This is a genomic window from Vibrio sp. 1F255 (assembly GCF_041439145.1).
Classification (GTDB): Bacteria; Pseudomonadota; Gammaproteobacteria; order Enterobacterales; family Vibrionaceae; genus Vibrio; species Vibrio crassostreae_C.
Genome location: NZ_JBGONQ010000035.1, coordinates 1 through 57,267 on the forward strand (window position 1 = coordinate 1; position 57,267 = coordinate 57,267).

Genomic DNA, 57,267 nt, shown 5'->3' on the forward strand with positions numbered 1-57,267 from the left:
ATATCACTTACTACCGTTTTTGTTTTTAGTTCCCGCTAATCCGCGATGAACCAAAAAAAAGCCCCTAAAATTAGGAGCTCATTTTGATCTAATCAACACTGATTAAGCTGATTATTCTTTATCGTGTACAGCTTACAGACTGTTATTCAATGTTTTGGATCTGCTCACGCATCTGTTCGATAAGAACCTTAAGCTCTACGCCTGATGCTGTGATGTCTGTGCTGATAGACTTAGACGCTAGCGTGTTTGACTCACGGTTGAACTCTTGCATCATGAAGTCTAGCTTACGGCCACAAGCGCCACCTTTCTTCAGTACTGCATTTGCTTCTTTCACGTGAGAATCTAGACGGTCTAGCTCTTCTGCTACGTCTGACTTCTGCGCAAGTAGGATAAGCTCTTGCTCAACACGAGAACCTTCAAGTTCGATTTTCGCATCTTCAAATTTGGTAAGAAGACGCTCACGTTGCCACTCTAGGATCTCAGGCATGCGTGCACGAACTTTCACTACTTCTTCAGTGATTGCATCTAAGCGCTGTACGATTAGCGCCTTCATGTTCTCACCTTCACGAGCACGAGCATCAATGAACTCTGCGATAGCATCGTTGAATGCTTCAAGTAGGTCTTTGTTGATGGCATCCATGTCTTGCTCTGGCGTTTCCATCACACCAGGCCAGTTCATGACTTGGAATGGGTTCAAACGGCTCTCTTCGCCAGTCATCGTCATTACTTGGTTCGCCGCATTGATTACTTGCTGAGCCAAACCTTCGTTAATGCTTAGTTCGCCCTTTGCAGCAGGGTTTGCTTCAAAGCGTAGGTTACATTCAACCTTACCGCGCGCTAGACGCTTACGGAAACGCTCACGCAAGATTGGCTCTAAACCACGGAACTGTTCAGGCATACGGAAGTAAGTTTCTAGGTAGCGTTGGTTTACACTACGGATTTCCCATACTGCGCTGCCCCAATCGCCTTTTACTTCTTTGCGTGCGTACGCGGTCATACTATAAATCATCGAATTTTCCTGTCTTTTATCATTCTGAAAATAACGCGCACACATAGTATCACGATATGGTGTGCTCTCGAAGCCTGTCGCTTTTCACTGTAAATAGCCTTTCGTGATAAATAGCTTTGAACGGTAAATAGATTTGCACGATAAACTGCTATATAATCTTGCCCCAATCAAAACTGTCTCACCCCTTTCTTAGGTGATGCACTCTTTCGATAGTAAATCACTTCAGACTGTTAATAAGGTAGATACCAATGCGTCCAAATGACCGCGCTGTAGATCAAATTCGTCCAATTAAAATTACTCGTAACTACACAGCTTATGCTGAAGGTTCTGTATTAGTTGAGTTCGGCAACACTAAAGTTCTATGTAATGCGACGGTAGAAGAAAACGTACCGCGTTGGTTAAAAGGCCAAGGAAAGGGTTGGGTAACGGCTGAATACGGCATGCTGCCACGTGCAACGCACACTCGTAACCGTCGTGAAGCGGCGAGCGGCAAGCAAGGTGGTCGTACGATGGAAATCCAACGTCTGATCGCTCGTAGCCTACGTGCTGTTGTTGACCTGAAAGTAATGGGTGAAATTATGATCACTGTCGATTGTGATGTTATCCAAGCAGACGGCGGTACTCGTACTGCTTCTATCTCAGGTGCAAGCGTTGCAATGGCTGATGCTATCAACAGCCTACTAGCAAGCGGCAAACTGAAAAAGAACCCAATGAAAGGCCACGTAGCGGCAGTTTCAGTGGGCATCGTTGGTGCACAAGCACTGTGTGACCTTGAGTACGTTGAAGACTCAGCAGCCGATACCGACATGAACGTTGTAATGACGGAAGACGGTAAGATGATTGAGATTCAAGGTACCGCAGAAGGCGAACCGTTCAGCCACGAAGAGCTGATGCAGCTTTTAGCCCTGGCTAATAAGGGCATTGCCGATATCGTCGAAGCGCAGAAAGCTGCGTTGGCCGACTAGTCATTTTTAATAGCTCCCAATTTGGGGGCTATTTTTTTGTCTGTAAAACCTGAAAGGGTGGTACAGGGCGTAAGTTAAGTTTTATTGAGTAAACATAGAGGATGAGCATGAAAGCATATCAACGTGAATTTATTGAATTTGCACTAGAGAAAGAAGTACTTAAGTTTGGTGAGTTTACTTTAAAGTCTGGCCGCAAGAGCCCTTACTTCTTCAATGCTGGATTGTTTAATACAGGTCGTGACCTAGCGCGCTTAGGTCGCTTCTACGCAGCAGCATTGGCTGATTCTGGCATTGAGTTTGATGTACTATTTGGTCCTGCATACAAAGGTATCCCAATTGCAACGACGACAGCGGTTGCACTAGCGGATCACCACGATGTAGACACGCCTTACTGCTTCAACCGTAAAGAAGCGAAAAACCACGGTGAAGGTGGCAACCTTGTCGGTAGCGCGCTTGAAGGTCGCATCATGTTAGTGGACGACGTGATCACTGCAGGTACTGCGATTCGTGAGTCGATGGAAATCATCCAAGCAAATGGCGCTGATTTAGCGGGCGTGCTTGTTGCTATCGACCGTCAAGAGAAGGGCAAAGGCGAACTGTCTGCGATTCAAGAAGTTGAGCGTGACTTCGGTTGTGCGATTATCTCAATCGTTAGCCTGACTGACTTGGTGACTTTCCTTGAAGAGAAAGGCACAGACGCAGCACATCTAGAGTCAGTAAAAGCGTACCGCGCTCAATACGGCATCTAATACTACTCGTAATTAGACTATAGAATGCACAAGGGGCTGATGATTCATCAGCCCCTTTTCTTTTGGTTCAGTATTCATTATTTATAACGAATGCCGCGCTCCACTTCTGGGTCTTCCATGGTCTTAAAGCGCTTGTGCAGCCACATCCACTGTTCTGGTGCTCTTAAGATAATCTTCTCAAGGTAGCGGTTCATGTAGGCGGCAGCCGCTTTCTCATCTTTCTGTGGATAGTCATCTTCGATCGATTCATCGGCCATGATCTCATACTTGCCATCGGCATTTCTAAAACCAGAACCCGGAACAAGTGCGCATCGGCTCGTATAAGCCAGAATACTAGTGCCTGTTGTAGTACATGCATCTTCTACCGCGAAGAAAGGCACAAACACTGCTTTGTTACGGCCGTAATCATGATCCGGAAGGTAGAAAAGGATCTCACCCTGACGCAGGATTCGAATCATACGCTTCACGTCTTTACGGTGAATCAGGCGGTTGCCGTTTTGAGTACGACCACGGTATTGAATGAATTCATAAGCCGGATTGTTGTGCGGGCGATAAACACCTAAACCTGAAATACCGAGAACAGCCATTGCTCGCGCAGTGATCTCTAGGTTCAAGGCATGCACACAACACAGCAGAACACCTTTGCCGTTAGCTTTATGTGTACGCAGCATTTGAGTGTCTTTATCTACTAAGATTCGCTTGAAGCGCCACGTCGGCCAAAACCAGGTAATGCCGGTTTCGATGAGTGCCATACCTGTGTTCTTAAAGTTCTCACTGACCATTGCCGCGACTTCATCTGCTGGCTTGTCTGGGAAGGCGAGCTCCAAGTTACGTGTTGCTACCGCGACACGCTTTTTACCATAGCGAGCACCCAAAGAGCCTAACGATCGGCCTAACAGCAGTAAGAGGCGATAAGGGAGAACGTTAACAATAAGCGCCAATAACCCAAAACCAAACCATACACCCCAATATTTAGGGTGAAGTAGAGCTAGAGTAAAAGGCGGCTTAGTAATCACGTGTTGTGCTGTGCCGTTTGCTGAAGAAGTTTTCGTCGTCATAACCATCACTTAAGATTTGATTGCCACTTAATTTGATTGCTACTTAATCTGAGCGCTTAGCAGTGCCCAATAAGCATCAAAGTTTTCTGTTGGTTGATATTTGAAGTCTGAGCGAACAAATCGATTCAAGCTGCCTTCAACTTGACCGAGCAGTTGAGCGGCTAAGATTTTCTCATCAACCGGGAATGATTTCCCTTCACGAAGCTTTCTTTCACGCAGGATCTGGCGAAGTTGCGTCTCAATGCGTTCGAAAAGTTGGTTGATGCGATCACGCAGGCGTTCATTTTCAAACATTAGAGCATGACCAGATAAAATTCGAGTCAGGCCTGGGTTACGTTCTGAGAAAACTAAGATAAGTTGTAGTACTAGGCGTATGCGCTCTAGCGTGTCTTTCTCTTCATCCAGAATACGGTTGATTCGAGACATCAACGCTTCTTCAATGAACTCGATCAGGCCTTCAAACATGCGGGCTTTGCTTGGGAAGTGGCGGTATAACGCAGCTTCAGAAACACCCACTTGCTTGGCCAACTTTACCGTTGTGATACGAGAAGCACCTTCGGTCGATTCCAACATTTGTGCGAGAGCTTGTAGGATTTCTTCACGACGGTTTGATTTTCGAGTACCAGCCATCTATTTACTTCCTTTCCTAAAGATGAGGATTGAGTGAAGAAAGATTATAAACACCATTCAATTCTGTTTCCTAGTTTTGTGAGCCCTAGGTCAACAGAATCGAGAGGTGTCAGCAGATTGTCAGAGCAAATCTGTGCGTTTATGCATCAATAAGCTGTTGGATCTGATCGAGGATCTGGAAACCAAGTGTGTCTTTGCTCTCCAGTGGTAGAGATTTATCGCCGCCTTCCCAATAAAGGTGCAGCTCATTGCTACTGCTATTGAAGCCTTGGCCTTCAACTGAGACGTCGTTGGCGCAGATCATATCGAGGTTCTTTCTTTCCAGTTTACCGCGTGCGTACTTCTCAACATCTTGAGTTTCTGCTGCGAAGCCGACAGTAAATGGGCGACCTTCGGTCATTGAAGCGACAGAAGCGACAATATCTGGGTTTTTAACCATTTGAATGGTCATGTCGTCTTTACCGTCGACCTTTTTAAGCTTTTGGTCTGCGATGGTCTCAGGGCGATAATCGGCAACCGCGGCGCAGCTGATGAAAATATCATGTTGAGAAGCGTTTGCTGCAACCGCATCAAACATCTGTTGTGCGCTGTCGACATCAATACGATTAACTTTATTTGGCGTTGCTAATGAAACAGGGCCGCTGATTAGAGTCACTGTTGCGCCTTGTTTCGCGGCTGCTTCAGCCAGTGCATAGCCCATCTTGCCCGAGCTGTGGTTGGTAATGTAACGCACCGGGTCAATCGCTTCACGAGTCGGGCCTGCAGTAATAAGCACAGAACGGCCAGCAAGTGGCTTAGGTTGGAAGAAGTCTTCACAGCGATGCACGAGCTGCATTGGCTCTAACATACGACCCATACCGACATCACCACACGCTTGCTCGCCAGCCGCTGGTCCCCAAATCTCACAACCACGACGTTTTAGTGTTGCGATGTTCTCTTGAGTGGCAGGGTGGCTGTACATCTGTTGGTTCATTGCCGGAGATACCGCAACTGGCGCATCGGTTGCTAGAACCAAAGTGGTCAGTAGGTCGTTACCCATGCCAGCTGTCATGCGCGCAATCAGATCAGCGGTTGCTGGCGCTAGTAATACCAAATCAGCCCATTTTGCGAGCTCAATGTGCCCCATGGAAGCCTCAGCAGCAGGATCAAGCAAACTATCAGACACTGGCCTTCCAGAGACGGCTTGCATGGTGAGAGGAGTAATGAACTCCTTGGCTGCATTCGTCATCACGACTTGTACTTGTGCTCCACGTTCAATTAAGCGTCGAGTCAGTTCGGCACATTTATACGCAGCGATACCACCACTAATGCCAAGTAGGATTTTTTTCCCAGCTAGGCCTTGTAGGTCAGCGTTATCCAGTTGATTAACCAATGTTTGCATGATTCTGTTCCTTAATTTCTCTGGGACTTACGATATCAGAACAAAGGATTAGTGCCTAGAAGCAGAATTAGAACAGATTTGACGCTCATCAAGTTGGTGTTATCAAACTTATCAATTACACGGTTTTGCTAGTGACTCGTTTCCTTTTATCTTTACCGAAGGATCTCCGATTATGATCTCATTAAGGTGGTGGGTCGTGTTCATGACTAGTGATTAGTTTTTATATGCCAATAGATAAAATGCCTGCCGAATCGATGCCGAGAGAAAAGTTATTGAGTCGAGGGCCTGATTCTTTGAGTGATGCGGAATTGCTCGCGATATTTCTGCGAACAGGGACACAAGGAATGAACGTGTTGGAACTTGCTGACAAGTTGATCAAAGACTTTGGCTCGCTCCGTCATCTTTTTTCAGCAACGCAGGAAGAATTTTGTGCCCATAAAGGGATGGGGCAGGCCAAGTATGTTCAATTACAGGCTGTGTTAGAGATGACACAGCGCTATCTAGCAGAGACGTTATCTCGCGGAGATGCACTCACTAGCCCTAGTCATACTAAGCTTTATCTTTCGAGCATGTTGCGTGATCGCCAGCGAGAAGCCTTCTATATATTGTTCCTCGATAACCAAAATAGGGTAATCAAAGACGAAGTTATGTTTGAAGGAACCATCGATGCCGCATCGGTTTACCCACGGGAAGTGGTTAAACGGGCACTTCATCACAATGCGGCGGCATTAATCTTGGCTCATAACCATCCTTCGGGTGTCGCGGAGCCCAGCCAAGCGGATAGGAGGATTACACGCCGATTGACCGACGCATTAGCGCTGGTGGACATCCGAGTTCTCGACCATTTTGTCGTTGGAGATGGCGAAGTTGTCTCTTTTGCAGAGCGTGGATGGATTTGAATCACATTTTAGGTTGTTAGTTGCGTTAAATCTGCTATTATTCCGCCCACATTTTTAGACCTAAAATCAGCTCTGATTACTCAAGCAAGCTGCGCTGCACAAAAAAAGATCACGAAATCCGTAAAAAGGATCTGTTCGGGTCTTGAGCAATGCGTGTCAAGTTAGTATAATGCGCGACCTTTGATAGCCTTGTATGGATTTTCCATAACGGTTTTTACCTTCTATTTTAATTGATAGAGAGGTTCGGCCACCAAGGTTGATATCGAGCTGAAACGATTGGAGAAGACATTCATGTCCCGAGTATGCCAAGTAACTGGTAAGCGTCCAGTAACGGGTAACAACCGTTCACACGCACGCAATGCTACTAAGCGCCGTTTTCTGCCGAACCTACAAACTCATCGTTTCTGGGTAGAGAGCGAAAAACGTTTTGTTAAACTACGTCTAACTGCTAAAGGCATGCGTATCATTGATAAGAAAGGCATCGATGCTGTTCTTGTTGATATCCGTGCACGTGGCGAAAACGTTTAAGAGGAATTAAGCAATGGCTAAAGGCATTCGTGAGAAAATTCGTCTAGTATCTTCTGCAGGTACTGGTCACTTCTACACAACCGATAAGAACAAGCGTAACATGCCAGGCAAATTTGAGATCAAAAAGTTTGATCCAGTAGTTCGCCAACACGTTATGTACAAAGAAGCTAAAATCAAGTAATTGATGCTTTTTTTGCTCTTCTTCAGTAGAAGAAAGAATTGAAAAACCCAGTTTAATCGCTGGGTTTTTTTATATCTACAATTTGAGGAACTCAATTATTCTTGCTTGATATAGCCTCTGATAGATAGAAATCTGTACAACATAGAAAGTATTGCCACTTTCACGATATACTGAATGTTCAATAGGTTAGATGAGCAGAATCAGATGAGATATCGTGGACGCCGGTGGAACAACATACTCATGTTCAGTGTGATCGCTTTTATTGGCGTGTTAAACCTTCCAACATTGATCAAAGCGTACCTTATCGAGCCTGAACCGCAGGTTGATAGCCCTTATCCTTATCTCCTGAACCCAACAGCAAAGCTTCAAGCGTTACACTTTGCTAAGTGGTCTGTCATTCAACAAGATAATCAATGGGTTTACCAGTTCGAAGATACTGACTTTCCTCAAGCCACCAATGCACAAGAGCTGTCACAACGTTGGAAAGAGCTTGTGGGCACGGAAGTCGACTCACAGACCTACACAGACCTTACGCCTCGGTTAAATACACCACACACCATCGAAGTATGGTATCAAGACCAAGAAGAGCCCCAGCGTATTACCTATTATCAATTGCCTGAGTTCTGGTTGTTAAAAAACTGGAATGATCAGTGGTTGGCGGTGTCTATTGAAGAGAGCTACCTGTTTCCAAGCTTTAACGCTAACCACTCCTCTAAATCGGACGACTAACTATGCCTGAATTACCCGAAGTCGAAGTAAGCCGTATGGGGATCTCGCCTCATTTAGTTGGCGAGACCATTAAAACCCTTACTTTTCGCACGCCTAAGCTGCGTTGGGATATCCCACAAGAGTTAAAAGCATTAGAAGGGCAGGTGATTCGCTCTATCTCGCGCCGTGCAAAGTACCTATTGATTGAAACGGATACTGGCACTGCCATTGTTCACCTTGGTATGTCTGGCTCACTACGCGTATTAGATGCTGACTTCCCAGCAGCAAAGCACGATCACGTGGATCTTAAGCTCACTAATGGAAAAGTACTACGCTACAACGATCCACGTCGTTTTGGCGCTTGGCTGTGGTCTGCTCCCGACGAAACACACCCTGTGTTACTCGGTTCTGGCCCTGAACCACTAACCGATGACTTCAACGCTGACTACATTGCTGAGAAAGCAGAAAAGCGTAAAGTGGCCGTCAAGCAGTTCATCATGGACAACAAAGTGGTGGTTGGTGTGGGTAATATCTATGCCAATGAAGCGCTATTTGCTTCACGTATTAGCCCTTTGCGCCCTGCAAGCAAAGTGACAAAACAAGAGTGGGTCTTGTTGACCAAAGAGATCAAACAAGTGCTCGCCACCGCCATTAAACAAGGTGGTACTACGCTAAAAGATTTCGCACAAGCAGATGGCAAACCGGGGTATTTCGCCCAAGAGCTGCAAGTGTATGGGAAAGCGGGTGAAAAGTGCCCAAGCTGTGAAGCTCTGATTCAAGAATTGAAAATAGGGCAAAGAAATACGTTTTTTTGCGAAGAGTGCCAAGTATAAAAAAACTGAACGCGCGTTCACTTTTTACTGCTAGTAGATATAAGTGCTAGTCGCTACAATTACATTAATGATATGAATTGAGAATAGTAGAATGAAATATTTAGTAACTGGCGTTGCCGGTTTTATCGGATCTGCAGTGTCAGAGCGACTATGCGCAGCAGGCCATGAGGTTGTCGGTATTGATAACTTGAATGACTACTACGAAGTCTCTTTAAAGCATGACCGCCTTAAACGTATCGAACATGAAAACCTGACCTTTATTGAGCTGGATCTTGCTGATAGAGAGGGCATGGCGAAGCTGTTTGCTGAGCAAAAATTTGACCGCGTGATTCACTTAGCGGCGCAAGCTGGCGTTCGTTACTCAATTGATAACCCAATGGCGTATGCCGATAGCAACCTTGTCGGTCACTTAGCTATTCTTGAAGGCTGTCGCCATAATAAGGTTGAACACCTCGTTTATGCTTCATCGAGTTCCGTTTATGGCTTGAATCAAAAAATGCCATTCCATACAGCAGACAGTGTTGATCACCCGATTTCACTGTACGCCGCGACTAAGAAGTCGAATGAGTTGATGGCGCATACCTATTCTCATTTATACGACGTACCAACGACAGGTCTTCGCTTCTTTACGGTTTACGGCCCTTGGAGTCGCCCTGATATGGCGATGTTCAAGTTTGCGAATCTAATCGTAGCGGGCAAAGAAATCGACATTTATAACAACGGCGACATGATGCGTGACTTCACTTATATCGATGATATTGTTGAAGGTATTATTCGTGTTCAAGATCGTATTCCAGCCAAGCAACCAGATTGGACCGTTGAGCAAGGGTCACCAGCAACCAGTTCTGCTCCGTATCGCGTGTTTAACATCGGTCACGGCAGCCCGGTTAAATTAATGGACTACATCGAAGCATTAGAAGGTGCTCTAGGTGTTGAAGCGAAAAAGAACTTCATGCCAATGCAGCCTGGTGATGTGTACGCGACTTACGCTGATACGGAAGATTTGTTTGAAGCGGTTGGCTACAAGCCTCAAGTGAAGATCCAAGAAGGCGCAAAAGCTTTCGCAGATTGGTATAAGGCCTACTACTCGCTGTAGTAATTGATAGCTTTGAATTAAAAATAGCGCTCAATGAGCGCTATTTTATAGGTAATCGCATGATTGCTGTTTAGGTATAAGCATAAAGAGAGGGGGCAATTTAATGTGAGTGTACTTTTCCTAGACCTAGAATTTTGGTCTGAACTCTTTATCTAGTACTGCAAGGTGATAAAGGTTTGTTGATAGATTAAGTGCCATACTCTTTATTTTGTTCACAATCTTCATAAAGGCGACAGAATAGTCTTTTCTACCTTTATGTTTACGACTACCGATAATTGACGGCCGTTTACTACGCTGTAATCCAGCAGAAGAAACACCAAACATGGGGTGCTTATGAATCCAAGTATTCCTTAAGAATACATCAACTGGATAATTAAAAGTTGAACTTTGTTCGATGAAAGCTTGTGCCGCTTTGGGAGATATAGCATAGCAGGCGGTTCCTTGAGGAACTTTCAAATACTTTACAAGATGCTGTGTATCGTACTTATCAACTGAATAATGTAGTCTATTCTTACTGTCTTGTAAGCGAATAAAACCACACTGCTCAATATGCTGCTCGGCGATAGTCAAAGTATTGCGAAATATATCGATATCAATATCGGCATGATCTTCGAAGACTAAAATGGGTTCATTTAACTCTATGCATTTTTGCCAAATAAGATAATGGCTTGCATAACACCCCACTTCCCCAATTGCATGCGGTCTACCCATATTGTGTAAAAAAGCTCTATCGTGAATTCTTGTTAGTAGAGGATGTTCATCGGTTCGTGCATCCACTCCGATAAAAAACTCAAAATCAACCTGAGCATCCTTAAGGGCGTTAGCTGTTGATTTTTGCCTACAATGGTTTGCTTTTAAGGTAATACAGTATGATTTCATAAAGCTATATTGATGTATTTATTCACAAGAAATTATGTTATCACTCGTTTGGCTTTTTGTAATGATTGTTCGCTTTGTTAGAGGTTATGGTTGTGACGAACCTCAAGAGTGTTCGGGGTTCGCATTATCTGATTCATCGGTTCTGCAGTGTCAGAGCTAATATGTAGGGGTCTAAATGAATTTATCTGTCTCAAAAAATAGCGCTCAATGAGCGCCATTTTTTTCGGTGTAGGTAAAGAGAATTACTTGGCAGTCTTCAGCTTTATCTCGGCTGCCACCTTTTGTGGTACAAACTGGCTAATATCCCCTCCGTGTATAGCGACTTCACGAACAATGGTTGAAGAGAGGAAAGCATACTCTTCTGAAGGGGTCAGAAATACGCTTTCAAGGCCAGGTAGGAGCTTACGATACATGCTAGTGAGACCAAACTCGTACTCAAAGTCCATGGTTGTTCTTAGACCACGTACTAATACGTTTGCTTGCTGCTGTTTAGCAAAGTCGACTAGTAACCCTGAGAATCCCTCTACAGATACGTTAGGTAAGTGAGACACCGCATCACGTAACAACTCTACACGTTCATCTAACTCAAACATGGTTTTTTTACTTGGGCTCGCTGCTACTCCAACAGTGATATGGTCAAACATGCTAGCGGCACGAACAATGATATCAAGGTGGCCATTGGTCACCGGATCAAAAGTTCCTGGATAAATAACGTGTGTGCTCATTTTAGCTGTCCTTGCTTAATGTAGTGTTCGAATTCGGTGCTTTACTAGAGTTTAAGGCCTTATCGAGTTGCTGCTTTACCATATCGAGTGTGATGTCTTTCATCAGGTCATCGCCTTTAGCACGGGTTCCCCATGGAAGGTCTGCGACTGGTTTACCTTGTTGTGCTTCTACGTGCTGTTGATAAACACTCACTACGATATCGAGATCGTTGTAAGGTCCTGTTCTACGAGGGTCGCTGTGTGCGTACAAGCCGATTACAGGCGTTGACTGCGTAGTTGCCAAGTGGGCTGGGCCAGTATCAGGTGCCAATACCACCGTTGCATGTTTCAGTACGGCAGTCAGTTGCTTCAAGTTCGTTTTGCCAATCAAGTTGGTTACTGGCGACTGGCATAATTTTTCGATGTCGCTACCAAGGTTAACTTCTCTTGGTGCCGGAGAACCACATAACACCACTTGCATGCCTTGTTCGACAGCATAATCAGCAATAGCTGCATATCGCTCAGTTAACCAATTGCGTGAATCTTTGCTTGCAGCTGGGGAGATAACCAAGGTCGGCTTGTCTGCCATGGTGCTAATTGCGAGTTGTTCATCTTCAGGTGTTAAAGGGATATCCCATTGAGGCTTATCGAAGGGGGCACCAATGTAGCGAGCAAATTCGGCAAAGTTATCCAACACATGAAACTTATCTGAAATAGGTAGATGGTGGTTGGTAAAGAGTGACTGCATTTCACGAGTACGGTTTTTGCCAAATCCCACTTTGCACTTCGCCTTTATTCCCCAAGATAGCACGCTGGCTCTGAGTGCGGCTTGCATATGCAGAAGTGCATCAAATTTACGATCAGATAGCTGACGCCATAATTCACGCATTCCTTTGAAGCCTTGTTTCTTATCGAAAACAATCACCTCAATACCGGGTAGATCGCCGATCAGCATGGCTTCTATTTTGCCCGTTATCCAAGTGATTTTCGTTTCAGGCCACTGCTTCTGGATGGCTTGAACCACAGAAATAGCATGACAAACATCGCCAATCGCGGAGAGGCGAAGTATGCAAAGAGATTGAGGTGCAGTTGAGAACAGTGACATAAAGTGCCCGAAAAAAGTGAATAACATCAGAATTATGCAGATACTCGCATTAGTTGTAAAATAGCAATGACGAAAAGCGACCCAAAGGCCTCATAGATGGAAACGATTAGCACCAAGAACCAAACAATTTGGTACGACCCTGAACTTTTGGCTCAGGTACCAGAGGGCGATATCGCTCAGATTTTTGAGGCTGAATATTGGCAGCAACAAGACGCCATTTCAGGCAGTGCTCAAGGACGCGGTACCACATGGTTCATTCAGCTTGATGGAATACAGGCCGCATTGCGCCATTATCGCCGTGGCGGATTGTTTGGGAAGCTAGTCGAAGACCAATATCGTTTCTCTGATTGGGAGAGTACTCGCTGCGCTATGGAGCTTAATGTCCTAAAGATATTGGCAAACGCAGGTGTGAATGTACCGAAGCCCATTGCTGCTAGAGCCATTAAAAGCGGACTACTTTATCGAGCGGACTTAATGTCTGAACGAATTCCCAATGCCAAAGATCTGGTTGATGTCTTGGTCAATGGCCAGATAGATGCGGATGTTTATCGTCGAATTGGCCAAGAGGTACGCAAGATGCACGATGCTGGGGTTAATCATACCGATCTCAACATTCATAATATCCTGCTTGATGACTCGCAAAGGGTGTGGATTATTGACTTTGATAAGTGTGGTCAGCAAGCGGGTGATGACTGGAAAGAAGGCAACTTGAATCGCTTAAAGCGCTCGTTCTTAAAAGAAGTGAACAAGCGCCAGATTCAATGGCAAGAGTCGGATTGGGAGCCGATATTAAAGGGTTATCAAGGTTAGATGTTAAAGGGCTACCAAGGCTAATTAGGTCAAATAGTTGTTAGCTAAGAATGTATTCCAAGGTTTTATCCAACGCCCCTCGGTTCTGCTCAACTACTTGATAAGCCGCTAAGCCTTTAGTTTTGCGCAGCTCTGATTGTTTGAACAGTCGTTGGAGTTGGCCTGCGATATCTTGGCTATCTTGACATATAACCACGGCATTGGCTTCCAGTAGCTTGTCTGTGATCTCGCTGAAGTTAAAGTAGCTAGGACCATTCAATAAAGGTAGTTGTAGGGCTGCTGGTTCTAGAAGATTGTGGCCACCTACCTTATCGCCTACAAGGCTTCCTCCCATAAAACACACATCAGCACCACCGAGTAAGGTCAACATTTCTCCCATCGTATCAGCAATATACACTTCAACATCAGAGGCGATAGGTTGTTGACTTGTTCGAGTGATGGTGTTGAATTCTTGCTGTTTAGCCAGTTCCGTCACTTGGCTGAATCGTTCAGGGTGACGAGGCACAATCATCAGCAAGGTATTTGGATTGTCTTTAAGGAGCTGTTTATGAGCGTCTAAGATAATTTCATCTTCGCCTTGATGAGTGCTGGCTGCTATCCACACACAGCGTTCAAAGCCAATTTGTTCACGTAACGCTTTGCCTTTTGATACTTGTTCAGCTGAAACTTCAATATCAAACTTGATCGACCCAGTCACATGCACAGATGCTTTATCTAACCCTAATCGTATAAAACGCTCAGCATCACTTGGGTATTGGCAAAGTACTTGAGAGAGATTTTTGGCTAAGAGATCAAAAACGGCTTGGAATTTAGCATAACGCTGGCACGAGCGTTCAGATAGGCGAGCGTTGAGTACCGAAATGGGGATTCCAGCTTTCGCGACGCAGTGCAGTGTGTTTGGCCATAACTCGGTTTCCATGATTAGCATCTGTTTAGGCTGAACAGTCTTCAAAAAACCTCGAATACACCAAGAAAAATCAATCGGCATGTAGCGATGCTCGACTAAATCACCGAGTTTTTCTATCTGCTCTGCACCCGTGCTGGTTGTCGTGGTAACGATAATGGCTTGGTTTGAATTGCGTCGCTTCAGTTGCTTTATGATCGGTACGGCGGCAATCGATTCACCAACCGATACTGCGTGAATCCAGATAGGATTCTTACCTTGAGTTTGCGGTGTGATCCCGAAATGTTCTTTCCAACGCTGACCAAAACTTGGCTTTCCAGGTTTGCTCTTATAAAGCCCATACAGCAGTAGCGGAGAAGCTAATGACAATATGAGAGTATAGATAAGTCGTATAAGCATAAGAACAGTGACACCAGAAGGCAAAATCAATATTCAGAAGAGTATTTTCTTCAATCTCGAAAGTAAAGAGCGTTATAATTAAATGCTTAGTTGCGCTTTCAAACGGACATGGTGAATTTTATCTCATCGCTTATGCAAACCGATCAAACCTATCGTTTCTTGCTCTACGTCGAGCAAAATTATTCATTTGCTATTCTTCGCCCATTCTATGATTACGCGAAGCAACTCGGCCATGAGGTTAAGTGGTTGCTTGTTGGTGAAGACGCTTCTGAACATCTTTTACTGGATCAAGAGCAGAGCGTCTCTTTGACAGAAGCTATTGCCTTTAGTCCTTCTGCCGTTCTAGTGCCCGGTGATCGTGTTCCAGCGTTTATTCCAGGGTTGAAGGTACAAGTATTTCATGGTTTGAACGAGAGCAAACGTGGGAACTTATACCCTGAACGTGGTCTATTTGATTTGTATTGCACCGAAGGCCATGAAAGAACAAGCTCGCTTGAGCCGCTAGCTAAGCAGCGCGGCTATTTTCAAGTAAAAGAGACCGGGTGGCTGAAGCTAGATAGCTTATTTAATTATCAAGCTAGCGAGAGCCATTTTGAAAGACCTCAAATTCTATTCGCTTCCACTTTTTCGCCAAGCTTATCGTGTGCAGAGTTGGTTTATGAAGAGCTTAAGCGCCTAAGCCAACTGAGCCAGTGGCAATGGTTAGTGACATTGCACCCTAAAATGAATCAAGAGACGAGAACGAAATATCAGGCACTGGAAGGGGATAACCTTCTCTTTTTCGATAATGATCGAGTGATTGAAATGCAGCATCGCGCCGATGTCATGGTGTGTGATAACTCATCGATATTTCAGGAATTCTTGTTGCTCAATAAGCCTGTTGTCACGGTAAATAATCGAGACCCTCAAGCAAGCTTTATTAATATTACTCAAGCCGAGCAATTAGAGTCAGCAATTAAGCAAGCGATGCTACCTGATGAAGAAAGGGATAACGCTATCGCTCATTACGGCCCGTCAATAACGCCATATTTAGATGGGCAATCCTCAGCGAGAGTTCTGAGTGCTATTACTGATGTGCTAGAAAGCGGCTGGCAAGATAACAAGCCAAAAAATTGGATTCGTAACTTTAAGATCCGTAAATCATTAAACTATTGGAAATTCTAGGGCTGAATAATGAGAAAACATACCCTGTCTGTCATTGTTATTACCAAGAATGAAGAAGACCGAATTGAAACTTGCCTAAAATCTGTGGTTGATATTGCCGATGAGCTAATTGTGTTAGACAGCGGATCAACGGACGCAACCGTTGAGATATGCCAAAAATATACAGATAACGTGACAATCACAGATTGGCCTGGCTTTGGTAAGCAAAAACAGCGAGCGCTAGATAAAGCGACATGTGATTGGGTGCTATCAATTGATGCTGACGAAGCTCTCGATAAAGAGATGAGCGACGCTCTTGTTGAACTATTAAAACAAGATCAAATCAAACACACTGCTTATAAACTTCCTTGGGGAGTGACGCTTTATGGCACGACTCTAAAACATGGCCGCAGTGCTCGTGCTGTGTTGAGACTCTTTAAAAGAGAGGGCTCTCGATATACGTTGGATGAAGTTCATGAAACCGCTATACCGGAACAAGGAACGACGGGCACTCTGAAAGGTTACTTGCTCCACTATACCCACAGAGATTATGGGCACGGCTTAGATAAAGCAGCGCAATATGCTTGGCTTGGTTCTCAAAAGTACCATCGTAAAGGCAAGAAATCACACGGCTTATTCCTTGCTCTACTTCGAGCGATGTGGACGTTTTTCCTTGTGTACATTATCCGTCGTGGCTTTATGGATGGTAGTGTCGGTTTCATTATGGCGATGACTTACGCTCAGGTGAATTTCAATAAATATGTCGGCTTGTGGCTTATCGAAAAAGAAAGGAGTTAACCAGTGGCTTTTAAATTAGAGTACTGCCTGTCAGATACTTACAATGTAGGGGATGATCTTAACCCTTGGCTATGGCCACAACTGTTTGGTGACTTGATTGTAGAAGATAGCTCTCGTTATTTTTTAGGCATAGGGACGATTTTGACGGAGAAGCGATTAAATAAAACTCTTTCAGGTGCGGACGAAGTTATTATTTTCTCATCAGGTGCATGGGAGTGGAACGTCCCCAAGTTATCTGACAAGTGTACTGTTTATGGTGTAAGAGGGCCTAGGACGGCAAAAAAATTAGGGTTAAAACCCGAACTGGTGGTTGGAGATGGTGCTTATCTCCTTCGTGAAGTTGACTTCCCTAAAGCGGAAATACAAAAAGGGAAGATTGGATTTATACCTCATCATCGTAGTGAAGATTTTATCGATTGGGATAAAGTTTGCCAGAAGATAGGTTTAACATACATTACAGCAAAACAACCGGTCGAGACTTTTTTGTTGGCTCTTCAAGAGTGTGAGTCCGTTGTGACTGAGGCCATGCACGGTGCAATTATTGCGGACGCACTTCGCATCCCTTGGAAAGGAGTTCGTTTCTCTCCTGCATTTGACGATGAAAAGTGGTATGACTTTGCTGAATCTATGGGTGTAGAGCTAACCTTACACGACTTACCTTTTATGAGTGTTAGTAAAATGCCCATTGGTAAATTGTTAGAAAATACGTGTAAGAGAAATGTAGCTAAATTATTTAAATCTTCATCGAGAAAGTGGCTGTCACTCGTGACTGTTTACAAACTGGCCTCTAATGGCGATATGAAAAATTTACAATTGAAGCTTAAAGTTTTAGCCAATGACAAGAGCAATTACCAGTTGAGCTCTTTGGAGCAACTCAATGCGATAGTCGAGATTCAAAAGGAAGTGATAAATAAAATTATCAAAGATCAAAACTAAATCGTTAGGGCAGGCTAAATCATTTTCCTGCCCTGTTAGTATCAAATTATTTCTTAGTTAGTTTTTCAAAAAAGTTAATATGCTGTTTTACTGTTTCTGATGACGAAAAGTAGCGTTGAAGTCTGATTTTTGCTTTACGTCCCATCTCCGCGCAATGTTCTTTATTCTTCGCCATATTGTTTATAGATTCACCTAATAACTGAGCGTTTTTTACGGGAACAATGTGGCCAGTTTCGTTTTCTTCAATAAGTTCTGGGGAGCCTCCAGTTGTTGTCACTATTGACGGTGTCCCATTTGCCATAGCTTCAACAATCGTTCTTGGGAGCCCCTCTCCACTGATTGATGGTTGAATTTGAAAATCAGCCATAGCCATAATGGATGGAACATCTTTTCTGTGACCAATGAAGTGTATTCTCTCTGACATAGGGCTATCTTTCGCCATATCAAAATAAGGTTCGTAACCACTGCCAATTAAAAGAAGATGAAAGTTTGGGTTATCAACAAAGTGTGTAGCTCTGATTAGAACATCAATTCCCTTGCTGGGCCTAACATGAGCAGCACACACAGCAATGACATTATTGGAGTCTAAGCCAAACTCTTCTGGCTTATTTTCCTGAACAGTATACCAGTCTAGTTCGTGACCTTTGTAGATGGTAACTACATTATCTTTATTGCACCAAACTCTCTTTTTAACGTCATTGGCGACAGCTTTTGATACGCATACAACACCACTGACTTTTGGGTGCAGGTGAGTGAGGTAGGCTGAAGGATCATGGCGATACAGGCCACCTGTAGTCCCGCGATATGTGATTAATTTTGTTTTCTTACCAATACAAGCAAACGCAGCGTTTGGTATCGTCTTAGAATTAAATGCATAAAAAATGTCATAGGCTTTGCTGTTCAGTTCAGCCCTATAAGCTTTGATAGTCTTTAAACAAATCTTTTTATTTGGGTAGGCATCAACAACTCTTACGCCATTTTCTTGAAACCGTTGAGCGTATTCTGCATCGCCTTGGGTAAGAACTGTGACCTCATGACCTTGCTTTACCATTTCTATAAACATTTCGGCTTCAGGACGTACACTATTTCGAGCATGATAGTAGGAACTAGCAATAAGAATTTTCATTGGATTACCGCTTCGAGTATTTGAATTTTATGTTATGTAGGTGACGCTGGATAGTTTCGTTTAAATTGAACCATTCACGCTTACATTTCTTGAATAAACTTCTGGTGCTTGTGCGTTTTTCATAACCGATATCGGAATCAAACTTAGGGTCGTTCGTTAAGCAGGGTACTGCAGTGCCGTAGCACTCGACTTCGTTTTGCCAGAATCGGTCCATATAAATATCTACAGCCATATACCACTCTTTTGAGTGTTCAAGGAATTTTCTAGCTCCTGAAGGCCTTAAGAAATAGGCCGTGGCACTCATATGCCCTTTAGTGAACTTGTGAATACTAGTAGATTTCGCTTCGAGCACTTCGTAAGAATCATATTTACGGCGCTTGTTTTTGAATAATCTTATGCACTCTACAGTTTCGGGGATGTCACTAATATCTTGTATGAAGTTAAGGAATGCCTCTTTAAATATAAGAGCATCATCTTCAATTATGACTATTGGTTGATTGAGTTCAACACACTTCTGCCACAATAAGTAATGGCTTGCATAACACCCTAACTGACCAGCGCTTAGTGTTTTTGCTCGGTATGTTTGGCTTAAATCATTATTGTAAAGGTTTAGTAGTGGGTGAGGGGGGAATGTTCTTCCATCCACAGCAGAAAATAGCTCAAAAGGAAGAGATAGTTCATCTAGTTGGCGACTAATGTTTTCTTTTCTATCTGTGGAAGATTCTAAATTTATGACAAATATTTTAGTCATTGGTAACTCTCTTACATCTTGAGCAAATAGGAATTAGAAATAATAAATATAACATTAAAGGTTGAGGGTGATTAAAAGGTACATCAGTTAAACCTGCGATGAAAAATAAGCTAACCAAACCAATTATTATATATGCATCGGATGGTGGTGATTTCCTCACCATCATTAGTGGATAAAGCAGAAGTCCAATTACTAGCATCGTTCCTATAACCCCAGACTTAACCATTTTATCTAAAAACTGATTGTGGAAGTGGGCTGAAGCATAGTAATATAGCGATCTAGATATTTCACCATGTTCTAACTTACCTTTTAATATATCCCGTTGTTCTTGTCCGTGCCCTAGTATTGGTTTTTGTTTTATTAATTCCGGAGCTAACATCCACATTTGTAACCTAAGCCCAACGGATGTACTATAATCGCCTGATTGAATCTTTTTGACTTCATAGATGGTTTGGTTATATCTCTCATTTATTTTATCTTTAAATAAGAAGGCGCCAGTAGAAGTTAGAATGGCTGTGAGCATAAGTGTAAATAGTATATATTTTCTCGAAGGAGGATTTTTAATACATTTAACTGCGATTATAATAAAGATACTTAAAGTAAACGCCAACCAAATCCCTCTAGTTTCACTTAGGATTATAGGAGGTAACGACAGCAGAAAAGCGACCAAAGGAAGGGTTTTACCCTTTAAAGGAGAATTACCTAGCAATAAAGAAAACGCGATTATGGATATCAATGCGCATGCAGTTGAGTAAGGTATCGGATTTATATAACCAGCATTACGCCCTGTACTGATATAAACATTGAAATAGACGCTATTGACAAATATTGCCAAACTACCGATCAAAACTACCCATTGAATTACTTTTTGAGTAAGTATATGGTATGGAAAAGCTATAAGGAAAAGAGTAAGTCCAATCAGTGCTCTTAGCTCTCTAGAGCTTGCTCCATGATAATAATAACTAAATACGATATATATACATGAAATGCCAATTAACCACACAAACGGGCTCTGTATGTTATTTAATATAGTTTCTTTTTTAAATACTAATATACTGACGATGATACTAATCAAAAATAGTGGGATCATTTTCTTATCACCACTATCTAAAACTAACATGCCTGTAACAGCAAAAAAGTAAGGTAATAGTAAGAGTGCTGTATAAATCTGCTTTCTGTTAATAATATTCATACTGTTGAATTTAATGCTAACTACTATAAGGATTTATATTGCTATCAGGACGAGTCTTAAGCAGCCTTAAGATCCACATATATTGCTCTGGGTTTTTGCTCACGTAATTTTCAATACATTGGTTCATCATACGTGCGTCCTCTTCTTCGCTTCCTGTTGGGAAGGGTAGAGCAGGGTAGAAGTCCAAGGCGTATTGGCCTGTACTGCTATCGTATTGAGCAAACAAGGGCACTATTTTAGCTTTACTTAGTTTTGATAGGCGACCAAGGCCTGAGATAGTTGCTTTTTGAGTCGCGAAAAAGTCAACGAAGACACTGTGCTCACGGCCAAGATCTTCATCAGGGAGGTAGTAACCCAGGTACCCATCACGTACCGACTTGATGAAAGGTTTGATACCGCCGCTGCGATCATAAACACGACCGCCGTATTGCACGCGCTGTCGGTGCATTAGCCAGTCACTGAGTTTGTTTTTTTGTGCTTTCGCCATCGCAGATACAGGTAAATTGCGTGAAGCTAATAATACCGCTGGGATATCGATAGCCCATGTGTGTGGCACCAGCAAGATCACATTCTCGCCACTGTCTGTAATATCGGTTAGGTTGCTCAGGCCGTTTATCGCAGTGTTATTCTCTAGCCAAGTTTTACTCTTGAGTGTCAGTGAAGCAAATCCCATCAAAAATGAGATGGAAGTAACGTATGACTGATAGAGAGTTTCTTCGCGCTCTTCGATAGATTGCTCAGGGAAACACATCTCAAGGTTCACTCGAGCCCGGCGGTTAGCCTTATTCTTAATTTTTACAGCTTGCTTAGCCATAAACTTAGCTAATGCTAAACGAATGCTATTAGGTAAGAAGCAGACTAAAGACGATAACAAAACAGCAATCCAAGTTCCCCAGTATTTAGGTGCTAGAAAACCCCATTCAAACTCAGGATTGTAAGCTTTTGGATCAAAATCATTGCGTTGTGTGGTCATTCATTCACTACATTATTTAAATCAGAGAGTTAACTTAATATCGGTCACTCTGGGAATGATTATATTCGTTAGACATTCCCAATAATACACGCTAAAAGTAGGGTGTATTATTGGTCCTAATCTGAAATATACCGTTAAGCGTTTACGATCTTCATGTACTCAGCAACGCCATCGGCTACTGCTTTAAACTCGATATCGCAACCTGTACCGCGAAGCTTCGTTAGGTCTGCTTGAGTGAATTCTTGGTAAGCACCTTTTAAATGCTCAGGGAAAGGAATCGTTTCGATTTCGCCTTTACCATGGTGCTTGATAACTGCCTTGGCGACTTCTTCAAACGACTCAGCATTGCCAGTACCTAGATTAAAGAGGCCAGATACCCCATTTTCTAAGAACCACAAGTTTACAGCCGCAACATCACCTACATACACAAAATCACGCTTAAAGGTTTCGCTACCTGCGAACAATTTCGGGTTTTCACCGGAATTCATTTGGTTGTTTAGGTGGAAAGCGACAGAGGCCATGCTGCCTTTGTGTTGCTCGCGTGGACCATAAACATTGAAGTAACGGAACCCTACGATTTGCGAAAGCGTTTCGTTGTGTGCTGCTGCATCCGCGGTTAAGCGACGAACGTAGTTATCAAATTGTTGTTTTGAATAGCCGTAGACATTCAATGCACCTTCGTACTCTCGCTCTTCGATGAAAGTGTCGGTCTCACCGTAAGTTGCAGCTGAAGAGGCATACAAGAAAGGAATTTCACGCTCAACACAGTAATGAAGTAGCTCTTTTGAGTATTCATAGTTGTTAAGCATCATGTATTTGCCATCCCACTCAGTGGTAGCAGAGCATGCTCCTTCATGGAAAACAGCTTCAATATGACCAAAATCATCACCGGCCATGACTTGAGTTAGGAAGTCATCACGATCCATGTAATCCGTGATGTCTAGGTCTACAAGGTTCTTAAATTTCTTACCATCTTTTAAGTTGTCGACGACTAGAATATCGTTGTGGCCCGCTTCATTAAGCGCCTTAACAATATTGCTGCCAATCATGCCAGCACCACCCGTTACGATAATCATAATTTTCTAACTCTTTTGAATACAAAACTGTCACGAGTATAGCAAGGAATGGATAAAGCGGGCTAGTGGAATAATTCCCCAACCAGAGTATGATACGGCAAGCTAAGTTATAAATTATGTTGAGTTAATTACTCAAAACTATAGGTATTATCATGAAGATTGCAGTAGCCGGTACAGGGTATGTGGGTCTATCAAACGCTATGCTTTTGGCACAACATCATGAAGTCATTGCGGTAGATATCATCGATGAAAAAGTGGCAATGCTAAACAATAAGCAGTCACCGATTGTAGACAATGAGATTGAGCACTTTCTATCAAATAAGACGCTGAACTTCATGGCAACAACGGATAAAGTCGCTTACAAAAATGCTGAATTTGTCATCATTGCTACACCTACCGATTATGACCCTAAAAACAATTATTTTGATACCAGCTCTGTAGAATCTGTCATCAAAGACGTCATGGAGATCAATCCTGATGCGGTGATGGTTATTAAATCAACGGTGCCGGTTGGCTATACTGAGCGTATTAAGCAAGAGCTGAACTGCGAAAACGTCATGTTCTCACCGGAGTTTTTGCGTGAAGGCAAGGCCCTGTACGATAATCTACACCCATCACGTATTATCGTTGGTGAATGTTCTGAACGCGCTAAAGTGTTTGCGAATCTTCTTGTGGAAGGTGCGGAAAAAGAAAACATCGACGTACTGTTTACTCACTCAACGGAAGCAGAAGCAGTAAAGTTATTCTCAAATACTTATCTAGCGATGCGAGTTTCTTATTTCAATGAGCTTGATTCTTACGCGGAAGCGCATGGCTTGGATTCTCGTCAGATCATAGAAGGTGTTGGCTTAGACCCTCGTATCGGCAATCATTACAACAACCCTTCATTTGGTTACGGTGGTTACTGCTTACCAAAAGACACCAAGCAACTATTAGCAAACTATCAAGATGTACCAAACAACATTGTGGGTGCGATTGTTGATGCAAACCGTACCCGAAAAGACTTCATTGCGGATTCAATTATTAAGCGCTCGCCTAAAATTGTCGGTATTTATCGTTTGATCATGAAGGCGGGCTCTGACAATTTCCGTGCTTCTTCCATCCAAGGGATCATGAAGCGTTTAAAAGCCAAAGGCATCGAAGTCGTCGTGTTTGAACCGGTATTGAAAGAAGAGCACTTCTTTAACTCGAAAGTCTATTCTGATCTTGCTGAGTTCAAAGCGGTGTCCGATGTGATTGTTTCTAATCGAATGGTAGAAGAGATCGCAGACGTTGCAGATAAGGTGTACACACGAGATCTGTTTGGCAGTGATTGATCAAAGGTATTATGGATTGAAGGTGAATTTTAGCGCTTGCTAATTCGACCAGATGTTATCAGCTCGATCTATCCGCTTAGTGGCGATATACTGAACCACTAAACGGATAGGGATACTAATAACTAATGAAAACACGTGACAAGATTGTTTACGCTGCTCTAGAGCTTTTTAATGAGCACGGCGAGCGTAGTATTACGACCAATCATATTGCTGAGCATATCGAGATTAGCCCTGGTAACCTCTACTACCACTTCCGTAACAAACAAGAAATTGTACGTGACATCTTTACGCTCTATTCAACAGAGTTGCTTGAAAGGTTCACACCGATTCAAGGCCAACAAGAAAGCCTGACGTTACTAAAGACTTACTTAGATTCTATCTTCACACTGATGTGGAAGTACCGATTCTTCTATGCGAATCTGCCTGAAATATTGTCACGTGATGAAAAACTCCACCTTGATTACATGGCCGTACAAGAAAAGCTGCAAACGAATCTTGTCGATATCATGCGAGCCTTCGTTGAGTTGAACCTGCTCAAAGCAACGGATACGGAAATGAAATCGATGGTCACTTCTCTTCACTTGATCGCATCGGGTTGGTTGGCGTATCAGTCTGCGATGTCTCCAAAAGCCCAAATTACCGAGCAAGTCGTTCATCAAGGAATGCTGCAGATGATAGCGACCGTTAAACCAATTGCGACCGCGCAAGGTTTTGAACAGCTGACATTATTAGAAGATGGTGTCAGGGCGTTGAACTCTAAATAGAAAGAGACGAGTAAGCGGTATACGGGATTCGAAGAAAGATACTCGCATCCCGTATCTGCTCTTTATCGAACTAACCAACTCTTCGGGTTTTGGGCTTGGCTGTTTCTGCGAATCTCAAAGTACAGTGAAGGGCGCGTTTGGCCGCCAGTGTCACCAGCAAGCGCAATCGCTTCGCCAGCTTTAACCTTGTCACCTTCTTTCTTTAAAAGTGCTTGGTTAAAGCCGTAGAGCGTCATATCACCTTTACCGTGGTCAAGTAGCACCACTAATCCATAGCCACGCAGATACTCTGCAAATACCACCGTGCCAGAGTAAACGGATTTTACTTGCTGCCCGTACTTGGCATTGATTACCATGCCTTTCCAGTTAATTTGCCCCGTTTGACGTGAACCGTAGTTATGTAGAACTTTATCTTTGATTGGCCAAGGCAGCTTGCCTTTACGTTTGGCTAACCCATCCATAGGGACGGCATTACGTCTTTCTCGAGCCGCTTTCTCTGCTTTCGCTATTTCAGCTTTCAGGCGAGTTTCATTTCGCTGAAGCTCCGCCAAGTAATTCTTATCACCCGAGATGTTTTTCTTGATGCTGCCAACGGTTTTCTTACGTTGTGTTTGAGTCTGAGACAACTTGTCACGCTTTGTGGTTTGCTGTTTTAACAATGTTGCAATTTGTTCTTGCTCGAGTTGACGCTGTTTGTGGCTTTCTTCTAATTCGAGTTGCGTCTGTTCAATCGTTTTAATGGTTGCGGAGCGAGCTTTGGCAAGGTGCTGGTAATAATGACTGATGCGATCTTCTTCTACACCGGTGTTGAGAATGTGAGAAGAAGCCTTAGCTCGACTCGTCATGTAGTAAGTCTGAATGAGCTGCTCTAACTTGTCTGTCTGGACTTTTTTCTGCGCAGTGAGCGCTTTAATCTTTGTGTCTAAATTAGCAATATTAGCATTAGCGGTATTGAGCTGCTTTTTACTGTCTAGAATCGCTTTTTCAAGTGAAGCGATGGACAGCTCCTGCTTCTTGAGGTTTGCCTGTAGGCTATCGAGTTTCTTTTGCTGGGAAGAGAGCGCTTTCTGTTGACGAGAGATTTCGCTTGATACGCCTTTCAGTTCACCTTGAGATGCAGCAAATGATGATGAAGACAAAAGAGCAACACCAAGGCTGGCAGATATCAAAAGAACAGTGCTCATTGATTGAACGGGTTTCATCATTATCGTCATTTTGCTCTTATTAATAATCAGCATCTGCTGCGAGTCTTTTCGCATCTCGGCTATCGGCTATTCGTCGGATCCCGAATCTGCTCTTAAATCCCATCACCATGGATGAAGTTCTGAGAACGACCGTTAAACCCCTGATCCATATCCAAAGACGGCTTGTCAGTTTTCGGCTTTCCAACAATTTTTGCAGGAACGCCAGCGACTGTAGTATGAGGCGGTACAGCTTGTAGAACCACAGAGCAAGAGCCAATCTTAGCACCTTCGCCAACTTCAATGTTGCCGAGTATTTTAGCGCCGGCACCGATCATTACACCTTCTCGGATTTTAGGGTGACGATCGCCACCTTCTTTACCCGTACCACCTAAAGTCACGTCTTGAAGGATCGATACATCATTTTCGACGACAGCAGTTTCACCAATCACGATACCAGTGGCGTGGTCGAGCATGATCGCTTTACCGATACGAGCGGCTGGGTGAATATCCACTTGGCAAGCAACCGAAATTTGGTTCTGTAGGTAAGTAGCAAGCGCAATACGCCCTTGCTTCCATAGCCAGTTAGCCACTCGGTAACCTTGCAAAGCGTGGTAGCCTTTCAGATAAAGCAGAGGCATCGAGTACATCTCGACCGCAGGATCTCGATTTACCGTCGCGCAGATATCACAAGCAGCCGCATCAATAATCGATTGATCTTGCTTGAATGCTTGTTCAACCACCTCACGCACCGCCATTGCGGGCATTGAAGCCGTCTTTAGCTTGTTGGCTAGGATATAACTTAATGCAGCGCCTAAGCTTTCGTGGTTGATAATGGTGGCATGGTAAAAACTCGCAAGCATAGGTTCTTGCTCCGACTGCTGTCGAGCTTCCTTCACAATGCATTGCCAAACTTTTTGTTGTTCACAGTGTTTCATTTTACCATCCATCTTATCTATTTTATCCCACGACTGAATACGCGATGTTATCGCTCTGACTTCTTGTCTCGAGCAAGTAGATCTTGTGCTGCTAAGTGTGCGTCTTTCCCTTGATACAGCACTTGATAAATTTGTTCAACGATTGGCATCTCAACGCCCATGCGTTCTGATAATAACCAAACTTCTTTGGTGTTGCGATAGCCTTCTACCACTTGGCCAATTTCTTCTTGTGCGGTATCTACATCTTTGCCTGCGCCAAGTGCCAAACCAAAGCGACGGTTGCGTGATTGGTTATCAGTACAGGTTAGTACTAGGTCGCCTAATCCAGCCATGCCCATGAAGGTTTCTGGCTGGGCACCAAGTGCTGCGCCCAAGCGGCTCATTTCAGCCAAGCCGCGAGTGATGAGTGCGGTACGTGCATTGGCACCAAACCCAATACCATCCGACATGCCTGCGCCAATTGCGATAACATTTTTCACTGCGCCGCCAAGTTGCATACCAATGAAATCTGAGTTTGCATACACGCGGAATGTTTTGCCGCAGTGGATTTTTTCTTGGAGCTCTTCTAGGAAAACTTCATCAGGTGAAGCTACAGAGATAGCCGTTGGCATGCCCATCGCTAACTCTTTGGCGAAGGTCGGTCCTGATAGAACCGCTAACGAGTAACCATCACCCAGCACATCATGCGCGACATCTTTAAGCAGGCGGCCGGTCTCTGGCTCTAAGCCTTTGGTCGCCCAACAGATGCGAGAGTCTGAGGCTAAGTAAGGTTTAACGCTATTAAGCACAACGCCGAATACGTGGCTCGGGACTACAAGTAAAAGGTCTCGGCTTGAAGTCACTGCTTTTTCTAAGTCTGATTCAATGATCAGGCTTTCTGGGAATTCTATATTTGGTAGAAACTCATTGTTCGCACGCTCTGATTCAAGGCGATTCATATGAACAGGGTCATGTCCCCAAAGAACAACATTGGCACCGTTACGCGCTAGAGATATCGCTAAAGATGTCCCATAAGAACCTGCGCCAATCACTGTCATCGCAATGTCTTTACCGTAAGCGCTGTCTTTACCGCAAGCGGCTGTCGCGCGAGTTGTTTCTGTCATGCTTCCACCTAAAAATAATGAGGGAAATCGAAGAGTTCTTGAGATGTTTTCTAAATTAAGAAGAAAAAGTTCTCTATCAAAATACAGTGTAAATAAAAAATGCACATCGCAGAAGCTGCGATGTGCATTTAAAAGCTAAGCTTCTTATAACATAAGCTATTTAAGCGTTCGTTAGGGTTAAGTTCTAGAGTGAGACTTAAGCCTGTTCGCCTTCAGCTTGTTGAGCTTGGTTTTGTAGGTAGTTCATGAACAAAGCATCAAAGTTTACTGGCGCTAGGTTCAGTTGTGGGAACGTACCTTTAACCACTAGGCTAGAAATCGTTTCACGAGCGTATGGGAACAGGATGTTCGGGCAGAAAGCTCCTAGGCAATGAGCCAGTTGACCAGCTTCCATTTCGCTAGCAGAGAAGATGCCGCCTTGTTGAACTTCACAAAGGAATGCAGTGTCTTCTGCGTTCTTAACCGTAACCGTTAGACGTAGGATTACTTCGTATACGCCTTCGCCAAGTTCACGGCTTTGAGTGTCTAGGTCCAGTTTTACATCTGGGTTCCACTCTTTTTGAAACATGTCTGGAGAGTTTGGCGCTTCGAAAGATACGTCTTTTAGGAAGATACGTTGGATTGCGAAGTTTTGTTGTGCGTCTTGTTGTGCTGCTTCAGCCATTTTCTTGTCCTTAAAAATTTAAATTAGGTTTTGTTCGTCATATCAGCCGAACAAAAACCTTAAAGTCATATTCGTGTAATCAGGTCAGCTTACTTTTTGCTTTGAACTACTTCTTGCCTTTAACCAAAGGTAAGTTAGCTTCGCTCCAAGCCACTAAGCCACTTTTCAGTACGCTTACGTTTTCGAAACCTGCTTTAACCAGTAGATTAGCGCTTTCTTGAGCGGTTTGACCTGTCTTGCATACTACGATGATTGGGTCTGCTTTGTGGCTTTCAAGGCTACCAACGCTATTTGCTTTGATGTCTGACGGCAAAATGTGAACTGCGTCCGTAATATGGCCCTTTTTGAACTCATCCTTAGTACGAATATCAACCACAACACCGTTTTCACGGTTAATCATGTGTGTGGTTTGCGCTGCCGTGATCTCTTTGTAGGCTGCGTTTGATGTCTTGATAACGTTCGCAATGATGGCAACAACCAAGCCGATCCATACGATGGCTAAAATCATATTCTCTTGAACAAATGGAACTAACTCTTGCATATCTTGAACTCTTATTCGTTATTGGGCGAAAAACTATAGGTCAGGAGTATAGCGAGAAAGGGAATGAGAATACAGAATAAGCATAGTGAAGATCATAATTTTGGTTACTCACCGCATATAGCTCCAAGCTTCACGAGCATTAAGTTATTGTTTGATTTGTCAATAATCATTGTGTTGCCGTTGATACACACCTTTTGCTAAGATGAGTGGCTTATAAATCACAAGAGCACTGATTGTTTTTGTGCGAATTTAGTGGAGTCTGCCTCTGGGAGCTAAACCTAAGGGCGGTAGCGTTCCTAAATATTGCGAAGAGTAGTTTTGACAACGCCAACTATAAAAGTATCAAGGGAAGTCCTCATAGTTAGCGTAATGTGATTCTAATCGGTAATGTTACCTATTTGACAAGTGTATCTATGTGGGATTTTGGTCTACTTTAGAGTGGTTAGGCTGTTGACTAAAAAGTTAAACTATCCTGTAAAATTAAGATTTGGCTTTATTATATGATTACAGTAATAACATATGGCACATATGACCTTTTTCATGTTGGTCATGTCCGCTTACTTAAAAGATTGAGCGAACTTGGAGATAGACTAATCGTAGGTATCTCATCGGATGAATTTAATGAAATAAAAGGGAAAAAATCGTTTTTCTCATACGAAGAAAGAGCTGAGATATTATCTTCTTGTCGGTATGTCGATGAAGTCTTTCCTGAAAATGATTGGGATCAAAAAGTTCATGACATAAAAAAATTTGATGCTGCTATTTTTGCTATGGGTGATGATTGGAAAGGTGAGTTTGATTTCTTGGAAGATATTTGTGATGTTGTTTACCTAAAGAGAACTGAAGATATATCAACAACAAAAATAAAAAATAAACTGTCAACTTTAAAAAGTTCTGAGTTAGACAGAATTGAAAGCTCACTTCATGATGTAATATCAATTGTAAAAGCTATTTCATCAAGTTGATTTTTAATTTATTTAGTCGACTATTTTTAGGTTGTAATGAGTAATGATTGAGATTAGAAAAAAAATTGTTAAGTCAATAAAAATATTGTTCAGGATTTTAAGTGGAATTATACCTAAGAATAGTAAGCGTGTTGTATTTAAATCAAACCCCGATTTTTCAGGAAATGGAAAAGCTTTTAGTGACTACCTATTAAATGTTAAGTGTAAATACGATGTTGTCTGGATTGTTTCAGATTGCTCGACTGAATTTATGGAAGGCATAACTATCGCGAAAAAAGGGACATTTAAAGCACTCTGGCTGTATGTAACAAGCAAATATATAATTACTACTCACAATGAGATGATAGGAACTAGAGCTAATAATCAGATATATATTAGCCTTTGGCATGGAATGCCGATGAAAAAAATCTGTTATCTAGGTGAGTTTGATCATCAAGGAATGGAGGATTATTCGTCTTTGAGAATAGCAACATCAGAAATTATGCGCTCAATTATATCTGCTTGTTTTAGAGAAAAAGCTAACAATGTTTATGTTACTGGTCAGCCTCGTAATGATTATCTTTTTGATAACTCAATTAGAAAGACAGACTTTTACAAAGATATTAAAAGTAAGTATGAAAGAATCGTGTTTTATACACCGACTTTCAGAGAAAACCAAGAAGACGCTCGCTATTCTGATGGAGTTAAAATCGAAGGGCATAACTTCTTACGTACTAGTGATTTTGACTTGGATTTACTTAATCGATATTTCGCTGATAATAACACTCTGTTATTATTAAAGCTGCACCCGTTTGAAGAAAAAAGCATCACTAATTCTACTCTAGGTAGTAACATTCGAGTTGTAACAAGTCAAAATTTAAAGGAACAAGAGTTAGATATAAATCATATATTGTCAATGACGGATGTTTTAATTAGTGATTATTCATCTATTTACTTTGACTTCATGATATTAAATAAACCGATTGTTTTTCTTGTTCCTGATAAAGAGCAATATGAAAAATCACGGGGCGGCTTTGTTCTCGAACCTTTCGAATCCTGGACTCCTGGAAGTAAAGTTGTTACACAGAAAGCTCTATTAGATGAAATATCTGAAATTAAAAATGGTAACGACAAATATTCAGATAAACGTAATGAAGTGAATCACATAATAAACAAGTTCAATGATAATAAGAACTGTGAACGCGTTTATAAGTTTTTTTTTAGTGAGGATTAATGAATTTAGCTTTTTTACTTGGAGATTGTACTGCTAAAGGGGGAATCGAAAAGGTGACGATGACTTTAGCTAGTGCCCTTTGCAAACATACGCCTACTTCAATAATTAGTCTTTATAAGAGTAATAGTGAATCATCATTTGAGGCTAATGAAGTACCAATAACATACTTGAAACCTCGAAATGAGAAGAGTATGTATAATCGAACTGGAAAGTTTGGGGTGTTTTTTGATCTAATATATGTGTTGCTCAAGGCTAGCCCTTTGAGAAAAGCTTTGAGAAAAAATAGTAGTGATGTGGTTATATCTTGCGATATCAAAATGACGGTAATTGCGCTGTTAGCAACAATGTTTACTCCTAGAAAAGTTGTTGTTATTGAACATTTTGAATACGATGTACCCAGCTATCTTCTTAAGAAAATTAGAAAATTTATCTATCGTTGGGTTTCTGGCGTTGTTATCTTGACTGACGAAGATAGAAATAAATACTCTTGGTTCGGTAATAATAAGATACATACTATACCAAACATCGTAAGTGTTAAGCATAGTCTAAAATCAGTGAATAAAGATAAGACTGTAATAGCTGTTGGTCGCCTATGTCATCAAAAAGGGTTCGATTTACTAATCTCAGCATGGAAGAAAGTTGATAATAGATCTTGGAACCTACATATTTATGGTGAAGGAGAGGATGAAGAGTTGTTGAGTAATATGATAGAAGAGTATTACTTGAATAATGTGAAGCTTTTCCCTTTTACTCCCAATATAGATGAAAAGTATCAATCCTCAAGTATATTTGTTTTATCCTCTCGGTTCGAAGGTTTAGGAATGGTTTTAATTGAAGCCCTAGCACATAAACTACCCTGTATTAGTTTTGATTGTCCTGCTGGGCCTAAAACTATAATCAAACACGGAATAAATGGAACGTTAGTACCTACCGGTGATATAGAGAAGCTTGCTAATGCTATTAGTGAACTGATGGAAAGTGAAGAGTTAAGAAATGAATTTTCTAGAAACTCAATTGATTCAATAAAAGAGTTTAGTGAAGTTAGTGTTGTTAACAAATGGAATGTAATGTTGGGGGGGATATATGGGGAACACTAATTACGACTATCTTATTGTAACTAACCTGCCGGCATTTTATAAGATAAATTTGTATAATGAGCTTTCAAAATATCTTAATATAAAAGTGATTTTTATGTCAGACAGTTCTGATATTAGAAATTCTGATTTTATTGATGGGGAAATTAAATTTGAATATGAAATATTACACGATGTAAGTTATGAGAAAAGAAATAAATTATTAAGTTTGTTGAAATTCTTAGGTGTTATTTTTAACCATAAGTTTGATAAGATAATATTTCCGGGTTGGGAGTTAGTTGAGTTGATACCCATTATGTTATTAAGTAAAAAGTCAAAAAATGGAATCGTTTTAGAAAGTAGTATTATAGAAACAATAACTACTGGCCCGCTATGGCTGGTTAAAAAATTAATTATACGGAATATGGGACATGCTTACCCTTCAGGTAAGTTACAATCTGACATATTGTCACATGCTGGTTTTGATGGTGAAGAGCATGTCACGCATGGTGTTGGTATACCTAAGCGTGTAGTGAAAGAAATAATAAATAGGAAATCAATAATAAATAGGAAATCAAAAAGCTATAAGTATCTATATGTTGGTCGGATTTCAGAAGAGAAAAACTTAGATTTTATAGTTAATGAATTTAATAACAATGGGAAGTCGTTGACTATTGTTGGAGATGGTCCTCAAAGAAGTGAATTAGAAAGCATAAGTCATGGTAATATAAAATTTACTGGATATGTTAACAATGCAGATTTAGGAGGGATTTATCGAGACCACCATATATTTATACTCCCTTCTAAGTCTGAACCTTGGGGGCTTGTTGTTGAAGAGGCTCTTTCTTATGGTTTACCTGTTATTGTAAGTAATCATGTCGGCTGTTATGAAGACCTTGTTTCTAGAGCAGATACGGGTATTGTTTTTGATTTATCTGATGAGATGAGCTTTGCACGTGCATCCTGCTCATTGGAGTCCAATTATGACTTCTATCAAAAAAAGGTTCAAGCGGTCGATTTTTCGATTAGAGATCAGGCTCAAATAAATGCTTATTGTCTAAATAATGAAAAATAAAACTATTAGTGACTTTTTAAATTACCTTGTCTCTGACTTGTTTGTGAAAGGCTTTCTTTTTATATCCTTGCCTTTATTGTCTCGAGTTATGTCTCCTGAAGAGTACGGTAAGCTATCCTTGATTAATGCAGCAATAATGATTATGTTTGTATTTCTCAGTCTCAATATACAGAATGCTGTTTCGAATCGATATATGCGAAATAATGCCGATTTTGGGAGTTATCTATTCTCAAATATAGCGGTTATTATACCTATTCAGGTGGTAATAATATCGATATCGCCATTCTATTTACCTTACTTATCTGGGTTATTCAACCTTTCTGAAAGGGATGTTTTTTTTGTACTTCTAATATGTTCATTTCTGTCAATTTTCTATACATATACTAGTTACTTGCAAGCTTCTAGGCAAAGTAAAGATTTTTCATTGATAAATATAATTACCAAAGTAGGTGAAGTGATTTTATTGTTTCTCTTCGCTATATATTTGTCGAATAACCAGTATTTGTCAAAAATATATGCACAAAGTATAATTGTACTATTGTCTTTGTTGTATGTGGCTCCTAAGTTCTATCAGTTATTGACATTTAATTTTAAATTTTCATACGTAAAAGAAGCGCTATACTTCTCAATTCCTTTACTCCCTCATGTTTTAGCCAATAGCCTATTAGCCCAAGTTGATAGACTAATTATTGATGACCAGTTAGGTACAGCAGCCACAGGCATATACTCATTTTCATACAACTTGTCTATGGCTATTGTTGTTATTGTTATGGCTTGGAACTCTTCATGGCAGCCTCGACTGTATAAACTGATTGAGAATGGCGATAAAGATAAAATATCTAAAGTTAGCAAAAGCTCAACTTTAATATTATTGGTTCTGTCTATTTTTACTATATTATACACGCAAGAGATAGTTGTTATTTTCTCATCGGCTGATTATTATGAAAGTATTAAAATAATCCCAATAATAATTATAGGTAATGCATTAATTCATATATACCTAACTTATGCAAATTTTGTTTTTTATGAAAAAAAGACAATGTTTATTTCGCTTGCAACACTGCTAGCTCTTATTGTTAATGTTATCTTTAATGTCTTGTTTATCCCTGTTTATGGTATCGAGGGTGCTGCATGGGCTACAGTTATTGCTTATGCTTGCATGTGCTTATCACATTATCTGCTTTCTACTTATGTATTGAAGCTTAACTTTCTCAGCATAAAGTTGTTCTTTTTTTATATTGTTGGTCTTCTGTTTTCCTATATCATTTTTGTGAAGCTCGAACAGATTATGTCATATTGGATGATGTTGGCTTTTAAGGTTTTATTAACTATCTTTGTTTTGATTTTAATTTGGAATAAGAAAAGTAATTTGGAGTTTGGTTAGGTGGTGGCTTATTATGTTTTTTTCTTAACGTTGACTTTTTTGGTTTTTTTTGAGTTAAACTTGAAGTCAAATTTAAGGGATGTAATTTCAACTATCGCTTTTGTTCTAATTTCTATTTTTGTGGCGGGTAGATATCAACTTGGTATTGATTGGTTGTTTTATTCGGATTTTTACGAAGATCCTAATTCTACTTCTTTATTGATTGAACCAGGGTATTTAATGCTTTCAAAGTTTTTTTCTTATTTTAATGTGCCATTTGTTGTTTTTTATACGATGATTTCTATATTTGGGGTTGTTGTTATTTATAAATTTTTTAACAAGTTGTCACCTTACCCTGTTCTTTGTTTGCTCTTGTATTTTTTAACATCTTTAGCGTTTACGTTCGAAGCTCTAAGGCAGAATATAGCATTGTCAATAATATTATTGGCAGTTTTGTTTTATATTAAAAAGAGAACCAGTTATTATTTTATTGCTGTTTTAATAGCTTCTTTTTTCCATGTTTCTGCACTGTTGATGTTAGTAGTTCCTGTTGTGGTTAAATCTAGATATTTGGTGAAGTATGCGATACCATTATTGTTTATAGGAATGCTCTTAGTTGTTTTAGATATATCATTGATTCGATGGGTGTTCGAGTTCCTTCACTTGATTTTTAATAATGGCTATTCTGCGAAGGTATTACATTACTTATCGGAAACCGAGGGTGTTAATGCTCTTACATTTAGTCTTGTTATTAAAGTTGGTCTGTTCATTGTTGTTTATTATCATAAAGATAAGATTAGTACCGCAATGAGTCACAGGTTGAGTCTTCAAGAATTTGACAAGTTGTTAGGTTTCCTTACCTTGTTCTTGTTAATGTCAGTTTTTTTGGCTGACACTGGAACGTTAATGTCACGTATAGCAAACTACTTTATTCCTATATACTCATTGTTCCTCTCTTATTTGGTTTTTATATATGTAAGAAACTTCGACAGAACGGTAATAGGTTTTTTAATCGTGGCAATTTTTAGTCTGTCATTTTATAGGTTTACTCTAAACTCTTACTTTATTGAACAGTATCTACCTTACCGTAATGTGTTAACCTCTTCTAGTTTACCAAGTAATATTGATGATCGAAAAAGGGTTGATTCTATAGACTTGCACTGGAGCTCTAAATAATGGCGAATATGGTATGAAAGTACTAATAAATGCAGCAAATTTACATGTAGGTGGTGGAGTTCAAGTTGCTGCTTCTTTTCTTTTTGAGTTAAGTGATTACCTATTGCATGGCCAAAAAAGTGCTGAGCAATCTTATGCGGTTTTATGCTCTTCTGAGGTATATAAACAACTTCCTGTCGGGTTTGATGAGTCTGTTTTTGATAGTTTCTCTATTATCAATATTTACGGATTAAAGCAGCCTAATAAAAATATTAAGGATAAGTTCTCTCAGTTTGATGTCTGCTTTACTGTATTTGGGCCACTATACTTTACTCCTAAGTCTGGCGTCCATATCTGTGGTTTTGCTCAAGCTTGGATTGCTTACAAGAAAAACTTAGCATTTAAGCAATTATCTTTTTGGGAGAGGATCAAATCGTTTTTGAAATTTGAGTCACAATGGTATTTTTTCAGAAAGGCAGATCAGCTTGTCGTCGAACAAAGTCACGTAAAGCAAGCTTTGATTACTCAACGCGGAATGCTAGCAAATAAAATTGATGTCGTTGATAATTGTATTTCAAGTATTTACAGGACTCCTTCACTTTGGGAGCCTTTAGCAAACAAACTACCGGATGAAGAAGGTGTAATCTCTTTGGGCTTTTTAGGCCGGGCTTATGCACATAAGAATTTGGCAATTCTACCTGCTGTTAATGAGTTGCTAGCAAAAAAATACGGTCTATCGATTCGGTTTGTTTTCACTCTAACTAACGAGGAGATGGAAGGGCTAGGGTTTGACTTATTACCAAATTTTCATACGATCGGATCGATAAGTAACGCACAGTGTCCAAGTTTTTATCAGTGGATTGACGCGTTGATTTTTCCTAGTTTGTTGGAGTGCTTTTCTGCGACTCCGATAGAAGCTATGGTTATGAAAACCCCTGTGTTTGCTTCTGATCTTCCTTTTGTTCGAGGAGTTTGTGAGGATGCTATATTTTATTTTGACCCTTTAAATGCTGATTCAATTGCCCAAGTAGTTGCGGCTAACATTAGCACCCCTTCGTCTTTACTTGAACAGGTAGAAAAAGGGTACTTGAAAGTATTGAATATGCCTTCTGCTACCGAGCGCAGTCATAAGTATATTGAGTTAATTACTCTACACAGTTCAGAAAAATAGGTTTTGTATGTTTAAAGATAAAGTTTTGTTGATTACAGGTGGTACTGGCTCATTTGGTAATGCCGTTTTAGACCGATTTTTAGATACTGATATCAAAGAGATCAGGATTTTTTCTCGTGATGAAAAGAAACAGGATGATATGCGCAAAAAGTACAACTCATCTAAGTTGAAGTTTTACATTGGTGATGTCCGTGATTACAACTCTATATTGTCTGCTACGAGAGGAGTTGATTTTGTTTATCATGCCGCAGCGTTAAAGCAAGTGCCCTCTTGTGAGTTTCATCCGATGGAAGCGGTGAAGACAAATGTATTGGGCACTGAGAATGTACTTGAAGCGTGCATCATGAATGAAGTGTCTCGCGTTGTGTGTTTGAGCACAGACAAAGCCGTTTATCCTATTAATGCAATGGGTATTTCCAAAGCAATGATGGAAAAAGTAATCGTAGCTAAATCACGTAATGTAGATCCAGAGAAAACCGTTATCTCAACAACTCGCTACGGTAATGTTATGGCGTCTCGAGGCTCTGTTATTCCTTTATTCCTGCGTCAAATAATGAATGGTGATGCTATCACTATTACAGACCCTAATATGACTCGTTTTATGATGACTCTGAACGACGCAGTAGACCTTGTTTTACATGCGTTTACTCATGGTATCAATGGTGATATTTTCGTTCAAAAAGCTCCGGCTGCGACCATCGATGTTCTAGTACAAGCGTTGAAAACGATTACCTCAAAACCAGAGCATGAAGTTAATGTTATTGGTACTCGTCACGGTGAGAAACTATATGAGGCATTGTGTAGCCGCGAAGAGATGTTTGTTGCTGAAGACCAAACTGGATACTATCGTATTCCCTCTGATAATCGAGACTTAAATTACTCCCAATATGTAGAAGAAGGCGAGCAAGATTTAAGTGTAATTGAAGATTACAACTCTCATAACACAGACCGTTTAGACGTAGATGGCATGATTGCATTGCTTCATAAATTAGACTTCATCGCTGATATTGAAGCGGGTAGCGTTATTGTTCCAGAAGGTGTGTAATGAAAATCTTAGTAACAGGATCTAATGGTTTTATTGGTAAAAATCTGTGCTTTCAGCTGGAAGAGCAAGGCTTTACCGACATCATTAAAATTGGTCGCGATGATTCGGTTGAGCAGCTAGATGACGCGCTTGCGCAAGCCGATTTTATTTACCACTTAGCTGGAGTAAACAGACCAATAGTAGAAGATGAGTTTAAATACGGAAACGCAGACTTAACATCTCATATTGTTGCAACGTTGAAAAAGCTTAATCGTTCAACGTCAATTCTTTTAACGTCTTCAACTCAGGCTGAATATGCTAATCCTTATGGTGAAAGCAAAGCGTTAGCTGAAGAGGCTGTGAGTGAATATGCAAAGCAGTCAAAGGCTAACGTGTATATCTATCGCTTGCCGAATGTGTTTGGTAAGTGGTGCCGTCCAAACTATAACTCTGTTGTCGCAACATTTTGCTATAACGTAGTGAACGATTTACCGATTACGGTAAACGATCCAGATGCTAAGGTAAACTTAGTCTACATCGACACGGTTTGTGAGCATTTTATTCATCACTTAACTAATGATGAACCAAGTGGTGAGCAGTCGATTAAACCTATTTATCCAACCACCGTTGGTGAAATAGCTAACACATTACAAGTGTTTAAAGAGAGCAAAAAATCACTGATTACAGAAAATGTAGGGGCAGGGTTCTTGCGAGCACTTTACTCGACTTACATTAGTTATTATTCACCTGAACAGTTCTCTTATACTGTGCCTGCTTATACCGATCCTCGTGGGGCTTTTTGTGAATTATTAAAAACGAAAGAGGCTGGTCAGTTTTCTTTCTTTACTGCCCATCCTGGTATAACGCGAGGCGGTCACTACCATCACACTAAAAATGAAAAGTTTTTGGTCATAAAGGGTGAGGCGAAGTTTAGATTTGAGAATATCGTAACTGGTGAACGTTATGAGCAAGATGTAACTGGCGATGATTATACTGTAGTTGAGACTGTGCCTGGTTGGAGTCACGATGTGACAAATATTGGTGAGTCAGAGCTTATTGTGATGTTATGGGCTAACGAAATCTTTGATCATGAAAAACCCGACACATTTGCCAAATTACTGTAATTAGGAAAAGAACAATGAAAAAACTAAAAGTAATGTCAGTAGTGGGGACTCGCCCTGAAATCATTCGTTTGTCCCGGGTGTTGGCTATGTTAGATCAACACTGTGAGCATGTATTGGTACATACTGGTCAGAATTATGACTTTGAACTGAATGAAGTATTCTTTAATGATTTAGGCGTACGAAAACCGGATTACTTCCTTAATGCAGCTGGTAAAAACGCTGCAGAGACAATAGGCCAAGTTATTATTAATGTCGATCGAGCCTTAGAAGAAATCCAACCCGATGCCATGTTGGTGTTAGGTGATACTAATTCATGTTTGTCGGCGATTCCTGCTAAGCGACGTAAAGTACCAATATTCCATATGGAGGCTGGTAATCGTTGTTTTGACCAACGTGTTCCTGAGGAAACAAATCGTCGCATTGTTGATCATACCGCGGATATTAATTTGACATATAGTTCCATCGCTAGAGATTATTTATTGGCTGAAGGGCTACCTGCTGATCGTGTGATTAAAACAGGTAGTCCAATGTTTGAAGTGCTTAATCATTATATGCCTCAGATTGACGCATCGGATGTGTTATCCCGTTTGGGGTTACAGCAAGGTCAGTTTTTTGTTGTAAGTGCTCACCGAGAGGAAAATGTTGACTCACCAAAACAATTGGCCAAGTTAGCTGAAACACTTAATAACGTAGCTGACCATTATGGGCTACCTGTAATTGTTTCTACTCACCCTAGAACCCGTAATAGAATTGAAGCTCAAGGTATTGAGTTCCATAAAAATATTCAATTACTGAAGCCTTTAGGGTTTCATGACTATAATCACCTACAGAAGAACTCCAAAGCCGTACTATCAGATAGTGGCACGATCAATGAGGAATCTTCGATAATGAACTTCCCAGCTCTGAATTTGAGAGAGGCTCATGAGAGACCTGAGGGCATGGAAGAAGCTTCTGTAATGATGGTTGGTTTGAGCGTCGAGCGAGTCATGCAAGCTCTTGAAATTTTGGAATATCAACCTAGCGGTCATGAGCGTTTGCTTCGCCCTGTTTATGATTACAGCATGCCCAATGTGTCAGATAAGATGGTGAGAATCATACATTCTTATACGGATTACATTAAACGAGTCGTTTGGAAAGAATACTGATGCGTTTAGCTTTAATTATTGACGATTACCTTCCCCATAGTACTCGCGTTGGAGCTAAGATGTTTCATGAGTTGGCTCTTCAACTCAAAGATAATGGGCATCAAGTTACAGTCATAACTCCTGACTCTAGTCAGCTTTCCTCTTTTGTGGAAAGTGATATTGATGGCGTCCAGGTGTGGAGCTTTTCAACCGGAGAAATAAAAGGCGTAAATAAACTAAAGCGTGCAATAAATGAAAGTTTGCTCTCTCTGAATGCGTGGAAGGCTATTTCCAGTAAGGTAAGTAAGACCACTTTTGATGGTGTCGTTTATTACTCGCCATCGATATTCTTTGGCGGTTTGGTTAGAAAAATTAAACTGCGTTGCGAATGTCCTGCGTATTTAGTGCTGAGAGACTTATTTCCTCAATGGGTTATTGATTCAGGGATGATCGAGTCAGGGTCCTTGATTGAACGCTACTTTCGATATTTTGAAAAATACTCTTATGACCAAGCGGATATGATTGGTGTAATGTCTGAACGGAATCAACAAGTGTTCAATGACATGTTGCCACTTGACTATCCTACCGAAGTTTTAAGGAATTGGGCTGCTCTCGAGCCTTACAAAGGTAAAAGTTCAGATATAAGACGTAAGCTGAACCTTGAAAATAAAGTTATCTACTTTTATGGTGGGAATATAGGTCATGCTCAAGATATGGCTAACTTATTGAGGTTAGCTAAATCAATGAAATTTCATACAGAAGCTCATTTCTTATTTATTGGTCAGGGGGATGAAGTTGAATTGATTAATAACATGGCCGAAGACTGGGAGTTAGATAATTTTTCTTACTTGCCTTCAGTGAGTCAAGATGAGTTTAAAGCTATTTTATCTGAGGTTGACATAGGGCTTTTCTCGTTATCTCCAGCACATACAGCGCATAATTTCCCAGGAAAGCTACTCGGCTATATGGTTCAATCATTGCCTATCTTAGGGAGCGTGAATCTAGGAAATGACCTAATGGATTTACTACATGAAAACAGTGCGGGTCTAATTAGCGTAAATGGTGATGACGGTCATTTGTTGGAAAATGCGATAAAACTATATAAGAGTGAGAAATTAAGACAACAAGTTGGCGAGATGGGGTATGAGTTATTGAAAAATGAGTTTTCTGTATCAACGATAGCATCAACAATAACTGGACAATTATCTATCCGCCAATAAAGTGGTGTGACATCTGCTAGATGTTGTTTTGCATAATTTGTTATTCATTAACTTTCAGCATTGATCCAGGCACTATATTCCTCAGTAGACACAAAAGTTATTTTTAACATAACATTTGTGTCTACTGAGGCTTTCGCTAAGTATTATTAATTCTGTTTTTTTATCGAGCGTAGAGACCTTATAGTAGCTGTAATCTTCCACACATTACTTAGTAATAATAGGTAGATTGAAAAGAACCCTAAAAATACGTAAAGCATAATGTATTCAGGTACTCCAACCATTTCACTATAAATTCCAATACCAGCATATAGACTAGCTATTGAACAAATTACGATTAGAGTTTGCGTGGACGTAAGTCCTAGTCGTTGAAAAATATGGTGTAAATGTTCACGATCTGGTTTGAAAGGAGAGTCTCCTCGTCGAATGCGTCTAATCATGATCGAAGCCATATCCATCAATGGTACGGCTATAAGCCATAGTGCTGTTACTGGTCGAAGAGGTGGTTTAGTTCCGTTTTGGCTAGAGAGTAATAGTAACCAAATAACAGTAAACCCAATAAGCATACTCCCGGCATCCCCCATAAACACTTTTCTTTTTCGGCCAAATGCGCCTAAGTTCAATAATATATATGGGACAATGACTACAACTAGAACAAGACAAATGTAAGCTAAATTGAATTGGCCATCATAGTTCAACATTATTCCTAGACCACCAAATGTAACTATGGACAAGCCTCCAAGAAGCCCATCAATACCATCGACCATATTGAAAGCATTTATAGCACCTACCACAGCCAGTACAGTGACAAAATAGCCGAACCAACCAAGAGTTACCACTTCGCCAGAGCCAAAGATGTCTCCAATAGTAGTTAGTTCAATACCCCCTAACACCATCATGGCAACCGAGAGACCAGCTTGGATAACGAAGCGAAGTTTAAAGCTTAAGTCAAATTTATCATCTAATGCACCTATACCAACGAGTAAGAGAATACAAACAGCATAAAGCTCGGTGTTTGGTAGAATATTTGGATTATTTAATAAAAAGTAAAGTATTGAAATGCAGATCGAAATCCCTCCAACTAGAGGAACAGCTCCGTTGTGCAGTTTTCGGTCATTAGGTTTGTCTACTAAACCGATCTTCTTAGCGAACTTACGCATGACAAACATGGTTGCAAGAGAAAAGAAAAATAGAAAAGAGAGATCAAGAAAAGGAATGAGCACAGTAAAGCCTAATAATTTATGTTGTCATGAATTTTAAAGTATTTAGGTTCTAGATAAAAGAGTAACACTAAATCTACGTGATCTACTTATGTTAATCATCATAACTGATAGCAACGTAAGCCAGAGTTTGTTCAATATCATGTAAATAGGGCTATGGGAGTTTGTGGTTTTCAATACAAGGTGAAATGCAATACGATGCACCTTGTTTGGAAGCCGGACTGCTAAAAGTTTACAAATCACACAACATAAGTGAGATGTGCTGTGATAGTATCTCATTGTTATTAAATTTGATGTTTTGAGAGATTTAAAGTGAATCCGCAATCACAACCATACGCCGCTATGAACCAGACAACATCCACGAGAAATCATGAAATAGACTTTCGCGAGCTTTTAAAGGCATTGTGGGATGGTAAGTTAATTATATTTTTAATTACTACTTTTGGTACCCTTGCTAGTGTTATTTTTGCACTGTCAGCTCAAGAGTGGTGGTCCTCAAATGCTAAGATCACAAAGGCTCAACCTCAAGATATTGCGGCATACCATCAACAAGTTAAGCAATTTCAACCTGTTTTCAATGTTTTTCAAGAAGACGGAACTGTTTTGGTTAGCAAAGAATTGGATGAGTTGGGAGATTCTAGAGTTCTATTTCAACGGTTTGTGAACGCTTTCAATTCTACTAACAACAAGCGAGTTTTTTTGGATGGCAGCGTAGAATTTCAGCAATTTAAGTCTAACTTCTTCTCAGGCAGCTCAGAGATAACCGAAGATTCCGTTAGGTCTTTATACTCAGGTTGGTTTAACAGAATTACTGCATTCATAGCAAATAAAGGTGATCGCACTTCACCTTACTTTGTCAACTTCCAGACAACTACTAAAGAAAGTAGTTTTGACCTGCTAACGTCTTATATATCCTTTACTGAAGCTCAAATTAACCAAGACGCATTTAACAACTTACAGGCGGTTATAAACGGCAAGAGGAATGAGTTGGTTCAACAAAAGCGAATGTTAGAAACTCAGGCGAAGAGCCAGCTTTTGGTCGAAACAGAGCGGACTCGGTATGCTTTGGGAATAGCACGAGCTGCAGGAGTAGAACATCCCATTCAAACGGGAAATGAGAACGAAATATTTGGTATCGATTTAGGTTTTAAAGGCTTGGAAGCAAAGGCTAAAACGTTAGAATTATTAAAAAATTTGAGCGTTATTGAACCTCGTTTACAACAGATCGAAGCTAAATTGGATATGTTGAACAATCTAAAAATAGATCGTGATGTTGAATTTCAAACCTTTCGTTTCTTAGAGAGTGTGGAGAAACCTATTACTCGAGATAAGCCTAAACGAGCTCTGATTGTTCTGATTGGCATAATACTGGGTGGATTATTTGGTGTCGCGATTGTGTTAATGCGTTTTTTATATAGGAAAGGGTATTAGTTTTAAGTTCGAGCTAGTAGTACTTGACTATTAGCTTTTCTTTAAATGAGGTGTCACTAACAGAAGCAATTACCTAAATGATTCATTAAAGGTATTGCTTATGATTTATCCATTTACTTGATTGTGGTTATTATCTATGATGATCAATCAGTTGTTTAAGCTGAGCAACTGATTGAGGGTGTAAAACTTACTCTCTACATATAAACGTTTATATTAATGGAAATCATTATGAAAAAGATGGCTCTAGCAGCTGCATTAGCAGTTAGCTTCTCAGGTGCTGCATTTGCAGCTGAAACTACAGCAGCAGCGGGTACTGGTTCAGGTACTGGTACAGCAGCTGGCGCGGGTGCATCTGCAGCAGCAGCTGGCACAGCAACAACAGTTGCAGTAGCGACAGCAGCAGTAGCGGCAGCAGCAGCTGTAGCGGTTGCTTCTAACGAAAGCGGTGCAACAACGACAACAACGACTCGATAATTTTTGAGTAGGCGTTTAAAACCATTTTATGTGAAAGCATAAAGTGGTTTTTTTATATCTAATTGATTAATTTTCCATATTGGACATCAGCAACCAGATTGCTAGGAAGCAGAACTCGTCATGCTTAAACCTCTAATCATATCTCTTGGTCTTTTTCTTGCTGGTTGTTCTCAGCAGTTTCAAGACGTTAACTCTACTTTTGATGAAGCCTTTTTTGGAAGCTCCGATGTTGAGCTATCCAAGGAATACATTCAAACGTTACCTTATTCCAGCATTTATGCCGAAGTGAATGACCAAGGTAAGATCTTCATGGTCTTAGCGTACGTCGGTGAAAACCCGCAAACGGGCGCAGAGCAGTTAAAGTGGATGTCTTCTGACAAAGCGATGATCGTCACTGAAAATGGACGTGTCGTACAAACGCTATTGCTTCCTTACGAAAACCTTTCTGGTTTGGCATTCCAACCGTTAAATACATTCTCTTCTGCAAACAATTCGTCAGCCGATTCTTCTTCTGCGTTTGATGTGTCTGCCAACCCCGGAGCTCAAAAATGGCAAGCGGTTTACGACTGGCAACCTAACTATCGATTCGGCTATAAAGCGAACATCACCCGAACGTATATGGGAAATGACACGGTTGAAACTCCGTTAGCGTCTATCGATACCAAGAAATTCCAAGAAAAAATTCAATTCCCAATATTAGAACAAGACATCACCAACGAATATTGGGTCGACAGCGAAGGCAAAGTGGTAAAAACCATACAGTATTTAGGCCCTGATATGACAAGGCTTGAGTTAACCGTCCTTAAGCATTATCAAAGCAATTAACGAACAGGGTAATGAACTAAAATGATGAATTATATGAGTCATACATCAAAAATGACGGGACGTCGGTTGCCATTGGTGAGAACTTTATTAACGATGAGAGCTCTGTTAATGATCAGCGCTTTGTTTGCTTTGAGCTCCGCTTCTTCGGCTTCTGATCTTGTTACGCCTGAACGCTCTTCGTCGATTAAAACAACAATCGAGCTTCCTCTTCAAGGTGTGACGCTTGAGTATCAAACTAACGTTCGACTGCTTCGTGTATTAGACGACGCAAACGCGAATGCGAGCTCTAACGCTAACGGTACTATTGGTTACTTCCCCCTTTCGGCTCAACTGTTTGATATAACCAATACTGAAGCGACTGCAGTTACTGGATTTAAAGAAGCTAACCAAGCTATCGAAGCCAAAAAGCGCAATGTACTGAACCAGCTTGAAGCTTTCGCAGTAGAAGAGCCAGAAGCAAACTTAGTGCGCCAACAGTTAGCCTCTTTCCAATATCTCAATCGAGTTTTTATTGAGTTAGACCGCAATGCGGTTATCTCGCAATCAGATAAGAACCCATTACTTGTTTCAAGTTCTCATACTAACAAGCCGTCAGACAGCCAAACTCAAGCCTTTTCTCTGTACTTACCACAACGACCAACATCTATTCAGTTGATGGGTGCAATGAAAGAGTCGGTAACAATGAATCTGATTGAGCATGGAACGTTGAATGATTATCTCGATGCATTGCCGAATGGCTTTATTGGTGAATCTGCAGATAAAAGCGTGGCTTATGTTGTTCAGCCAGATGGCGTGGTACAAACCATTCAATACGCATACTGGAACGAACAGCCGGTGTACTTAGCACCAGGTGCTATCGTATTTATGGCGTTCTACTCTCTGCCATCGGAATACTCAACGTTGAACCAAGATATTGTCGATTTGCTACGTCATAAGGTTGGCCTGTAATGCTGAAACAGAAATCATTCCCTCTATCGGCAGTGTGCACATCGGTTACTTGTGCTTTATTAATGACCAACAGTGCTTCCGTTTTTGCCGAAACAACCATAGATTCCTCTTCGATTCGAGCAGAAAAATCATCATTCGACGACACTGAATACAGAACATCGCAAATGAACTTTGGTGGTGTTGGCTTAATGCAAATGCCAACAGGCCGAATGGCACCAGAAGGTGAGTTCAACTTTAGTGCTTCGTTTAATAACGAATACTACTTTTATAACGTCAGCCTGCAGGTGATGCCTTGGCTTGAAACCACCATTCGTTACACACAAACGCAAGACCTGTATTATAGCGGTAGTGGCAATCAAGACTGTTCTCAGAATTCATTCAGTGGCTGTACCAAGCACACCGATAAAGGCATCGACTTTAAACTGCGTTTAATCGAAGAAGGGTACTACTTACCAGAAGTGTCAGTAGGCGTGCGTGACTTCGGTGGTACTGGCTTGTTCGATGGCGAATTTGTCGCGGCAACCAAGCGTTTTGGGCCCGTTGATTTCACTTTGGGCATGGCTTGGGGATACATGGGCACCAGTGGCAATTTCACTAACCCACTGTGCAAAGCCAGTGACAAGTATTGTGAACGCCCGTCTGATTTTAAAGGCAATGGCGGCAGTGTCGATTTTGAGCGTTGGTTTAAAGGCGATGCTGCAATTTATGGCGGCTTTGAATACCAAACCCCTTATAAGCCGTTAACCTTAAAGCTTGAATACGATGGCAATGATTATTCTCAAGACTTCCCTGTAGTACGTGGTGGTGTCGACATGACACAGCACACGCCATGGAACGTGGGTGCTGTGTACCATTTCACTGATTGGGGTTCGGCGAAAGTCAGCTATGAGCGAGGCGATACTTTAACCCTTGGCTTCGATCTTTCTACCAACTTCAATGAAATGTATTCTGTGTGGCGAGATACTGAAACAGCAGAATTGCGCCCAAGCGATGTCGAGACGGTTGATGATATTGATATGGCTGCCCTCGCGGAAGAGCTAGAAACGATCGTGGGCTATGAACAAGCGCAAATCTTGGTCGACGATAATAGTATTGTGGTAAAGGGTACTCAGGTTAAATACCGAGACAGAGATATCGCCCTTGAGCGTGGTGCGACCGTGATTGCCAACGCGGTGCCGAGTTACATCGATACTTATAAAATCATCGAAAATGATAAATCGATGGAACTCACTGAGACAACGGTAGATGCACAAGCGTTCAAAGCGGCGGCTAATAACAGTTATCTCAATGCTCAAACCAGTGATGCAACCGATACTCACGAGTTAGAGCGTAAGAAATCCGTTATTTATCATGATGGGCGTGAGCGATTCGATGTGTCGATTTCACCAAACCTAGCGCAATCGTTCGGTTCGGCTGAAAACTTCTATTTATACAGTTTGGGTTTATACACCAACGCTTCGTTCTGGGCGTTAAACAATGTTGAACTGTCGGGCTCTTTGTACGTTAACTTAGTCGATAACTACGACAAGTTTAACTATACCGTCCCATCAGACGGCACTGACCAAACGCCAAGGGTAAGAACCTTGTTCCGCTCTTATGTTGATGATCCGGTTCGTTTAGATCGCTTACAACTGACGTGGTTTGAAGACTACGGCAGCGGTGTCTACACCCAAGCTTACGGGGGGTACCTTGAAAGCATGTTTGCGGGTGTGGGTGGCGAAATCCTGTATCGGCCATTCAACCAAAACTGGGCCATTGGTGCAGACATGACTGCAATAAGCCAACGCGATCCAGAAAGCTGGTTTGGCACGTTTGATGAAGAGATCCAAGTCAATCCTGATAACAGCAACCGAACGTACAAAGTGATCGATAAAGGCACTACTGGCTTTATCACTGGTTATTACACCCCACAATGGGATTTCTTGAGCGATACCTTACTCAAAGTGGGGGTCGGTAAATTCCTTGCGGGTGATATCGGGACTCGTGTCGACTTCTCTAAGCAGTTCAAGAGCGGCGTGATTGCTGGTGCGTTTGTTAGCTTAACCGACATGACAACCGAAGAATACGGTGAAGGCAGCTACACCAAAGGCTTCTACGTATCGATTCCATTTGATTTAGTCACCGTGAAACCAAGCTCAAGCCGCGCTGGTTTTACCTGGTTACCGATCACGCGTGACGGCGGCCAAGTGCTGAACAAGCAGTACAACTTGTTCGATCAAACCGATGCGCGCTCACCTTGGTTCCAAAGGCCGAGTAGCGTTAAGTAGATCGAAAGCAGATGCGGGTGACGAGTAAGCGGGATACGAAGAGCGGGGAAAGAGCAGTCTCGAATAATCGAATAATCGAATAGCTTAAGATATCGTGATATTCATTGGGTCTAGCTTTTGGTTCTCCCCCTTGAACGCCGTTCGTTTTTGATCGGTGATGTTCATCAAAGGGGGAGTTAGAGGGGGATATTAATCTATGTGTTACCAACCCCTCCCAGCCTCCCCTTATGTTGGTATTTTCTGCCAAGCAACAGTTGTGATAAAGGGGAAGAGCTAAAAGCATCCCGTCACGGCTTTACCTGCTCTTGGCTCTTCTTTTACTCGTATCTCGTTACTCTCATCTGCTCTTAAGCTCTTTAACCTTAAAACCATTCAACTAGGTTGATAATAAACACAAATTGTGGATAATGCATACGCAATAAAATAACCGGGTGAAAGTCCGATCTTTGGCTTGGTTTATGACAAAAAACCTCTATCTCAATTCCAGATAGATAGAGGCAGATTAACTACGCAGTGTGATGTCGCGGAATATCAAAGGGCGGTAGCGTTCCTATCTTTGATATTAAGTGGGAGCGATATCACAGTAATAGCCCTCCTTAACTCTATTAAATACTGCGTAGCTGATAAAATTGTTTGTTCTAACTTCTTTGGGTGTCCTTTGGGATATCACGACACATTCCGTTTCTATGACTTGGTTAACATGAAGATTAATAAAAATCGTCTCCTTTTAGCGCTCCTTCCTGTATTGCTTGCAGGGTGTACTACTCCAGGAACTCACCTTTCTACTGGCAACAAGAATGTGATTCAGCCTTCAGAGGAACAGCAAGAATCTGATATCTCTGATGTGGTTAACCTTTACCCACTGACAGCTCAATCAGTATCGACTTACCAAACGGGTACATTGTCGGTGTCACAAGCCAACCCTGAACTCGACGTAGACATCGCAAAGTATGAATACAAAGTCGGCGTGGGCGATATCTTAAATATCACGATCTGGGATCACCCTGAACTGACGATTCCTGCGGGTTCTTACCGTAGTAGTACTGAAGCGGGTAACTGGGTTCATGCTGACGGCACCATCTTCTACCCGTACATTGGTACAGTCGAAGTGGCAGGAAAAACGGTTCGTGAAATTCGTTCTGATATAGCGGAACGTTTGGCGAAATACATCGAAAGCCCTCAAGTCGATGTGAACGTAGCGGCCTTCCGTTCTAAGAAAACCTACATTACGGGTGAGGTTTCAAAACCTGGCCAACAGCCGATTACTAATATTCCATTAACTTTACTAGATGCAGTGAACCGCTCTGGTGGTTTGTCTGAAGATGCAGATTGGCGCAATGTTTCATTAACCCGTAATGGCGTGGAAGAAAACATCTCGCTTTATGGTTTGATGCAACGTGGTGACTTAACTCAAAACCGCTTACTTCAAGCCGGTGATATTGTTCACGTACCGCGTAATGACAACCAAAAAGTATTCGTGATGGGCGAAGTGAATGACCCACAACTGTTGAAGATCGACCGTGTAGGCATGAGCCTAACGGAAGCACTCAGCAACGTAGGTGGTATTAACCAACTGACGGCAGATGCAACGGGTGTGTTTGTGATCCGAACTTCTGATGATAAATCAGAACGCATGGCAGACATCTACCAACTCAATATGGAAGATGCATCAGCTTTAGTGATTGGCACCGAGTTTGATTTAAAGCCTTATGATATTGTTTACGTAACGGCAGCGCCAATCAGCCGCTGGAACCGTGTAATCGGTCAGCTTGTACCAACCATTTCAGGCTTCAACGACCTAACCGAAGGTATGTTGCGCGTTCGTAATTGGTAATAAGCCCTGGTTTGTAATAAACCCTAATTAATCATCAGGTTGCATTGTACGTGTAACCTGATTTTTACATCTAAAAGTAAACCCAGCTTATAAGCCCAATACAATTAGAGACCATTATGTTTAATAAAATTTTAGTCGTATGCGTGGGCAACATTTGTCGTTCCCCGACTGGAGAGCGAGTTTTACAAAACTTGCTGCCCAACAAAGAAGTGGCCTCTGCCGGTATCGCTGCTGAGAAAAGCCGTTTAATTGGTAAGCCTGCAGACGACACTGCCATTTTAATCGCCGCTGAAAATGGGGTTGATGTTGAAAACCATCAGTCTCAGCAAGTTACGCCACAGCTTTGTGCTCAGTATGACTTGATCTTGGTGATGGAGAAGGGCCATTTAGAAGCGCTTACTCAAATATCGCCGGAGGCTCGCGGAAAAACGATGCTGTTTGGTCAGTGGATTGGCCAGAAAGACATTCCTGACCCTTATCGTCAAAGTCGTGAGGCGTTTGAACACGCTTATAAGCTGATTGACGAAGCGGCGCAAGCTTGGGCAAAAAAACTGTAGGTTTAAATGCAATAGATTTTAGATGCAGTAGGTTTTAAATAGACAGCTTTTTAAATGTCATGCTCTAAATGTAGGCATGGCAAAGCCACCAACGGAATAATATAAAAGAGAAGTACGCGGAGCGTATATATCGTCTCTTAAATAGCAATACTTTAGGAAGTAGCAAACAAATGACAACACAACCCTCTCAGCAATCGCATACAGATAACTCTGATGAGATAGATTTAGGAAAACTGCTTGGCATCTTATTAGATGCTAAATGGCTAATCATGCTCACCACATTCGTTTTTGCTGTGTTTGGTATTGCGTTTGCTTTGCTTTCGACGCCGATATACAAAGCGGATGCCCTGATCCAAATTGAAGAGAAAAGCTCTGGTGGCATCTCTTCTATGGTTGGTGATATGGGTGAATTGTTCTCTCAAGAATCTTCAGCTACAACCGAAGTCGAGATCATCAAATCTCGTATGATCTTGGGTGAAACGGTGGATAAGTTTAACCTCACGACGGTGACATCTCCTAACTATGCACCTATCTTTGGTAAGGGCTTTGCGCGCTTGACCGGCGACATCAACCACATTGCGGTTAGCCGTTTCAACATGCCAAGCTATGCGAGCGACTACGGGCACACGATCCAGATCCTAGATGCCGAGCAGGGCACTTACCAATTAGTTCGCGACGATGAGCGCGTTATCCTAAAAGGCAAAGTGGGTGAGCTAGCAACAGCAGACGACTACAGCTTGTTTGTGGCAGGTTTTGAATCACATAACGATTTTGAATTCTCTATTAGTCAACGTAGCCGACTAGAAGCGATCGAATGGTTGAAAGCTTCTTTGTCTTTGTCTGAGCAAGGTAAGCAAACCGGTATTTTGAAGCTGAGCTTTGAAGGCGAAAACAAACAACAGATTTCTGAAATACTGAACCACATTAGCCAGATTTACTTTTTACAAAACGTGAAACGTAATTCAGCGGAAGCAGAGAAGAGCTTACAGTTCTTAGAGAGTCACCTTCCTGGTATTAAATCTGAGTTAACTGGCTATGAAGACACACTCAACAATTATCGCCAAAAGAACGAATCGATCGACTTGGGCTTAGAAGCACAATCAACCTTGAAGGTAATGGTCGAGCTTGAAGCGCAATTGAATGAACTGACGTTTAAAGAGAGTGATATCAGTCAGCGTTTCACTAAAGATCACCCGGCATATAAGTCACTGATTGATAAGCGTAAAACGTTGTTGGGCGAGCGAGAGCGCCTGAACAAGCAAGTGCAAAAGCTGCCGAAAACACAACGTGAAGTACTGCGTATGACACGTGATGTTGAAGTAAACCAACAGATCTACATCCAGTTACTAAACAAGGTTCAAGAGCTAAGCATTATTAAAGCCGGTACGGTCGGTAACGTTCGTATCTTAGATGACGCTCAAGCTTATGCTCGCGCCGTTAAACCGAAGAAGCCGCTGATTGTTGTGTTAGCAACGCTACTGGGTGGCATGTTAAGTGTCGCGTTTGTATTAGTGAAAGCAGCGTTCCACCGTGGTGTTGAAAGCCCTGACCAAATTGAACAAATCGGCCTTCCGGTTTACGCAGCGGTACCAAAATCTGATTTACAGATTGAGCTAACCAACCGCTTTAAATCGAAGAAAGTACAAACAAAAGGCGTTCAGGCACTGCTTGCTGAATCGAACCCTGCCGATCTTTCGGTTGAAGCACTGCGTGGCCTTCGTACCAGCTTGCACTTCGCGATGCTAGAAGCGAAAAACAACGTTCTGATGATTTCAGGCCCTGCGCCAGGCATTGGTAAATCATTCATCTCGACCAACTTTGCCGCAGTAGCTGCTAAAACAGGCCAAAAGGTATTGTTGATTGATGCCGATATGCGAAAAGGTTACCTACAACAAAGCTTTGGTGTGAACTGGGACAATGGTCTTTCTGATGTGCTGAGCGGCAAGCAAGAGTTCGCTCAATCAGTGAAAACCACACCGGTAGAGAACCTAGATATTATTACTCGCGGCCAAGTGCCACCGAACCCATCAGAGCTGCTGATGCACCCACGCTTTGCAGAACTAATGGAATGGGCATCGAAAGAGTATGATTTGGTGATTGTTGATACCCCGCCCGTACTTGCGGTAACCGACCCAAGCATTGTCGGCGCCTTCGCTGGCACCACATTAATGGTCGCGCGTTACGGTCAAAACACCATTAAAGAGATCGATGTAGCTCGCAACCGCTTCGAACAATCGGGCATCGAAGTGAAAGGCGTTATCTTCAACGCCATCGAGAAGAAAGCATCAAGCTCATACGGCTACGGTTACTATAATTACGCATATTCGAGCGACAAGAAATAACTAAGAGCAGTAACGAGATGCGAGTAACCGGGTAAACGAAGAGCTAAAGACAGTAACGGGATGCGAGTGGCGAGATACGAAAAGCGCCACTCGAATCCGTTCTTCATCTCTTGTTACTCGTTTACCCGCTGCTCGAATCTGCTCTTTTAGCTCTTCGAATCCCGTCTACCCGCCACCCGTATCTATTCTTTATCCAATCTTCAAATTATTCGAAGACTTAGCTTTTGGTTCTCCCCCTTGAACACCGGACTATTGTGAGTGATGGTGTTAATAGAAGGGGGAGTTAGAGGGGGTTGCTAGCGATGCCTAATCAACCCCTCCCAGCCTCCCCTTATATTGATATTTTCTGCCAAGTAACAGTCGTGATAAAGGGGAGGAGCTAAAAGCACAACAACCATCTTCTTCTCCTCGCTCTTAATCTCTTCGCATCCCGTTTACCCGTCACTCGAATCTGCTCTTCTACTTCTTCACCACGCCACCCGTTAAATACAATCCAATTGCCGCTAACACCGGATAACCAAACGCTTCATTGGTCATTTCCCCTAATGGCTTCCAATCGTAACCGTGCATGCAGCCAAGAATCACCATCACATGCAGTGCCACATAAGGAATGGTGAACAACAACACAATGTAGCGCTGTACCAACTTAAAAGGTTCATACGCTTTAAGCAGTGCCAGCTTGTGCTTCGCTTTTTCTTCATCAGTAAAAAACATCGCATCTCCTGTGTTGGTGAGTGCATCTAACCCCTTGCTAATCGAAGACTGGCTCCCAAATATTCTTCCGAACAATGTCATACTGCTCCTTGGTTTATTGATTGGCTTTGACCGCATGTATAACCTTTGACTGTATAACCTTATGGTTCGACAACCATAGCGAGACCTCTGCTCCGCCATTTATCCGTTGAATTAGATTCCCTATCACGTTCGTCCCTCACTGTAGGGAATGACGACTACTTTTATTAAGTTAATAATCTCACGACTCCGTCATTCCGCCATTCTGTTGCTTTAGAGGCGAGGAACGAAGTATCTGGAATCCGCTTTTAGTCTCTTCGCATCTCGCTTACTCGAATCCCGCAACTGCTCTTCAAATTATTCGAAGACTTAGCTTTTGGTCCTCCCCCTTGAACACCGGACTATTGTGAGTGATGGTGTTAATAAAAGGGGGAGTTAGAGGGGGTTGCTAGCGATGCCTAACCAACCCCTCCCAGCCTCCCCTTGTATAGGATATTTTTTGCCAAGTAACAGTCGTGATAAAGGGGAGGAGCTAAAAGCACCACTCTCACTTTATTTTCCTCACTTTTCGAATCCCGCATCTGCTCTTAAGCTTTTATCTTCAAAACAGGACACGCCTTATTCACGCCCCAATCTTTATGCCCCTTAACATTCTCATCTGAAATCAAGAACTGCTCTTGCAGTGCAGCCATCAAACCAAACAGTGCCTTGCGCTGCGCAAGTGTGAAGTTATCTTCTGGTTGCAGCTCGGCATTACAACCGCCAACCAAACAAACCCCAATATTGCCCTTGTTGTGTCCTTTCACATGCGCGCCAGTTTGCGACAGTGGCCTGCCAAGTTCGACATCCCCATTGCGACGAATAACAAAGTGATACCCCACATCGCGCCAGCCTCTCTTTTTATGCCATTGGCGAATCTCGGCTACGCCTACATCTTGCTGTGGCGGCGTGGCGCTGCAATGCACAGTAATAAAGGAATATGGCGGGCAATGAGGTAAGCGGAGTAAAACCGAAACCAGGCTGAATGAATAGGATGCTGAAGGTAAACAAGGCTCTAACGAAGGGATAAGCTCCATCTTGCTAGCCTGCTCTTCCGAATCAATTCGTTCTTTGGTGTCAGCCCGCTCTTGTAAAACAGGCGCTTCTAACGGCTGATTTGGAACTCGATCAGTTGCTGGTGGAGTGTTTGACAAAATAAATCCTCGTGTTGTTGTAAATAGACGATTAAAGACGTTGATAGCGATTCTTTTAAATCAGGGTGCAATGCGATGTGTTGTCGCAGACTGGTGGCTACGGTTTTTGCATAACCAGAGTGGTGGCTTACATAGCGTAAATACATCACGCAATAACCTAATGGTTGGGCGCGCCGTGCTCGGCTGATCATCCAACAAATATCTTCATAGCTTGGGGCGTCACCGCATTCATCCTCATTAAAATAACAACCTTCTAAATGGCTTTCTTTATAACCGTTAACTTCATAGCTCAGTACTTGGCCAAACCCATCACTATCACTAAAAAATAACGGCTGACGTGATTGAGTGAGGGAGTTAGCACGGCACTCGATGCTCGCCATACCGGGTTGATACGCTGAAATAAAAAGAGAAACTATCGCCTTCATTAAGCACCTTATTGCTGCATGGGGAGGGCAATGTACTTCAACATTCTTGATTGGGTTGGCGGGAATAACACGAAAACAGAGGAATACAGAAAAATGAGAGGTGCTTCGAAAAGTTACTGCCTTATAAGGTTGGTGTTGCATATCTATCCGAGGCGATTAACCAAACATCTTTTCTTACAACTTATCTCATGGGCCTTTCGCCCCTAAAGCGCCAAAAAGTGTTGTTAATGCTTCTGTATATCAATGGATTTCTATACGAATGACTAATTAACAAGGAGCGTTAACCATGTGTGTTTCTCTAATTCTTTCTTTCATCCCATTAAAAACTGGCTCGCCCATCAGCAAGTTGGTGTTATTAAAATTGGCCGATAACGCCGATGCGCGCGGCGTGTGTTTTCCTTCCCTCAATTACTTGGCGCAATATTGCGAAGTGTCGGTAAGAACCGTGAAACGACACGTTAACGAGCTCGAAAAACAAGGTTTTGTGAAGCGGATAAAGCGCTTTGATGATTCAGGACGCCAGCGCAGCAACATATATCAGCTGCGCCTTCCCAGCGACAGCCACATTCAGCAGACCGATCTAGCCCAAGCGAATCAAGAGAACACGAATGTAGAACAAACAGGTTTACCGTCAGCTTCGTCGGAATACCCCCAGAAGACAGAACATGCGAAGAAAACCGACCATTCAGACACTCCCCTGAGTGACTCAAGATCCACCACGGAGAGTGATCATCCGGCACACATAATCTTTCATAAAGAACATAAAACAGAGTTGATCTTGAAAAACGGCCTCTTGGATGACACCGATGTTCTTGATCCCCAAAGCGGTTCTGAACAACATGAGGTATCGACACCTCAAGCCACCACTACTCCAATAAGCCAACAGAATGAAGTCGTGATTCACCTGCTCACCAAAGAGGGCTGCGCGCCGATTTATCATGAGTTCACCACCATATTAGAACGCTCCTACCCAAAGTTAGATGTGCTGCAAGAACTGCATGCCATGCAAGCCTGGCTGTACATCAACCCCGATAAGCGCAAACCCTTTGAGCACATTGGCCACTTTGTGAATGGCTGGCTAAGAAGAAGCGCCCAAGCCAAAGCGAAGCGAGACTCATCGCCAGTCTTTAAGCAGGCTAGAGCGGCTAAGCAAACAAAAGCGGCTAAACCAGCAA

General features: G+C 41.8%; 56 protein-coding genes (1 of these 56 only partly in view). 34 read left to right on the forward strand and 22 right to left on the reverse strand.

Annotated features, from left to right (window positions below):
* Nucleotides 1-142 precede the first annotated feature (142 nt).
* On the reverse strand, nt 143-1,009 hold the full coding sequence (locus tag ACED41_RS17855; protein WP_017063084.1) for a YicC/YloC family endoribonuclease: 867 nt from the start codon (nt 1,007-1,009) through the stop codon (nt 143-145).
* Between the two features lie 248 nt (nt 1,010-1,257).
* Here ACED41_RS17855 and rph point away from each other — a divergent pair, with 248 nt between their 5' ends.
* Together rph and pyrE are read left to right on the forward strand one after the other, a co-directional pair.
* Nucleotides 1,258-1,974: a ribonuclease PH gene (rph, locus tag ACED41_RS17860; protein WP_009847983.1), complete on the forward strand. Its 717-nt coding sequence runs from the start codon at nt 1,258-1,260 to the stop codon at nt 1,972-1,974.
* Nucleotides 1,975-2,081: 107 nt separating this feature from the next.
* On the forward strand, nt 2,082-2,723 hold the full coding sequence (gene pyrE / locus ACED41_RS17865; protein ID WP_017059267.1) for an orotate phosphoribosyltransferase: 642 nt from the start codon (nt 2,082-2,084) through the stop codon (nt 2,721-2,723).
* 77 nt (nt 2,724-2,800) lie between these two features.
* Here the strand turns inward: pyrE and lpxL are convergent, their stop codons facing one another.
* From lpxL to coaBC, 3 genes are all read right to left on the reverse strand, one after another.
* A complete protein-coding gene (gene lpxL / locus ACED41_RS17870) occupies nt 2,801-3,781 on the reverse strand; it encodes an LpxL/LpxP family Kdo(2)-lipid IV(A) lauroyl/palmitoleoyl acyltransferase (protein ID WP_371725378.1) in 981 nt (326 codons plus the stop codon).
* Between the two features lie 39 nt (nt 3,782-3,820).
* Entirely contained in the window at nt 3,821-4,411 is a 591-nt protein-coding gene (slmA, locus tag ACED41_RS17875) for a nucleoid occlusion factor SlmA (RefSeq protein ID WP_004741428.1), read from the reverse strand.
* Nucleotides 4,412-4,550: 139 nt separating this feature from the next.
* Nucleotides 4,551-5,792 (reverse strand): bifunctional phosphopantothenoylcysteine decarboxylase/phosphopantothenate--cysteine ligase CoaBC, encoded by a 1,242-nt coding sequence (gene coaBC / locus ACED41_RS17880; protein ID WP_371725379.1) that lies wholly within the window; start codon nt 5,790-5,792, stop codon nt 4,551-4,553.
* Between the two features lie 224 nt (nt 5,793-6,016).
* Between coaBC and radC the strand changes: the two genes are divergently transcribed.
* The 6 genes from radC (at nt 6,017) to ACED41_RS17910 (ending at nt 10,037) form a co-directional block, all read left to right on the forward strand.
* Nucleotides 6,017-6,691, forward strand: coding sequence for a DNA repair protein RadC (gene radC, locus ACED41_RS17885; RefSeq protein ID WP_048607667.1), 675 nt, complete (start codon nt 6,017-6,019; stop codon nt 6,689-6,691).
* Nucleotides 6,692-6,982: 291 nt separating this feature from the next.
* On the forward strand, nt 6,983-7,219 hold the full coding sequence (rpmB, locus tag ACED41_RS17890; protein WP_004728407.1) for a 50S ribosomal protein L28: 237 nt from the start codon (nt 6,983-6,985) through the stop codon (nt 7,217-7,219).
* A 13-nt stretch (nt 7,220-7,232) separates the two neighbouring features.
* On the forward strand, nt 7,233-7,400 hold the full coding sequence (gene rpmG, locus ACED41_RS17895) for a 50S ribosomal protein L33 (protein ID WP_002535344.1): 168 nt from the start codon (nt 7,233-7,235) through the stop codon (nt 7,398-7,400).
* A gap of 204 nt (nt 7,401-7,604) precedes the next feature.
* Nucleotides 7,605-8,129, forward strand: a complete 525-nt coding sequence (locus tag ACED41_RS17900; protein WP_032546317.1) for a hypothetical protein — start codon at nt 7,605-7,607, stop codon at nt 8,127-8,129.
* Nucleotides 8,130-8,131: 2 nt separating this feature from the next.
* Nucleotides 8,132-8,941 (forward strand): bifunctional DNA-formamidopyrimidine glycosylase/DNA-(apurinic or apyrimidinic site) lyase, encoded by an 810-nt coding sequence (gene mutM / locus ACED41_RS17905; protein ID WP_229648012.1) that lies wholly within the window; start codon nt 8,132-8,134, stop codon nt 8,939-8,941.
* A 91-nt stretch (nt 8,942-9,032) separates the two neighbouring features.
* Nucleotides 9,033-10,037, forward strand: coding sequence for an NAD-dependent epimerase (locus ACED41_RS17910; protein ID WP_010433784.1), 1,005 nt, complete (start codon nt 9,033-9,035; stop codon nt 10,035-10,037).
* Nucleotides 10,038-10,163: 126 nt separating this feature from the next.
* Here the strand turns inward: ACED41_RS17910 and ACED41_RS17915 are convergent, their stop codons facing one another.
* The 3 genes from ACED41_RS17915 to ACED41_RS17925 all read right to left on the reverse strand — a co-directional run bounded on the left by ACED41_RS17915 (nt 10,164) and on the right by ACED41_RS17925 (nt 12,725).
* A complete protein-coding gene (locus ACED41_RS17915; RefSeq protein WP_016792613.1) occupies nt 10,164-10,916 on the reverse strand; it encodes a glycosyltransferase family 25 protein in 753 nt (250 codons plus the stop codon).
* A 242-nt stretch (nt 10,917-11,158) separates the two neighbouring features.
* Nucleotides 11,159-11,641, reverse strand: a complete 483-nt coding sequence (gene coaD, locus ACED41_RS17920) for a pantetheine-phosphate adenylyltransferase (protein WP_010433787.1) — start codon at nt 11,639-11,641, stop codon at nt 11,159-11,161.
* Between the two features lies 1 nt (nt 11,642).
* Nucleotides 11,643-12,725, reverse strand: a complete 1,083-nt coding sequence (locus ACED41_RS17925; protein WP_017063093.1) for a glycosyltransferase family 9 protein — start codon at nt 12,723-12,725, stop codon at nt 11,643-11,645.
* Between the two features lie 96 nt (nt 12,726-12,821).
* Between ACED41_RS17925 and ACED41_RS17930 the strand changes: the two genes are divergently transcribed.
* Nucleotides 12,822-13,535 carry a 3-deoxy-D-manno-octulosonic acid kinase gene (locus ACED41_RS17930; protein WP_371725380.1) on the forward strand — a complete coding sequence of 238 codons (714 nt, stop codon included), beginning with the start codon at nt 12,822-12,824 and terminating at the stop codon, nt 13,533-13,535.
* Nucleotides 13,536-13,575: 40 nt separating this feature from the next.
* Here ACED41_RS17930 and waaA read toward each other — a convergent pair whose 3' ends face one another.
* Nucleotides 13,576-14,838, reverse strand: coding sequence for a lipid IV(A) 3-deoxy-D-manno-octulosonic acid transferase (gene waaA / locus ACED41_RS17935; protein WP_371725381.1), 1,263 nt, complete (start codon nt 14,836-14,838; stop codon nt 13,576-13,578).
* A 132-nt stretch (nt 14,839-14,970) separates the two neighbouring features.
* Here waaA and ACED41_RS17940 point away from each other — a divergent pair, with 132 nt between their 5' ends.
* The 3 genes from ACED41_RS17940 to ACED41_RS17950 are packed head-to-tail and all read left to right on the forward strand — an operon-like array spanning nt 14,971 to nt 17,715.
* Complete coding sequence (locus tag ACED41_RS17940; RefSeq protein WP_371725411.1) at nt 14,971-16,002, forward strand: CDP-glycerol glycerophosphotransferase family protein; 1,032 nt, start codon at nt 14,971-14,973, stop codon at nt 16,000-16,002.
* Nucleotides 16,003-16,011: 9 nt separating this feature from the next.
* Complete coding sequence (locus ACED41_RS17945) at nt 16,012-16,779, forward strand: glycosyltransferase family 2 protein (RefSeq protein ID WP_371725382.1); 768 nt, start codon at nt 16,012-16,014, stop codon at nt 16,777-16,779.
* A 3-nt stretch (nt 16,780-16,782) separates the two neighbouring features.
* Complete coding sequence (locus ACED41_RS17950) at nt 16,783-17,715, forward strand: polysaccharide pyruvyl transferase family protein (RefSeq protein WP_371725384.1); 933 nt, start codon at nt 16,783-16,785, stop codon at nt 17,713-17,715.
* A gap of 46 nt (nt 17,716-17,761) precedes the next feature.
* On the opposite strand, the gene ACED41_RS17955 is transcribed toward ACED41_RS17950, so the two are convergent.
* The 5 genes from ACED41_RS17955 to rfaD all read right to left on the reverse strand — a co-directional run bounded on the left by ACED41_RS17955 (nt 17,762) and on the right by rfaD (nt 22,833).
* Complete coding sequence (locus ACED41_RS17955; RefSeq protein ID WP_371725386.1) at nt 17,762-18,841, reverse strand: glycosyltransferase family 4 protein; 1,080 nt, start codon at nt 18,839-18,841, stop codon at nt 17,762-17,764.
* A 4-nt stretch (nt 18,842-18,845) separates the two neighbouring features.
* Nucleotides 18,846-19,592 (reverse strand): glycosyltransferase family 25 protein, encoded by a 747-nt coding sequence (locus ACED41_RS17960; protein ID WP_229648005.1) that lies wholly within the window; start codon nt 19,590-19,592, stop codon nt 18,846-18,848.
* A complete protein-coding gene (locus ACED41_RS17965; protein WP_371725387.1) occupies nt 19,585-20,784 on the reverse strand; it encodes an O-antigen ligase family protein in 1,200 nt (399 codons plus the stop codon). The genes ACED41_RS17960 and ACED41_RS17965 overlap by 8 nt, the downstream gene beginning before the upstream one ends.
* Before the next feature lie 16 nt (nt 20,785-20,800).
* Complete coding sequence (lpxM, locus tag ACED41_RS17970; protein ID WP_016788449.1) at nt 20,801-21,757, reverse strand: lauroyl-Kdo(2)-lipid IV(A) myristoyltransferase; 957 nt, start codon at nt 21,755-21,757, stop codon at nt 20,801-20,803.
* 134 nt (nt 21,758-21,891) lie between these two features.
* Nucleotides 21,892-22,833, reverse strand: coding sequence for an ADP-glyceromanno-heptose 6-epimerase (gene rfaD, locus ACED41_RS17975; protein ID WP_371725388.1), 942 nt, complete (start codon nt 22,831-22,833; stop codon nt 21,892-21,894).
* Between the two features lie 152 nt (nt 22,834-22,985).
* On the opposite strand from rfaD, the gene ACED41_RS17980 reads away from it, so the two are divergent.
* Nucleotides 22,986-24,149: a nucleotide sugar dehydrogenase gene (locus ACED41_RS17980; RefSeq protein WP_371725389.1), complete on the forward strand. Its 1,164-nt coding sequence runs from the start codon at nt 22,986-22,988 to the stop codon at nt 24,147-24,149.
* Nucleotides 24,150-24,274: 125 nt separating this feature from the next.
* Nucleotides 24,275-24,913, forward strand: coding sequence for a TetR/AcrR family transcriptional regulator (locus ACED41_RS17985; protein WP_017063104.1), 639 nt, complete (start codon nt 24,275-24,277; stop codon nt 24,911-24,913).
* A gap of 62 nt (nt 24,914-24,975) precedes the next feature.
* On the opposite strand, the gene ACED41_RS17990 is transcribed toward ACED41_RS17985, so the two are convergent.
* From ACED41_RS17990 to ACED41_RS18010, 5 genes are all read right to left on the reverse strand, one after another.
* The gene (locus ACED41_RS17990; RefSeq protein WP_016797614.1) at nt 24,976-26,127 is read right to left on the reverse strand and encodes a murein hydrolase activator EnvC; all 1,152 of its coding nucleotides are present in this window, start codon (nt 26,125-26,127) and stop codon (nt 24,976-24,978) included.
* Between the two features lie 83 nt (nt 26,128-26,210).
* Nucleotides 26,211-27,032 (reverse strand): serine O-acetyltransferase, encoded by an 822-nt coding sequence (gene cysE / locus ACED41_RS17995; protein WP_009847961.1) that lies wholly within the window; start codon nt 27,030-27,032, stop codon nt 26,211-26,213.
* A gap of 47 nt (nt 27,033-27,079) precedes the next feature.
* Complete coding sequence (gene gpsA, locus ACED41_RS18000) at nt 27,080-28,135, reverse strand: NAD(P)H-dependent glycerol-3-phosphate dehydrogenase (RefSeq protein ID WP_050634977.1); 1,056 nt, start codon at nt 28,133-28,135, stop codon at nt 27,080-27,082.
* A 196-nt stretch (nt 28,136-28,331) separates the two neighbouring features.
* Nucleotides 28,332-28,799, reverse strand: coding sequence for a protein-export chaperone SecB (gene secB / locus ACED41_RS18005; protein ID WP_009847959.1), 468 nt, complete (start codon nt 28,797-28,799; stop codon nt 28,332-28,334).
* A 106-nt stretch (nt 28,800-28,905) separates the two neighbouring features.
* Nucleotides 28,906-29,340 carry a rhodanese-like domain-containing protein gene (locus ACED41_RS18010; protein ID WP_371725390.1) on the reverse strand — a complete coding sequence of 145 codons (435 nt, stop codon included), beginning with the start codon at nt 29,338-29,340 and terminating at the stop codon, nt 28,906-28,908.
* A 500-nt stretch (nt 29,341-29,840) separates the two neighbouring features.
* Between ACED41_RS18010 and tagD the strand changes: the two genes are divergently transcribed.
* The 11 genes from tagD to ACED41_RS18065 all read left to right on the forward strand — a co-directional run bounded on the left by tagD (nt 29,841) and on the right by ACED41_RS18065 (nt 41,847).
* Nucleotides 29,841-30,305, forward strand: coding sequence for a glycerol-3-phosphate cytidylyltransferase (gene tagD, locus ACED41_RS18015; protein WP_371725391.1), 465 nt, complete (start codon nt 29,841-29,843; stop codon nt 30,303-30,305).
* A 43-nt stretch (nt 30,306-30,348) separates the two neighbouring features.
* Complete coding sequence (locus ACED41_RS18020; protein WP_371725392.1) at nt 30,349-31,518, forward strand: CDP-glycerol glycerophosphotransferase family protein; 1,170 nt, start codon at nt 30,349-30,351, stop codon at nt 31,516-31,518.
* Complete coding sequence (locus ACED41_RS18025; protein WP_371725393.1) at nt 31,518-32,615, forward strand: glycosyltransferase family 4 protein; 1,098 nt, start codon at nt 31,518-31,520, stop codon at nt 32,613-32,615. Before ACED41_RS18020 ends, ACED41_RS18025 begins: the two co-directional genes overlap by 1 nt.
* Before the next feature lie 94 nt (nt 32,616-32,709).
* On the forward strand, nt 32,710-33,666 hold the full coding sequence (locus ACED41_RS18030) for a glycosyltransferase family 4 protein (protein ID WP_371725394.1): 957 nt from the start codon (nt 32,710-32,712) through the stop codon (nt 33,664-33,666).
* Entirely contained in the window at nt 33,656-35,050 is a 1,395-nt protein-coding gene (locus ACED41_RS18035) for an oligosaccharide flippase family protein (protein WP_371725395.1), read from the forward strand. Before ACED41_RS18030 ends, ACED41_RS18035 begins: the two co-directional genes overlap by 11 nt.
* A gap of 60 nt (nt 35,051-35,110) precedes the next feature.
* Nucleotides 35,111-36,205 (forward strand): EpsG family protein, encoded by a 1,095-nt coding sequence (locus tag ACED41_RS18040; RefSeq protein WP_371725396.1) that lies wholly within the window; start codon nt 35,111-35,113, stop codon nt 36,203-36,205.
* 13 nt (nt 36,206-36,218) lie between these two features.
* Nucleotides 36,219-37,355, forward strand: a complete 1,137-nt coding sequence (locus tag ACED41_RS18045) for a glycosyltransferase (protein WP_371725397.1) — start codon at nt 36,219-36,221, stop codon at nt 37,353-37,355.
* A gap of 7 nt (nt 37,356-37,362) precedes the next feature.
* On the forward strand, nt 37,363-38,400 hold the full coding sequence (locus tag ACED41_RS18050; protein WP_371725398.1) for a polysaccharide biosynthesis protein: 1,038 nt from the start codon (nt 37,363-37,365) through the stop codon (nt 38,398-38,400).
* A complete protein-coding gene (locus ACED41_RS18055; RefSeq protein ID WP_371725400.1) occupies nt 38,400-39,503 on the forward strand; it encodes an NAD-dependent epimerase/dehydratase family protein in 1,104 nt (367 codons plus the stop codon). Before ACED41_RS18050 ends, ACED41_RS18055 begins: the two co-directional genes overlap by 1 nt.
* A gap of 14 nt (nt 39,504-39,517) precedes the next feature.
* Complete coding sequence (wecB, locus tag ACED41_RS18060; protein WP_371725401.1) at nt 39,518-40,648, forward strand: non-hydrolyzing UDP-N-acetylglucosamine 2-epimerase; 1,131 nt, start codon at nt 39,518-39,520, stop codon at nt 40,646-40,648.
* Nucleotides 40,648-41,847 (forward strand): glycosyltransferase family 4 protein, encoded by a 1,200-nt coding sequence (locus tag ACED41_RS18065; protein WP_371725402.1) that lies wholly within the window; start codon nt 40,648-40,650, stop codon nt 41,845-41,847. The genes wecB and ACED41_RS18065 overlap by 1 nt, the downstream gene beginning before the upstream one ends.
* Before the next feature lie 146 nt (nt 41,848-41,993).
* On the opposite strand, the gene wecA is transcribed toward ACED41_RS18065, so the two are convergent.
* Nucleotides 41,994-43,067, reverse strand: coding sequence for a UDP-N-acetylglucosamine--undecaprenyl-phosphate N-acetylglucosaminephosphotransferase (wecA, locus tag ACED41_RS18070; RefSeq protein WP_371725403.1), 1,074 nt, complete (start codon nt 43,065-43,067; stop codon nt 41,994-41,996).
* A gap of 339 nt (nt 43,068-43,406) precedes the next feature.
* Here wecA and ACED41_RS18075 point away from each other — a divergent pair, with 339 nt between their 5' ends.
* The 8 genes from ACED41_RS18075 to ACED41_RS18110 all read left to right on the forward strand — a co-directional run bounded on the left by ACED41_RS18075 (nt 43,407) and on the right by ACED41_RS18110 (nt 53,742).
* Complete coding sequence (locus tag ACED41_RS18075) at nt 43,407-44,495, forward strand: LPS O-antigen chain length determinant protein WzzB (RefSeq protein ID WP_371725412.1); 1,089 nt, start codon at nt 43,407-43,409, stop codon at nt 44,493-44,495.
* Between the two features lie 228 nt (nt 44,496-44,723).
* The gene (locus ACED41_RS18080) at nt 44,724-44,969 is read left to right on the forward strand and encodes a hypothetical protein (RefSeq protein ID WP_016784037.1); all 246 of its coding nucleotides are present in this window, start codon (nt 44,724-44,726) and stop codon (nt 44,967-44,969) included.
* A gap of 120 nt (nt 44,970-45,089) precedes the next feature.
* Complete coding sequence (locus tag ACED41_RS18085) at nt 45,090-45,794, forward strand: YjbF family lipoprotein (protein WP_371725404.1); 705 nt, start codon at nt 45,090-45,092, stop codon at nt 45,792-45,794.
* Nucleotides 45,795-45,815: 21 nt separating this feature from the next.
* Nucleotides 45,816-46,742, forward strand: a complete 927-nt coding sequence (locus tag ACED41_RS18090; RefSeq protein WP_371725405.1) for a capsule biosynthesis GfcC family protein — start codon at nt 45,816-45,818, stop codon at nt 46,740-46,742.
* Nucleotides 46,742-49,009 carry a YjbH domain-containing protein gene (locus tag ACED41_RS18095; RefSeq protein ID WP_371725406.1) on the forward strand — a complete coding sequence of 756 codons (2,268 nt, stop codon included), beginning with the start codon at nt 46,742-46,744 and terminating at the stop codon, nt 49,007-49,009. The genes ACED41_RS18090 and ACED41_RS18095 overlap by 1 nt, the downstream gene beginning before the upstream one ends.
* 700 nt (nt 49,010-49,709) lie before the next feature.
* Nucleotides 49,710-50,843, forward strand: a complete 1,134-nt coding sequence (locus ACED41_RS18100; protein ID WP_136989470.1) for a polysaccharide export protein — start codon at nt 49,710-49,712, stop codon at nt 50,841-50,843.
* Nucleotides 50,844-50,959: 116 nt separating this feature from the next.
* Complete coding sequence (locus ACED41_RS18105; protein WP_017069276.1) at nt 50,960-51,400, forward strand: low molecular weight protein-tyrosine-phosphatase; 441 nt, start codon at nt 50,960-50,962, stop codon at nt 51,398-51,400.
* Between the two features lie 170 nt (nt 51,401-51,570).
* Nucleotides 51,571-53,742, forward strand: coding sequence for a polysaccharide biosynthesis tyrosine autokinase (locus tag ACED41_RS18110; RefSeq protein WP_371725407.1), 2,172 nt, complete (start codon nt 51,571-51,573; stop codon nt 53,740-53,742).
* A 459-nt stretch (nt 53,743-54,201) separates the two neighbouring features.
* Here the strand turns inward: ACED41_RS18110 and ACED41_RS18115 are convergent, their stop codons facing one another.
* The 3 genes from ACED41_RS18115 to ACED41_RS18125 all read right to left on the reverse strand — a co-directional run bounded on the left by ACED41_RS18115 (nt 54,202) and on the right by ACED41_RS18125 (nt 56,092).
* Nucleotides 54,202-54,537, reverse strand: a complete 336-nt coding sequence (locus ACED41_RS18115; protein ID WP_004733275.1) for a hypothetical protein — start codon at nt 54,535-54,537, stop codon at nt 54,202-54,204.
* A 524-nt stretch (nt 54,538-55,061) separates the two neighbouring features.
* A complete protein-coding gene (locus ACED41_RS18120) occupies nt 55,062-55,667 on the reverse strand; it encodes an N-acetylmuramoyl-L-alanine amidase (RefSeq protein ID WP_371725408.1) in 606 nt (201 codons plus the stop codon).
* Nucleotides 55,619-56,092 (reverse strand): hypothetical protein, encoded by a 474-nt coding sequence (locus ACED41_RS18125; RefSeq protein WP_371725409.1) that lies wholly within the window; start codon nt 56,090-56,092, stop codon nt 55,619-55,621. Before ACED41_RS18125 ends, ACED41_RS18120 begins: the two co-directional genes overlap by 49 nt.
* Before the next feature lie 286 nt (nt 56,093-56,378).
* Here ACED41_RS18125 and ACED41_RS18130 point away from each other — a divergent pair, with 286 nt between their 5' ends.
* Nucleotides 56,379-57,267, forward strand: the 5' portion of a protein-coding gene (locus ACED41_RS18130; protein ID WP_371725410.1) for a helix-turn-helix domain-containing protein. It continues 191 nt past the right edge of the window; only the first 889 of its 1,080 coding nucleotides appear in the window; it begins with the start codon at nt 56,379-56,381; the stop codon falls past the right edge of the window.

What these genes read in the sequence shown, in the direction of transcription:
- ACED41_RS17855 (WP_017063084.1), bottom strand. Translation starts at nt 1,009, where the DNA reads ATGATTTATAGTATGACCGCGTACGCACGCAAAGAAGTAAAAGGCGAT.
- rph (WP_009847983.1), top strand. Translation starts at nt 1,258, where the DNA reads ATGCGTCCAAATGACCGCGCTGTAGATCAAATTCGTCCAATTAAAATT.
- pyrE (WP_017059267.1), top strand. Translation starts at nt 2,082, where the DNA reads ATGAAAGCATATCAACGTGAATTTATTGAATTTGCACTAGAGAAAGAA.
- lpxL (WP_371725378.1), bottom strand. Translation starts at nt 3,781, where the DNA reads ATGACGACGAAAACTTCTTCAGCAAACGGCACAGCACAACACGTGATT.
- slmA (WP_004741428.1), bottom strand. Translation starts at nt 4,411, where the DNA reads ATGGCTGGTACTCGAAAATCAAACCGTCGTGAAGAAATCCTACAAGCT.
- coaBC (WP_371725379.1), bottom strand. Translation starts at nt 5,792, where the DNA reads ATGCAAACATTGGTTAATCAACTGGATAACGCTGACCTACAAGGCCTA.
- radC (WP_048607667.1), top strand. Translation starts at nt 6,017, where the DNA reads ATGCCAATAGATAAAATGCCTGCCGAATCGATGCCGAGAGAAAAGTTA.
- rpmB (WP_004728407.1), top strand. Translation starts at nt 6,983, where the DNA reads ATGTCCCGAGTATGCCAAGTAACTGGTAAGCGTCCAGTAACGGGTAAC.
- rpmG (WP_002535344.1), top strand. Translation starts at nt 7,233, where the DNA reads ATGGCTAAAGGCATTCGTGAGAAAATTCGTCTAGTATCTTCTGCAGGT.
- ACED41_RS17900 (WP_032546317.1), top strand. Translation starts at nt 7,605, where the DNA reads ATGAGATATCGTGGACGCCGGTGGAACAACATACTCATGTTCAGTGTG.
- mutM (WP_229648012.1), top strand. Translation starts at nt 8,132, where the DNA reads ATGCCTGAATTACCCGAAGTCGAAGTAAGCCGTATGGGGATCTCGCCT.
- ACED41_RS17910 (WP_010433784.1), top strand. Translation starts at nt 9,033, where the DNA reads ATGAAATATTTAGTAACTGGCGTTGCCGGTTTTATCGGATCTGCAGTG.
- ACED41_RS17915 (WP_016792613.1), bottom strand. Translation starts at nt 10,916, where the DNA reads ATGAAATCATACTGTATTACCTTAAAAGCAAACCATTGTAGGCAAAAA.
- coaD (WP_010433787.1), bottom strand. Translation starts at nt 11,641, where the DNA reads ATGAGCACACACGTTATTTATCCAGGAACTTTTGATCCGGTGACCAAT.
- ACED41_RS17925 (WP_017063093.1), bottom strand. Translation starts at nt 12,725, where the DNA reads ATGTCACTGTTCTCAACTGCACCTCAATCTCTTTGCATACTTCGCCTC.
- ACED41_RS17930 (WP_371725380.1), top strand. Translation starts at nt 12,822, where the DNA reads ATGGAAACGATTAGCACCAAGAACCAAACAATTTGGTACGACCCTGAA.
- waaA (WP_371725381.1), bottom strand. Translation starts at nt 14,838, where the DNA reads ATGCTTATACGACTTATCTATACTCTCATATTGTCATTAGCTTCTCCG.
- ACED41_RS17940 (WP_371725411.1), top strand. Translation starts at nt 14,971, where the DNA reads ATGCAAACCGATCAAACCTATCGTTTCTTGCTCTACGTCGAGCAAAAT.
- ACED41_RS17945 (WP_371725382.1), top strand. Translation starts at nt 16,012, where the DNA reads ATGAGAAAACATACCCTGTCTGTCATTGTTATTACCAAGAATGAAGAA.
- ACED41_RS17955 (WP_371725386.1), bottom strand. Translation starts at nt 18,841, where the DNA reads ATGAAAATTCTTATTGCTAGTTCCTACTATCATGCTCGAAATAGTGTA.
- ACED41_RS17960 (WP_229648005.1), bottom strand. Translation starts at nt 19,592, where the DNA reads ATGACTAAAATATTTGTCATAAATTTAGAATCTTCCACAGATAGAAAA.
- ACED41_RS17965 (WP_371725387.1), bottom strand. Translation starts at nt 20,784, where the DNA reads ATGAATATTATTAACAGAAAGCAGATTTATACAGCACTCTTACTATTA.
- lpxM (WP_016788449.1), bottom strand. Translation starts at nt 21,757, where the DNA reads ATGACCACACAACGCAATGATTTTGATCCAAAAGCTTACAATCCTGAG.
- rfaD (WP_371725388.1), bottom strand. Translation starts at nt 22,833, where the DNA reads ATGATTATCGTAACGGGTGGTGCTGGCATGATTGGCAGCAATATTGTT.
- ACED41_RS17980 (WP_371725389.1), top strand. Translation starts at nt 22,986, where the DNA reads ATGAAGATTGCAGTAGCCGGTACAGGGTATGTGGGTCTATCAAACGCT.
- ACED41_RS17985 (WP_017063104.1), top strand. Translation starts at nt 24,275, where the DNA reads ATGAAAACACGTGACAAGATTGTTTACGCTGCTCTAGAGCTTTTTAAT.
- ACED41_RS17990 (WP_016797614.1), bottom strand. Translation starts at nt 26,127, where the DNA reads ATGACGATAATGATGAAACCCGTTCAATCAATGAGCACTGTTCTTTTG.
- cysE (WP_009847961.1), bottom strand. Translation starts at nt 27,032, where the DNA reads ATGAAACACTGTGAACAACAAAAAGTTTGGCAATGCATTGTGAAGGAA.
- gpsA (WP_050634977.1), bottom strand. Translation starts at nt 28,135, where the DNA reads ATGACAGAAACAACTCGCGCGACAGCCGCTTGCGGTAAAGACAGCGCT.
- secB (WP_009847959.1), bottom strand. Translation starts at nt 28,799, where the DNA reads ATGGCTGAAGCAGCACAACAAGACGCACAACAAAACTTCGCAATCCAA.
- ACED41_RS18010 (WP_371725390.1), bottom strand. Translation starts at nt 29,340, where the DNA reads ATGCAAGAGTTAGTTCCATTTGTTCAAGAGAATATGATTTTAGCCATC.
- tagD (WP_371725391.1), top strand. Translation starts at nt 29,841, where the DNA reads ATGATTACAGTAATAACATATGGCACATATGACCTTTTTCATGTTGGT.
- ACED41_RS18020 (WP_371725392.1), top strand. Translation starts at nt 30,349, where the DNA reads ATGATTGAGATTAGAAAAAAAATTGTTAAGTCAATAAAAATATTGTTC.
- ACED41_RS18025 (WP_371725393.1), top strand. Translation starts at nt 31,518, where the DNA reads ATGAATTTAGCTTTTTTACTTGGAGATTGTACTGCTAAAGGGGGAATC.
- ACED41_RS18030 (WP_371725394.1), top strand. Translation starts at nt 32,710, where the DNA reads ATGTCAGACAGTTCTGATATTAGAAATTCTGATTTTATTGATGGGGAA.
- ACED41_RS18035 (WP_371725395.1), top strand. Translation starts at nt 33,656, where the DNA reads ATGAAAAATAAAACTATTAGTGACTTTTTAAATTACCTTGTCTCTGAC.
- ACED41_RS18045 (WP_371725397.1), top strand. Translation starts at nt 36,219, where the DNA reads ATGAAAGTACTAATAAATGCAGCAAATTTACATGTAGGTGGTGGAGTT.
- ACED41_RS18050 (WP_371725398.1), top strand. Translation starts at nt 37,363, where the DNA reads ATGTTTAAAGATAAAGTTTTGTTGATTACAGGTGGTACTGGCTCATTT.
- ACED41_RS18055 (WP_371725400.1), top strand. Translation starts at nt 38,400, where the DNA reads ATGAAAATCTTAGTAACAGGATCTAATGGTTTTATTGGTAAAAATCTG.
- wecB (WP_371725401.1), top strand. Translation starts at nt 39,518, where the DNA reads ATGAAAAAACTAAAAGTAATGTCAGTAGTGGGGACTCGCCCTGAAATC.
- ACED41_RS18065 (WP_371725402.1), top strand. Translation starts at nt 40,648, where the DNA reads ATGCGTTTAGCTTTAATTATTGACGATTACCTTCCCCATAGTACTCGC.
- ACED41_RS18075 (WP_371725412.1), top strand. Translation starts at nt 43,407, where the DNA reads ATGAACCAGACAACATCCACGAGAAATCATGAAATAGACTTTCGCGAG.
- ACED41_RS18080 (WP_016784037.1), top strand. Translation starts at nt 44,724, where the DNA reads ATGAAAAAGATGGCTCTAGCAGCTGCATTAGCAGTTAGCTTCTCAGGT.
- ACED41_RS18085 (WP_371725404.1), top strand. Translation starts at nt 45,090, where the DNA reads ATGCTTAAACCTCTAATCATATCTCTTGGTCTTTTTCTTGCTGGTTGT.
- ACED41_RS18090 (WP_371725405.1), top strand. Translation starts at nt 45,816, where the DNA reads ATGATGAATTATATGAGTCATACATCAAAAATGACGGGACGTCGGTTG.
- ACED41_RS18095 (WP_371725406.1), top strand. Translation starts at nt 46,742, where the DNA reads ATGCTGAAACAGAAATCATTCCCTCTATCGGCAGTGTGCACATCGGTT.
- ACED41_RS18100 (WP_136989470.1), top strand. Translation starts at nt 49,710, where the DNA reads ATGAAGATTAATAAAAATCGTCTCCTTTTAGCGCTCCTTCCTGTATTG.
- ACED41_RS18105 (WP_017069276.1), top strand. Translation starts at nt 50,960, where the DNA reads ATGTTTAATAAAATTTTAGTCGTATGCGTGGGCAACATTTGTCGTTCC.
- ACED41_RS18110 (WP_371725407.1), top strand. Translation starts at nt 51,571, where the DNA reads ATGACAACACAACCCTCTCAGCAATCGCATACAGATAACTCTGATGAG.
- ACED41_RS18115 (WP_004733275.1), bottom strand. Translation starts at nt 54,537, where the DNA reads ATGACATTGTTCGGAAGAATATTTGGGAGCCAGTCTTCGATTAGCAAG.
- ACED41_RS18125 (WP_371725409.1), bottom strand. Translation starts at nt 56,092, where the DNA reads ATGAAGGCGATAGTTTCTCTTTTTATTTCAGCGTATCAACCCGGTATG.